The 57671-nt window shown below is 40.1% G+C and carries 51 protein-coding genes and 2 tRNA genes (1 of these 53 running past the window's edge); 6 read left to right on the plus strand and 47 right to left on the minus strand.

Annotation, left to right across the window (positions count from 1 at the left end):
- Nucleotides 1-297: 297 nt before the first annotated feature.
- The 5 genes from T344_RS0125670 to T344_RS0125690 all read right to left on the minus strand — a co-directional run bounded on the left by T344_RS0125670 (nt 298) and on the right by T344_RS0125690 (nt 5240).
- The gene (locus tag T344_RS0125670; protein ID WP_027631079.1) at nt 298-1377 is read right to left on the minus strand and encodes a hydrogenase large subunit; all 1080 of its coding nucleotides are present in this window, start codon (nt 1375-1377) and stop codon (nt 298-300) included.
- A complete protein-coding gene (locus T344_RS0125675; protein WP_027631080.1) occupies nt 1377-1757 on the minus strand; it encodes an NADH-quinone oxidoreductase subunit C in 381 nt (126 codons plus the stop codon). Before T344_RS0125675 ends, T344_RS0125670 begins: the two co-directional genes overlap by 1 nt.
- A gap of 99 nt (nt 1758-1856) precedes the next feature.
- On the minus strand, nt 1857-2306 hold the full coding sequence (locus T344_RS0125680) for an NADH-quinone oxidoreductase subunit B family protein (protein WP_004628553.1): 450 nt from the start codon (nt 2304-2306) through the stop codon (nt 1857-1859).
- A 97-nt stretch (nt 2307-2403) separates the two neighbouring features.
- Entirely contained in the window at nt 2404-3258 is an 855-nt protein-coding gene (locus tag T344_RS0125685) for a respiratory chain complex I subunit 1 family protein (RefSeq protein WP_004628578.1), read from the minus strand.
- On the minus strand, nt 3255-5240 hold the full coding sequence (locus T344_RS0125690) for an NADH-quinone oxidoreductase subunit 5 family protein (RefSeq protein ID WP_027631081.1): 1986 nt from the start codon (nt 5238-5240) through the stop codon (nt 3255-3257). The genes T344_RS0125685 and T344_RS0125690 overlap by 4 nt, the downstream gene beginning before the upstream one ends.
- 583 nt (nt 5241-5823) lie before the next feature.
- Here T344_RS0125690 and ytvI point away from each other — a divergent pair.
- A complete protein-coding gene (ytvI, locus tag T344_RS0125695; protein ID WP_027631082.1) occupies nt 5824-6885 on the plus strand; it encodes a sporulation integral membrane protein YtvI in 1062 nt (353 codons plus the stop codon).
- Between the two features lie 476 nt (nt 6886-7361).
- On the opposite strand, the gene T344_RS30640 is transcribed toward ytvI, so the two are convergent.
- From T344_RS30640 to T344_RS0125735, 9 genes are all read right to left on the minus strand, one after another.
- Nucleotides 7362-7517: an RNA polymerase sigma factor gene (locus T344_RS30640; RefSeq protein WP_340140772.1), complete on the minus strand. Its 156-nt coding sequence runs from the start codon at nt 7515-7517 to the stop codon at nt 7362-7364.
- A gap of 155 nt (nt 7518-7672) precedes the next feature.
- The gene (gene prmC / locus T344_RS0125700; protein WP_051572282.1) at nt 7673-8575 is read right to left on the minus strand and encodes a peptide chain release factor N(5)-glutamine methyltransferase; all 903 of its coding nucleotides are present in this window, start codon (nt 8573-8575) and stop codon (nt 7673-7675) included.
- A 64-nt stretch (nt 8576-8639) separates the two neighbouring features.
- On the minus strand, nt 8640-9575 hold the full coding sequence (locus T344_RS0125705; protein WP_027631084.1) for a DUF1385 domain-containing protein: 936 nt from the start codon (nt 9573-9575) through the stop codon (nt 8640-8642).
- Nucleotides 9576-9757: 182 nt separating this feature from the next.
- Nucleotides 9758-9967 (minus strand): 50S ribosomal protein L31, encoded by a 210-nt coding sequence (gene rpmE, locus T344_RS0125710; RefSeq protein ID WP_004628621.1) that lies wholly within the window; start codon nt 9965-9967, stop codon nt 9758-9760.
- 189 nt (nt 9968-10156) lie between these two features.
- Nucleotides 10157-12499, minus strand: coding sequence for a transcription termination factor Rho (gene rho, locus T344_RS0125715; RefSeq protein WP_027631085.1), 2343 nt, complete (start codon nt 12497-12499; stop codon nt 10157-10159).
- A 204-nt stretch (nt 12500-12703) separates the two neighbouring features.
- On the minus strand, nt 12704-13363 hold the full coding sequence (locus tag T344_RS29335; RefSeq protein WP_154669477.1) for a hypothetical protein: 660 nt from the start codon (nt 13361-13363) through the stop codon (nt 12704-12706).
- A 154-nt stretch (nt 13364-13517) separates the two neighbouring features.
- Nucleotides 13518-14579: an HD-GYP domain-containing protein gene (locus T344_RS0125725; protein WP_027631086.1), complete on the minus strand. Its 1062-nt coding sequence runs from the start codon at nt 14577-14579 to the stop codon at nt 13518-13520.
- A gap of 272 nt (nt 14580-14851) precedes the next feature.
- Nucleotides 14852-15034, minus strand: a complete 183-nt coding sequence (locus tag T344_RS0125730; RefSeq protein WP_027631087.1) for a hypothetical protein — start codon at nt 15032-15034, stop codon at nt 14852-14854.
- 690 nt (nt 15035-15724) lie between these two features.
- Entirely contained in the window at nt 15725-16165 is a 441-nt protein-coding gene (locus tag T344_RS0125735) for a hypothetical protein (protein ID WP_027631088.1), read from the minus strand.
- 213 nt (nt 16166-16378) lie between these two features.
- Between T344_RS0125735 and T344_RS0125740 the strand changes: the two genes are divergently transcribed.
- A complete protein-coding gene (locus tag T344_RS0125740) occupies nt 16379-17011 on the plus strand; it encodes a hypothetical protein (RefSeq protein ID WP_027631089.1) in 633 nt (210 codons plus the stop codon).
- Between the two features lie 329 nt (nt 17012-17340).
- Here the strand turns inward: T344_RS0125740 and T344_RS0125745 are convergent.
- The 8 genes from T344_RS0125745 to T344_RS30115 all read right to left on the minus strand — a co-directional run bounded on the left by T344_RS0125745 (nt 17341) and on the right by T344_RS30115 (nt 25694).
- Nucleotides 17341-17416, minus strand: a tRNA-Thr gene (locus T344_RS0125745).
- A 162-nt stretch (nt 17417-17578) separates the two neighbouring features.
- Nucleotides 17579-18433, minus strand: coding sequence for an alpha/beta hydrolase (locus tag T344_RS29345; protein WP_051572284.1), 855 nt, complete (start codon nt 18431-18433; stop codon nt 17579-17581).
- A 12-nt stretch (nt 18434-18445) separates the two neighbouring features.
- Nucleotides 18446-19603 carry an alpha/beta hydrolase-fold protein gene (locus T344_RS29350; protein WP_051572287.1) on the minus strand — a complete coding sequence of 386 codons (1158 nt, stop codon included), beginning with the start codon at nt 19601-19603 and terminating at the stop codon, nt 18446-18448.
- 48 nt (nt 19604-19651) lie between these two features.
- Entirely contained in the window at nt 19652-21352 is a 1701-nt protein-coding gene (locus T344_RS0125760) for a PHB depolymerase family esterase (RefSeq protein WP_027631090.1), read from the minus strand.
- 20 nt (nt 21353-21372) lie between these two features.
- Nucleotides 21373-22209: a carbohydrate ABC transporter permease gene (locus T344_RS0125765; RefSeq protein ID WP_051572288.1), complete on the minus strand. Its 837-nt coding sequence runs from the start codon at nt 22207-22209 to the stop codon at nt 21373-21375.
- 16 nt (nt 22210-22225) lie between these two features.
- Nucleotides 22226-23110 carry a carbohydrate ABC transporter permease gene (locus T344_RS0125770; RefSeq protein ID WP_051572289.1) on the minus strand — a complete coding sequence of 295 codons (885 nt, stop codon included), beginning with the start codon at nt 23108-23110 and terminating at the stop codon, nt 22226-22228.
- A 118-nt stretch (nt 23111-23228) separates the two neighbouring features.
- Nucleotides 23229-24536, minus strand: coding sequence for an ABC transporter substrate-binding protein (locus tag T344_RS0125775; RefSeq protein WP_027631093.1), 1308 nt, complete (start codon nt 24534-24536; stop codon nt 23229-23231).
- Nucleotides 24537-24635: 99 nt separating this feature from the next.
- Nucleotides 24636-25694, minus strand: coding sequence for a LacI family DNA-binding transcriptional regulator (locus T344_RS30115; protein ID WP_051572291.1), 1059 nt, complete (start codon nt 25692-25694; stop codon nt 24636-24638).
- Between the two features lie 312 nt (nt 25695-26006).
- On the opposite strand from T344_RS30115, the gene T344_RS29360 reads away from it, so the two are divergent.
- The gene (locus T344_RS29360) at nt 26007-27233 is read left to right on the plus strand and encodes an MFS transporter (RefSeq protein ID WP_051572292.1); all 1227 of its coding nucleotides are present in this window, start codon (nt 26007-26009) and stop codon (nt 27231-27233) included.
- 156 nt (nt 27234-27389) lie between these two features.
- Here T344_RS29360 and T344_RS0125795 read toward each other — a convergent pair.
- Nucleotides 27390-27465, minus strand: a tRNA-Val gene (locus T344_RS0125795).
- A gap of 330 nt (nt 27466-27795) precedes the next feature.
- Here T344_RS0125795 and deoD point away from each other — a divergent pair.
- Together deoD and T344_RS0125805 are read left to right on the plus strand one after the other, a co-directional pair.
- Nucleotides 27796-28506, plus strand: a complete 711-nt coding sequence (gene deoD, locus T344_RS0125800) for a purine-nucleoside phosphorylase (protein ID WP_027631094.1) — start codon at nt 27796-27798, stop codon at nt 28504-28506.
- Between the two features lie 264 nt (nt 28507-28770).
- The gene (locus T344_RS0125805) at nt 28771-31278 is read left to right on the plus strand and encodes an LTA synthase family protein (protein WP_027631095.1); all 2508 of its coding nucleotides are present in this window, start codon (nt 28771-28773) and stop codon (nt 31276-31278) included.
- A 58-nt stretch (nt 31279-31336) separates the two neighbouring features.
- Here the strand turns inward: T344_RS0125805 and arcA are convergent, their stop codons facing one another.
- Nucleotides 31337-32560, minus strand: a complete 1224-nt coding sequence (gene arcA, locus T344_RS0125810) for an arginine deiminase (protein ID WP_027631096.1) — start codon at nt 32558-32560, stop codon at nt 31337-31339.
- Between the two features lie 234 nt (nt 32561-32794).
- Between arcA and T344_RS29365 the strand changes: the two genes are divergently transcribed.
- Entirely contained in the window at nt 32795-33001 is a 207-nt protein-coding gene (locus T344_RS29365) for a hypothetical protein (RefSeq protein ID WP_034863206.1), read from the plus strand.
- Here the strand turns inward: T344_RS29365 and T344_RS0125820 are convergent.
- From T344_RS0125820 to T344_RS0125930, 23 genes are all read right to left on the minus strand, one after another.
- On the minus strand, nt 32976-33713 hold the full coding sequence (locus tag T344_RS0125820; RefSeq protein ID WP_027631097.1) for a class I SAM-dependent methyltransferase: 738 nt from the start codon (nt 33711-33713) through the stop codon (nt 32976-32978). The genes T344_RS29365 and T344_RS0125820 overlap by 26 nt on opposite strands.
- Before the next feature lie 71 nt (nt 33714-33784).
- Complete coding sequence (locus tag T344_RS0125825) at nt 33785-34282, minus strand: hypothetical protein (protein WP_027631098.1); 498 nt, start codon at nt 34280-34282, stop codon at nt 33785-33787.
- Nucleotides 34283-34333: 51 nt separating this feature from the next.
- Entirely contained in the window at nt 34334-34975 is a 642-nt protein-coding gene (locus tag T344_RS0125830; RefSeq protein ID WP_027631099.1) for a lactate utilization protein, read from the minus strand.
- Between the two features lie 167 nt (nt 34976-35142).
- On the minus strand, nt 35143-35586 hold the full coding sequence (locus T344_RS0125835; RefSeq protein WP_027631100.1) for a GreA/GreB family elongation factor: 444 nt from the start codon (nt 35584-35586) through the stop codon (nt 35143-35145).
- A gap of 182 nt (nt 35587-35768) precedes the next feature.
- Complete coding sequence (gene rlmH, locus T344_RS0125840) at nt 35769-36248, minus strand: 23S rRNA (pseudouridine(1915)-N(3))-methyltransferase RlmH (RefSeq protein ID WP_027631101.1); 480 nt, start codon at nt 36246-36248, stop codon at nt 35769-35771.
- 80 nt (nt 36249-36328) lie between these two features.
- The gene (locus T344_RS0125845; protein ID WP_027631102.1) at nt 36329-37120 is read right to left on the minus strand and encodes an MBL fold metallo-hydrolase; all 792 of its coding nucleotides are present in this window, start codon (nt 37118-37120) and stop codon (nt 36329-36331) included.
- 65 nt (nt 37121-37185) lie between these two features.
- Nucleotides 37186-38451 (minus strand): UDP-N-acetylglucosamine 1-carboxyvinyltransferase, encoded by a 1266-nt coding sequence (locus T344_RS0125850; RefSeq protein ID WP_027631103.1) that lies wholly within the window; start codon nt 38449-38451, stop codon nt 37186-37188.
- A 132-nt stretch (nt 38452-38583) separates the two neighbouring features.
- On the minus strand, nt 38584-39408 hold the full coding sequence (gene yycI / locus T344_RS0125855) for a two-component system regulatory protein YycI (protein ID WP_027631104.1): 825 nt from the start codon (nt 39406-39408) through the stop codon (nt 38584-38586).
- Nucleotides 39409-39445: 37 nt separating this feature from the next.
- Nucleotides 39446-40732 (minus strand): hypothetical protein, encoded by a 1287-nt coding sequence (locus T344_RS0125860; protein ID WP_051572294.1) that lies wholly within the window; start codon nt 40730-40732, stop codon nt 39446-39448.
- Nucleotides 40733-40933: 201 nt separating this feature from the next.
- A complete protein-coding gene (locus tag T344_RS0125865; protein ID WP_027631106.1) occupies nt 40934-41404 on the minus strand; it encodes a hypothetical protein in 471 nt (156 codons plus the stop codon).
- A gap of 105 nt (nt 41405-41509) precedes the next feature.
- A complete protein-coding gene (locus tag T344_RS0125870) occupies nt 41510-43354 on the minus strand; it encodes an ATP-binding protein (protein ID WP_027631107.1) in 1845 nt (614 codons plus the stop codon).
- 416 nt (nt 43355-43770) lie between these two features.
- Nucleotides 43771-44466 (minus strand): response regulator, encoded by a 696-nt coding sequence (locus T344_RS0125875; protein WP_027631108.1) that lies wholly within the window; start codon nt 44464-44466, stop codon nt 43771-43773.
- Nucleotides 44467-44620: 154 nt separating this feature from the next.
- Nucleotides 44621-45769, minus strand: a complete 1149-nt coding sequence (locus T344_RS0125880; RefSeq protein ID WP_027631109.1) for a TolC family protein — start codon at nt 45767-45769, stop codon at nt 44621-44623.
- 22 nt (nt 45770-45791) lie between these two features.
- The gene (locus tag T344_RS0125885; protein ID WP_027631110.1) at nt 45792-47117 is read right to left on the minus strand and encodes a TolC family protein; all 1326 of its coding nucleotides are present in this window, start codon (nt 47115-47117) and stop codon (nt 45792-45794) included.
- 145 nt (nt 47118-47262) lie between these two features.
- The gene (locus T344_RS0125890) at nt 47263-49104 is read right to left on the minus strand and encodes a polysaccharide biosynthesis protein (protein WP_027631111.1); all 1842 of its coding nucleotides are present in this window, start codon (nt 49102-49104) and stop codon (nt 47263-47265) included.
- 152 nt (nt 49105-49256) lie between these two features.
- The gene (locus tag T344_RS0125895; RefSeq protein ID WP_027631112.1) at nt 49257-50285 is read right to left on the minus strand and encodes a Wzz/FepE/Etk N-terminal domain-containing protein; all 1029 of its coding nucleotides are present in this window, start codon (nt 50283-50285) and stop codon (nt 49257-49259) included.
- Between the two features lie 146 nt (nt 50286-50431).
- Entirely contained in the window at nt 50432-50908 is a 477-nt protein-coding gene (locus T344_RS0125900) for a VanZ family protein (protein WP_027631113.1), read from the minus strand.
- A 25-nt stretch (nt 50909-50933) separates the two neighbouring features.
- Nucleotides 50934-52325, minus strand: coding sequence for a lipopolysaccharide biosynthesis protein (locus tag T344_RS0125905; RefSeq protein ID WP_027631114.1), 1392 nt, complete (start codon nt 52323-52325; stop codon nt 50934-50936).
- The gene (locus T344_RS0125910) at nt 52312-53463 is read right to left on the minus strand and encodes a glycosyltransferase family 4 protein (RefSeq protein ID WP_027631115.1); all 1152 of its coding nucleotides are present in this window, start codon (nt 53461-53463) and stop codon (nt 52312-52314) included. Before T344_RS0125910 ends, T344_RS0125905 begins: the two co-directional genes overlap by 14 nt.
- The gene (locus tag T344_RS0125915; RefSeq protein ID WP_027631116.1) at nt 53444-54070 is read right to left on the minus strand and encodes a sugar transferase; all 627 of its coding nucleotides are present in this window, start codon (nt 54068-54070) and stop codon (nt 53444-53446) included. Before T344_RS0125915 ends, T344_RS0125910 begins: the two co-directional genes overlap by 20 nt.
- Nucleotides 54071-54085: 15 nt before the next feature.
- Complete coding sequence (locus T344_RS0125920) at nt 54086-54709, minus strand: acetyltransferase (RefSeq protein ID WP_027631117.1); 624 nt, start codon at nt 54707-54709, stop codon at nt 54086-54088.
- Between the two features lie 9 nt (nt 54710-54718).
- On the minus strand, nt 54719-55831 hold the full coding sequence (locus T344_RS0125925) for a DegT/DnrJ/EryC1/StrS family aminotransferase (RefSeq protein ID WP_027631118.1): 1113 nt from the start codon (nt 55829-55831) through the stop codon (nt 54719-54721).
- Nucleotides 55832-55849: 18 nt separating this feature from the next.
- Nucleotides 55850-57671: the 3' portion of an O-antigen ligase family protein gene (locus tag T344_RS0125930; protein WP_027631119.1), read on the minus strand. Its footprint extends 674 nt past the window's final position; only the last 1822 of its 2496 coding nucleotides appear in the window; its start codon lies beyond the right edge, outside the window; the stop codon is at nt 55850-55852.

The raw sequence follows: 57671 nt of genomic DNA on the forward strand, positions 1-57671 counted from the left end.
CCTCCATGAGCCGCATAGCGGCCACAAAATGTAATGAAAACTTATATCCTTTATCGCAATGTGGCGAATAAAGGAGGTTAATTGGCCATGTGCGCTTTCAAAGTATTGCTAAAATACTTTGAATATTTCGCACGGCCATAAGTTCACAGGTTAGTTTTGGAAGACGAACGCAAGTGAAGTCTTTCAAGCTAACCCTCCAATCCACATGTCAGACGTGCTGCCGGCTCCAACCACCACATCCGCGCACGCATCAAATACATTAGTTTATGCCTCGGCACACTTGTCACTTTAAAAGTGTTATCTTTCTGTACAGGATATACATGGGTCAATTGTCAGTATAAGCAGCGGCACATCAGCCAGCTGGCTGCCGGGAAGCATTTTTATAAGTGAAGGTATATTTTGAAAAGTAGGAGTTCTGAGCCTCAATCTCTCAAGATTCTTGGTCCCGTTTGCCCTCAAATAGTACAACACTTCGCCTCTTGGCTGTTCAACCCTGGATATGACCTCTCCTTTGGGAGGATTACCCTTGAAAGGAGCAACATGTTCACCATCGGGTATCTTGGCTATAGCCTGCTTAATAAGATCTATTGACTGGTATACTTCATGCAGCCTCACGTATGTTCTGGCATAGTTATCACCGTCGGAATGTGTTACAGGTTCGAAATCCAGCTGGCCATAAGCTGAATAGCCTGTGGTTCTTAAATCCATGGGTATTCCTGCCGCTCTCGCCATTGGCCCCACTGCACATAATTCAATGGCATCGGCCTTGGACAGGATTCCTCTTCCCACCAGTCTGTGTTTGACAGTGTAGTTGTTCAGGAACACAGCTTCAACCTGCTGTATATCGTGCTTTATCTCATCAACTGTCACATTGATTTTTACCATTTGTTCCTTGGTAAGGTCACGTCTTGTACCGCCAATTGTATTAGCTGATATAACAACTCTTGCACCGGCGGTTTCTTCCATGATATCCATTACCTTTTCCCTGTCTCTCCATACCTGCATGAAAAGACTTTCGAAACCAAAGGCATCGGCCAGGAGTCCCAGCCACAAAAGGTGACTGTGCATTCTGTGGAGCTCTGCCCATATAACCCTCAGGAACTTTGCCCTGTCGGGGACCTCAATGTTCATCAGCTCTTCAATGCCCTGACAATATGCCATTGCATGCATGACACTGCATATTCCACAGACTCTTTCAACCACAAATACATTTTGTGTAAATTCCTTGGTTTCGGTGAGTTTTTCAAGACCTCTATGCACATATCCAATGGCAGGTATTGCATCTACTATATTTTCATCTTCCATAACCAGCTTGATATGAAGGGGTTCCGGAAGCACAGGGTGCTGCGGTCCAAAAGGTATTACCGTCGAACTCATTATTGTTTACCCCCTCTTTGCTCGATAGTTATTTGCTGCCTCAAGAATGGTGATCCCAATTCTTCTTCGGATAAGAGCATATGTCCGCCATAATCAATTACTATGCCGGTTATGTTCAATCCGAACAGTTCCTTCATTTCATTTTCAACCAGCACTGCACTGAAAATTACTTTTGAAATACTGGGGACTTCTTCACCTTTTTTAACAGTGACCTTGAAATTTTTCATTCCGTAGTCCCTGTCAAAATGATAAATAACATCTATAGTGTCATCACCATTATCTGCACATGATGCAGTAACAAATCTGTAGCCCTCTACCTTGGCTTTGGTTATTTCACCAAGTAACTGGTCACTCGTAATTTCCACTAAATTTTCAATCATATTCTACTAACCTCCTGAGTCCTTTCAGGCTTTGAGCCTCAAAAGGGACTAATATGAAGTAACAATCCCGGAATAGCCCGAATGCTATCATGACCGCTACTATTTGCCTTCGTCCTTCATTGCATCTGCCTTTTCATCCAATTTGCCTATACCCTGGACTATACCGTCAATAATAGCTTCAGGTCTTGCGCAGCAGCCCGGAACGAATACGTCTACAGGAATAACATTTTCAATTCCGCCCATTACATTGTAGCATTCCCTGAAAATTCCTCCCGTACAGGCACAGGCGCCGATTGCAACTACTACCTTTGGATCGGGCATTTGATTGTATATATTTTTTAATACATGTGCATTTCTTTTATTTGCAGAACCGGTAACAAGCAAAATATCTGCATGCTTGGGATTGCCTACATTTATTATTCCCAATCTTTCAGCATCATACAAAGGTGTGAGACAGGCCAAAACCTCAATATCACAGCCATTGCAGCTTGTACAGTCATAATGTATTACCCAGGGTGATTTTTTCCTTGACTTGCTTATTATACCCATACAATTCACCTTTCTTACAATTAGTTAGCCATTCTTTTCTCGAAAACAGCACTGACAATTACTGGCTCATTTGCAGCATTTTATTGTCGAATCCACTCTAGATCAGGTACATCCAGACTATATTAACAAGCGCCGCGCCGATTCCGGCTACCCAGGTTACTTTTACCATCCACTGCCAGGTAACTCTTGCGCTCACATTATCTATAACTATTTCACAGAAGTAACTTGCTAATGCTATTAATATACCTACCCATATAGGTTGAGCAAAAAACAAAGTAATTAATCCCAATAAAAGTACAAGATCAAACCAGTGTGTCAGCTCGATCAAAGCCAGCTGCGTTCCGGAAAACTCGGTGGTAAGACCCTTTATAAGTTCCTGGTGTCCATGGTGTGAAGTTGAAAAGTCAAAAGGTGACTTTCTCAGCTTGATGGTCAGGACATACAGGAAGGCAAGAAACACCAGCGGCAGGCTGAACAGCAAAGGCTCCCCATGGTTGAATATTTCTGAAATCATAAAGCTGCCTGTTGCCTTGTAAACACCGACAACCATTAAAAGCAGTACAGGCTCGTAAGCCATCATCTGCATTATTTCTCTCTGTGCACCGATCTTACTGTAAGGTGAACGGACACTCATGGCTCCCATTATCAATGAAACAGCAGAGAATGCCAGGATAAACATCAGCATCAGCAAGTCCTGTTTCAAAACAAGCATTATCAACGCACCTACAGCAAAGAACAAATGTCCCATTACATAAACCATTTGAGTCTGGTTTACAGCTATACCCTGCTTGCCCAGCAGCTTGAAGAAATCATAAAAGGGCTGCAGCAGCGGAGGACCAAATCTATTCTGCATTCTTGCGGTTATTTTTCTGTCTATACCGGTTAATAAACCACCAACTATTGGAGCGGCTATTATGGCAATAACAGCAATAATTAAATTGTTTATGCTCATAATCCAATCACCACCCCTAACATTATAATAATTACAGCACCTGCAACGGCATTAACCCAGAAGGTCAGCTTGTTTTCACCAAATACGGACTGCATGTAATAGTTTCTAACCACAACCGTTTCAACCTTGTCTCCAGGGCTGATGAATTCCAAACCTCTTAAATCCTCGTCAGCATTTGAACCGCATAAATACGGAGGCTTTAATCTGCTGGGCTTGATTCTGTTTGAAATTATCGGTATTGCAACCATAAGGATCAGAATCACAGCAAAGAACATAATGGAAGCAAATCCGCCGTAAACTGCGGCATCCACTTTATGGAGCCAGATTCCCAGACCTGTTCCCGCAAGTTCTTCCCTGTCGGCCATCTTAAACGCCAGGATCTGCGGCTTGACAAAATTATTGTACAATGGAGCAATGCCTATGCTTGCCGCCATAACAAACGCAATCAAGGCTGAAAGTGCGGCCTTCATTGAAAAGGACAGCTTTTCAATATGGAACTTCGGCTTGTAGGACATGGTCAAAATGATACCTATCCACTTAGCCCAGAAAACAACCGTCAGAGCACTTCCAAGTATGATAAACAGAAGTACCAGCGGCTGGTGAACAGCAGTTTCTATAGCCATCCATTTTGTAATAAGCACACCGAAAGGCGGCAGCAACATTGAAATCTGCCCTATAACGGTTATTACGGTTGTAAACGGCATTCTCTTGAACAATCCCTGCATATCTTCGATATCACGGCTTCCAATACCCAATTCAATAGTACCGACGCAAAGGAACAGCAGTCCTTTTGAAACAGCGTGGAATATCATAAGAAGTATTGCCGCAACAAGAGATATTCTTGTTCCGATACCGGCACAGCAAATGATCAAACCGAGGTTTGCGATTGTCGAGTACGCAAGCACCTTCTTGGCGTTGCTCTGACTTATTGCTATAGCCGACGCTGCCACGAAAGTAAAGCCTCCCACTATTGCAACCAGCTGTCCGAGTATTGTTCCTGCAAATGCGGGTGAAATTCTTACCACCAGATACACACCGGCCTTAACCATTGTACTGGAGTGCAGCAGTGCCGATACAGGAGTAGGTGCAACCATGGCTCCCAGCAGCCAGCTCTGGAACGGAAACTGTGCCGACTTTGTAAAACCTGCTATACACAGCAGAGCAAGCGCAATCGGAAGAGTTCCTGCAAGGGCCCCCTCCATTCCTGATGCCGAGATTTCCTGTATGGAAAGTGTATTGAGGCTGGAATTCATAATAACTATTGCAATAATGAATGCCACACCCCCAATCGAGTTGATCCACAAAGCTCTTAAACCGTTCTTAACGGCTATTTCTGTTCCGTCATGTGATATCAACAGGAATGAGCAAAGCGTTGTTATCTCCCAGAAGAAGTACATCCAGGATAAGTTGTCGGTCATTACCAATGCGTTCATGGCACTTAAGAAAATGAACAGTATCATGAAAAATCTTGGCTGCCTTGATACCTTCAAGTGCAGGTGATGCTCATGTTCTTTCATATAGCCTATGGCAAATACGGTAATAATCGGTCCGATGATTGATACCAGCATTATCATTATTAATGACAGGTAATCAATTACAAATGCCGCTTCAGGTTCATTAACCTTTCCGAAAACTCCAAATATTTCAAATAATGCCCAAGGTATAAATTGTAATACTGATAAAATAAATACTATTGCCTTTTTATGCTTTAATCCGATGTACGCTATATAGCAGAAGAGCAACAGGTCAAAGCCCTTGATCACCCAACTGACTAATTCAAGTACACTGTGCTCCATCTGGAATACAAGTTTCCCATCAGGAGATTCTACCATAAGTGCAATAAATCCGCCTGCTACTGCAAAGAGTAATAATGTCGAAATGCTTACTATTGCAATGCGCAACTTCTGATTTCTAATTATAAAGCATAACACAGCACTCAGTGCAGGCAGCAGAATAGCTGCCAGTAATAAATACCAATCCACAGCTAATTCTCCTTTCAAAATGTTATTTAACCCCTTATATTTTTTTAAGAATTGCCACTATCCATTTAATAAATAATGAAAATTCATAAAAGCCCAACGTCATATAATCAGATACGGGAAAATTATAAGTTAAGAATCATTCCCTAATAAATGATAATGAGAAACCGACATTAAGTCAAACTCTTTTAATCTAGAATAAAATAGTGAATTATGACTTTAATCTGCCATACTCTCACAATGTCTTCCGTTTATCATTTTACAATATATTTTAGTAAATTGAAAGCAAAAAGCCTATATTTATAAGGGATTTAAATAAAAAATTTGAATATTGTATACACTTATTACTATATGCTCCCAGAATATGAAATGATTACACCATTATTAACAGTTATGGCTTTTTTAATGTGAACAGCTGTATAATACAGGTATAAAAGTAATATTTCTGCTGCCTCATTTGGCTAATATATGAAGTATATTACTGTAAATTTTGGTTATATTGGCTGACACTCAACGGCATGATTTTGTAATATAATAGTAATAACAGTTTTCAGAGGATGAACTACTTTTATTAATTGGAGGTACTATGGATTTTTGGGACAAATACAAGGGTACGGTTAAGAAAATAATTTTAATAGTATTAATTTTCGCTTCCATATATGTTTCAATCAAATATTTATTGCCTTTTTTTGCACCTTTCGTAATTGCACTTATCGTTTCCTACATAAATGAGCCTGTAATCCGGCTTTTGCAAAAAATTAAAATTTCCAGGAAAGTCGCAGCCTGTATTTCCCTGCTGTTTACAATGTCAGTGCTGGCTTTTGTAATCACCCTCGGGGTTATTAAAGTCTATAATGAGCTGATAGCTCTACAGGATAATATTAACTCCTATTCTGTGGACATATCTGACAAATTGAACAAGCTGCTGTTTAAGTTTACCAACTTTTATAATGCCCTCCCGGTTGAAGTAACGGGCACCGTCACCACAAACCTCTCATCCGTAACTACAAAAATCACTGATTTTATAACAGCCATTATACAAACAGCCATCAGCACAGTATCCTCCATCCCGAAATTAACAGTGTTTGCCATAGTCACCATACTGGCAACCTATTTCATCAGCAGTGACCGGAAGGCCATATCCTCTTTCTTTTACAGGCAGCTGCCATTCTCCTGGAGAAAGCGTATGACGGGGATTAAAAAGGATACCATCAAAGCCTTGCTGGGATACTTCAGGGCAATTTTGATACTCATGGGGTTTACCTTTGTGGAAGTAAGTGTGGGTTTGTTTATACTGGATGTGAAATATGCCTTTTTACTGGCTTTAATAGTGGCATTATCCGATGCCATTCCAATTGTCGGAACAGGAGTGGTCATGCTCCCCTGGATACTGTGGAACGTATTCACCGGCAATATGCCCCTGGCTTTCGGTCTGGCAATAATATATATCCTTGGAATACTGATAAGGCAGATCATGGAACCAAAGATAGTAGGGAGTCAGATAGGCCTTCACCCGCTGGTAACACTGTTCGCCATGTATATAGGTCTGCAGTTTTTCAGCATTCTCGGCATGTTTATCGGGCCCATCAGTATGATCATAGTAAAAAACCTGCAGGACGCAGGCGCTTTGAAGCTGTGGAACGACTAGAAACTCAGGGTTGTGTTTGGAAGGCCGAATATTTAATACGTTATGCCAGTTGGTTAATCAAAGTAAAAGTATGCAGGCTATACCGGTACTCCCATACTAACTTCAAGCAATGGATGGCACACAAAGCACTTGCTCGAAATAGTACGGTTCAAAACAAGTATTTTCTTGCCGTCGCAGCAACTCGACCATCCGGGTCTCGCGTGCTGCTCAAAGTGACCTCCTGTCACTTTGCCGACTGAAATACTTGTTTTTCACCTACAAATTTCAGCAAGCACTTTTACCATGCCATCCATTGCTTGAAGTTGTACTCGCGTACCGGTATTCATAACCCATTTAACTGCAAAGTTGAGAACCTATTTTGCTGGCAAAACGAGCTAATTTAATCCTTCAGACACAACAGTATCGTTTCTGCACTAAATTGTAAGGATTGTGCTGCGAGAAGCACTTATCTTACTTGTACTACTCCTGAACATTCCTTAAACATACAGAAGCCAGCCGTGAAAAGCCTCCGGATTTCTCAATGATGGTGATGAGTGAAGTATCTCATACACTATATCCTGGGATAAATCTTCGGCATCTTCACTGTTCATTGTCCGCTTTAAGGCAAAAGCGAATATTTTATCGGATATAATTTTGCAAAATGCTGTTTACCAGCTCTTTTGAATATTCCTTCTGATGGTACACCGGTATACCTCCTTGAGATCTCATATATATAGTAACAAAAATGGCTATCCGGTTAATAATAAAATTTTAAAAAATGATATAAAAAAATAGGAGACTTTGTCTCCTATTTTTTTAACCGTCCCAAAACAACTCTATCGTTTCCCCCCAGATCCTTCAAGACGGTAACGCTTCCAAAGCTGTTCTCCATGAGCCTGCCGACACTTTCACCCTGGTTATAGCCTATTTCCAGCACCAGATAGCCATCCTCATAAAGAAAGCCGGGCGCAGCATAAATTATTTTTCTGTAGAAATCAAGGCCGTCTGCGCCGCCGTCCAGGGCGATGTACGGTTCGTGATCACGGACCTGCCTTTCAAGGGTTTTTACCGTTCCGGTCTCAATATATGGGGGATTGCTGACTATAATATGGAACTTCTCCCGGCCGTCAACTGCCTCAAACAGATCTCCGCAATGGAATTCCAGCTGTTTCTCCACTCCGGCCCGCACCGAATTTATCCGGGCTATTTCCAGAGCCTCCTGTGATATATCACATGCTGCCACCCTGCTGCCTGGACAGTAATGTGCAATGCTCACGGCTATACAGCCCGATCCGGTGCACATGTCCAAAACCCTTGCTCCGTGGGCATGGCAGGCTTTTCCCCGGCTACATTCATCTGTCAGTCCATTGAACCCGTTCCCGTTTATCAGCTCAATGCATTTTTCCACCAGAATTTCGGTATCCTGCCTCGGAATCAGCACGGCAGGACTAACCTTAAAGCTCAAGGACATAAACTCGGCCTCACCCAGAAGATACTGCAGCGGCACATTTTCCGACCTCTTGTGGAGGAGGGCCTCCAATTCCACAAGTTCACCGGTTTCAAGTACCCTGTCACCGTGTGTGTACAGGTAAGTCCTATTGCAATTCAATACATGGCAAAGTATAACCCCGGCTTCCAAAACCGGGGTTTCTATTCCAGCATTTTTTAAAGTTTCTGCTGCATACTGCAAAAACTGCTTGATAGTTTTCATATAATTACACGCTCGCTTACTCTTTAGCTTACCCTCTCTCTTACTTTCTCACTCGCTTTCACACTTACTTTCCCCACTCGTCACTTCCGTTTTCGGCGGGAATAACTTCCTTAAAAGCCGCGATAGCCACTTCTATCTGGCTGTCGTCAGGCTCCCTGGTTGTAAAAGCCTGGAACATAAGACCGGGAGCACTGAAAATTTTAAATATCCAGTTGTCATGTTTCACCGCAAACTTTATGGCTTCAAGCGAAACACCGGCGACGACGGGCACCAGCAGTATTCTGATAAGCGCATTTAGAAAGACATTGTGCCAGCCCGTAAAGGAAAATATCAATATACTGATAATCATAATGGTAAAGAATAAAGAAGTACCGCAGCGTGGGTGCTTTGTGGTGTATTTTCTGACATTCTCAACTGTAAGCTCGTCATCATGCTCATAGCAGTGAATGGTTTTGTGCTCGGCGCCATGATATTCCCACACTCTCCTCATCTCCTTGAGAAGTGAAACCAGTGCAAGGTACCCAATAAACAGTCCTACTCTTATTGCCCCCTCGATCAGGTTGAGTATGACCACACCTGATGACGAATCTCTTTTTATTGGTATAAAGTTTGCTATAAAATTCGGAAGTAATATGAAAAGACCGACGCTGAACAAGATAGATATTACAACAGAGAAATAAATGGCAACATCGGCTATTTTATCTCCGAACTTCTCATCCAGCCATTTTTCAAGCTTTGACGGCTCATATTTGTCCCCGTCTTCAAGGTCAACAAATTCCGCCGAATACATCAATGCTTTTACCCCGATAACCATCTGGGAAAAGAGGTTGACAGCTCCTCTGACGATGGGAATCCTGGAAAGTTTGCCTTTTGGCTTTTGCGGTTTTTTATCGATTACTATTTCACCGTCAGGTTTTCTTATCGCTGTGGCTCTGAATTCGGGTCCGATCATCAATAACCCTTCAAGCAAAGCCTGTCCGCCAATAGTTGTCTTCTTCATTGTAACCTCCTCAAATATATTGTCCTGTCTATAATAAATTTCAAATATTATTTCTCTATCAATAAACAATCCTACTAAGGCTCATATTAAAGCAATTATTAAAGCAAGTCAATTATTTTATAAATTCCCATAAATGAACAAAAGACTGGGAAACTCGCTCCCAGTCCTTTAATGTTTTCATATTATGCGTTATCAACGATACCATATTTCTTTTTAAACTTATCAACACGTCCACCGGTATCAATGAGCTTCTGCCTTCCTGTGAAGAAAGGATGACACTTTGAACAAATTTCAACGTGAAGGGACTTTTTTGTAGAACCAGTAGTAAAAGTCTCACCGCAAGCGCACTTAACAACTGCTTCCGAGTAATCTGGATGTATTCCTTCTTTCATTGCTTTTCACCTTCTTTCAAACAAAATTGAAACGTCCTCAATTTTTATATATTCAACGTACAGATTGTACCAAGTTGCGTATTAAAGAGGCAAGTGATATTTTAACATAAAAACGCACTTACCGCAATACCCTTTTTGATTATTGCTCAATCCGATTTATTCCATTTAGGCGGTAATTTCAACCGGTTATTATTGGTTTTTATCAAGGAAGGAAATATTAATACTCTTTACAAAGTCATCGTTGGTCTTAGTCTGCAATAACCTGTTTATCAATATCTCTGTCACCTCTGCGGTGCCCATGTTGCTCATTGCTTTCCTGACAGCATATACACTTTCGAGTTCCTTCTGGCTAAGCAGCAATTCTTCTCTTCGTGTACCCGACTTATTAATGTCAATAGCAGGGAAGATCCTCTTTTCAGACAGCTTCCTGTCAAGGTGAAGTTCCATGTTACCCGTCCCCTTGAATTCTTCAAATATAACATCGTCCATCCTGCTACCTGTTTCAATGAGAGCAGTAGCCATAATGGTCAGGCTTCCGCCGTTTTCAATATTTCTGGCAGCACCGAAAAATCTCTTGGGCTTGTGCAATGCACCGGGGTCCAAACCTCCCGACAAAGTTCTTCCGGTAGGCGGGATAGTGAGGTTATAGGCTCTTGCCAGTCTTGTGATGCTGTCAAGAAGTATTACCACATCCTTCTTCTGCTCAACCAGTCTCTGAGCCCTCTCCAGAACCATTTCCGCAACCTTGATATGGTGTTCGGGCACTTCATCGAAAGTAGAGTAGATTACCTCCCCCTTTATGGAACGCTGCATATCGGTTACTTCTTCCGGACGCTCATCTATCAGTAAAACAATAAGTTCCACTTCAGGATAATTTACTGTGATAGCGTTGGCTATTTTTTTAAGTAAAATGGTTTTACCGGCTTTCGGAGGTGATACTATCATTCCTCTCTGGCCTTTACCAATAGGTGCTATTAAATCTATTAGTCTTGTGGAGAATTCTCTTGGAGAAGTTTCCAAAGTTATTCTGCTGTCAGGGTAAATTGGCGTCAGGTACTCAAAAGGTACTCTCTTGGAGGCAATATCAGGTGTATCACCGTTTATTGACTGGACATAGAGTAATGCCTGGAATTTTTCCCCTTCCTTTGGAATCCTGCCTTTTCCTCTCAGCTTGTCTCCCGTTTTAAGGCCGAACCGCCTGATCTGGGAAGGAGATACGTATATGTCTCTTGGCCCTGACAGATAGTTTTCACTTCTGAGGAACCCATAGCCATCGGGCAATACCTCCAGAACGCCTTCGACAGGATCGTCAGCTTCAATTTTCTCATTTGACTGCTGCTGTGGCTGGGCAGTTTGAATAGCCTGCGGCACCGGAGCTGACTGCACTTGCTGAGTTGTCTGCTGCGGCACTTGCATAGCTGCCTGAGCATTGGAAGCATTTACCTGCGGCGGTTGGGAAACCGGCTGGTTTTGCTGCTGCACAGCCGGCTGCTGTGATGCCTGGGGCTGCTGTACCTGAGACTGCTGCTGTGCATTATTCTGCTGCTGTGCATTATTATTATGTTGCTGTATATTATTCTGCTGCTGGTGCTGCTGCGGTCTTGGCAATTGATTGACTGATCTCTGTGACTGAGGCTGCGGCAGAGCAGGTTTGTCCTGATTCACAACAGAAGCATTGGCTTTTATTTGCCTTGGGACATGCTTTACGGGAATTGAAGGCTTCTTTTCAGCTTCCACGTTTTCTGTTTTTTGATCATTATTTACTGGAGAAGTTTTTACCGAAGCAGGCTTTTTATTTTCAACAGTTTTAACAGGATGTATCAGTTTCTCCGATAATCTTCCCGGTTTGGGCTCCGGATTAACTGTCTCCTCTTTTTTTTCAGATGCTTCGGGTAAGGTTTTTTTCTCTTCCGTCTCCGGCTCAGCTGATGCATCTTTTAATGCCTTGCTTGGTCTGCCTCTTTTGGATTTTCTCAAAACAGAAGTCTCGGCATCAACATGCTTGCTTTCTTCAGCCGCTTTTGGTTCAGTTGTGCCGTTTTTGTCTGAAGAAACCTTCTGGGCTGCCGGTTCCTGTATTTCCTGCTTAATAACAGGAATATCCTTTTCCTTACTTGAATCAGTACTTTTTTCTGTTTTAGCGCTTTTCCTGGTTTTGCCGGTTTGAACAGGCGTATTCTCCGGGCTGCTTAGATTTTCGGTTTTGCCGGCATTTTCCGGTTTACTCTTGCTCGCTTTATTTTTAGTACCTTCAGTTTTCTCCCCGCCTATAGTCTCAGTTGTATTATTTTCACCTGAAGCCCTGGCTTCGTTTTCACTTTTACTGCCGTTTTTGCTCCGGTCAGGCACTATTTTCCCGGAATCAGCCTTTTCAACTGCTTTGGAATCATTAGCTTTATTTGCTTCATCAGAATTTTTCAATATATCCAATAATTCATTCTTTTTTAACTTGGATATGTTTTTTACACCCATCATTTTTGCAATATAACGCAAATCTTCTAGTGTTTTTGACTGTAAATCAATCTGATCCATAGTTCACCACCTTATAAAATCATTTATTGAACATTAAATAGGAAATTTGATTCGAAAAAATCTTTAGAAAAACCTTTTTTATTTAATTCCTTTTTCTAGAGGAGAATTTTTGAATATTCCACAAAGAGCATTATATCAAATGTGTAAATACATGTCAATCTTAGTGTTATTTTCCCACAATTCTGTCATAATTTCCGAACTTAATCAATTATATTTTTGTCCTGTATTTAATTTGGGTTTCCTGGCGAATAAAATTATTTTATCTCTTTGAAGTATCTTTTTCAGGTCATTGTTGGTAGATGCAGGTATGAATTTGGTTCTTGAGCATTTATTGCATTTAAGAGTAATTCCTCTTCTGAGCATCGAAACAATAATTCCGTCGCTTCCGCACTCACACCGTAAATTGCCTTTTTCGGCAATGTCATGAATTCTGTTAAGTGTATCAAACATGACCTGAGTATTCTCAAAACATCTGTCATAACCGAATCCGTCAATAATTCCGTCCAATTCTTTTTCAAATTTATCGATGAATTTTCTTACAGAATCATCTTTGCCAATAAAACAATTCTTTATACCGGTTATCTGGCATGTATAAATAATTATATTATTCGCCAGCAGGGCTTCTCTGCTGATAATATGCTTATGCTCCGAACCGCAGCCAATGCACGGAACCGTCAGCCTGTATTCGTTTTTACTTAATTTCTCTATCTCCAGCCGGGCCTTTCCGCATTTGCAGCCTGAAGTTATATTTCCGCTCAAAAAAAGTTTGAAAAGGTTGATTTTAGCAAAATCAAACGTCCCGCAAGAGAAGCATTTATATGCAATTGTTATATCCATATCTATCAGCATATCTCTCATCCTCACTGTTCAAGAACTCCTTGACAAACGTGTGCGCCGGTTTCACAACGGCAAATCATGCAAACCGTATATGAAATCTGCTCTGCTGATATAATATATTCTATAAAAATAAAAAAATTCCTTTTCCCAAGCATTATGTAAATCTTATTTTAACAAACAGTTATTGTATCAGCTTCGTTATTACCACCGAGCGGTATTCACTGTCATTGATCAGGTCCACTATTCTGGGTTCCTCCCCGGATATTATCTTAAGCGTCGGCCTTAAGCAAACTTCATCACTATTGCCTATTACCAGCCCTGTCTCCCCATTGCTGAGTAAAACAGATGCTCCCACAGGATATGGATACACCCTCGAAGTAAATATTTTCACCAGCTCCGGATCAAACAAGGTCCCGCTGTTTGCCATGACATATTCTATTGCTTCAAGTACCGAGCAGCCTTTGCGGTATGACCGGTCGGATGTCAAAGCATCGTATACGTCGGCAATACATATTATCCTTCCGAAAAGAATGATATTCTCTCCCGACAATCCGTTGGGATATCCCGAGCCGTCATAATGCTCATGGTGTGATAAAACGGATACTGTTATCTTTGAAGATAGATTATTTCCGCCCGACAGCACATCATACCCTTTTTTACTGTGGGTTTTCATTATTTCAAATTCTTCATCGGTTAATTTACCGGGTTTATTCAATATCTCCGTTCCGATAAATAGTTTTCCGATGTCATGAAATAGCGCAGCAGTACCCACTGTCAGCATATCCGCCTTGTTCAGTTTCAAATGGTATGCTATTGCCAGCGCAATTATTGCTACGTTCACGGAATGAAAATATGTATAATTGTCAAACATTTTTAATTCCAGGAGATTCAGGTTCAGCTCTCTCTTTGAGAGCATATCGTCCACCAGCTCGGAAATCATTGACTGCAGATTGTCTATTTCATTACTTAGAGTTTTTTTATCACTTTTCAGAGTAAGAGCATTGTTCAATTTCTTGGCCAGAGAAAATCTTACCTCGTTGGAAACAAAGTTTTCCTGATATTCTATACCCTCTGAAAATTCATCTTCTATTAGTAATCCCTTGTAGCCCAGTAGTTCAAGTCTGTCGATAGCTGCTCTTGTCAATTCCGTATTTGCATTGATCAGTACAACGCCCTGCTCGTTAAAAATGGTTTTCCCTAACCTCATACCTTCCTGTACGAGATTAATTGCTAAATACCTCACTTATACCCCCATGATTTAAGAAAAATTAAACCGTTATGTTGTTTTAACACTCTGTCGTGCTGCATTAGCGGCTGTCAAGCATTTCAACCGTACCTAAAAAGAAAAACGATTTCTATTATATATTAATTGACATAACCTTGGGAATAGTTATTTTGTATAAAATTTTTTTGTATTATTATGAAAAAATAAAAACAACCCACATATTGATATACTCGCCAGGTTGTTTTTATTTTTTTCTAATTGCATACACATATGCCATCTACCATCCGTTATTATTGTGATTTACTATCTGTTGTAAACAAGCCGGCCGCTGTAACAAAAATACCTACGAACGGTGTTACCCTGCCCATAAATAAAAGGAAACCCCCTTCTACAAATCCAATCAGCATTACCTTACAGGCTATTCCAAATAAAATAAGCGCAATCCCAAACAACATTACTCGGTAATCCTTCATATTGAACCCTCATTTCTTATTTCTTTGTTTCCATCTCCATTTGTTTATCTGAAAAATCTTTAAATTTAAGACTTTACCTTTAAGTAAATATATTACATTTTCCTTCACAAGTAAATGGACTAATTGTAATACTGTCTCAAATGCTTATTTTACATTTATACTTTTCAAATATACTTTTCAAATTAGGAATTATGACGATTCTTTGATATCTGTTTTGGTTTTGTGAATCCTTTATAAATTTACATAAGGTAGTTGCACTTTTAGCACCAAGCACATAGCCAAAAACAAGGTGTCCGTTGTTATGTTGAATCTAAGGAAGGAAACTGGCGGCAAACTTCTGGTGTGACGAACAGTAACTATATAAGGCATATATATGCAGGGTAAGATTGCAAAACAAACCAAATCGCTAAACTATTCGTAAGTATATGGTGTAATGTAGTAGATATATGGAAGGAAAAGACTTCACAAATACCACATAATATGAGTTATGTGGTATATTCTGAAAATCCAATCCTGTTTTTATACAATTTTTGACCCTGAGAGCCGATTTACCTTTCTAAAATACTCCAAAAAAGTGGTAAAAAATAAAAATTACAATCTCCTTATAACTCGTTATATATCTAATTTTCTATGCCCCTCTCGTCAACACCCAAAGGGACATTGCTTATTTAGAATAACATACTTCTGTCATTATGAATTGCTTTTTAATAGCCTCAAGCCAGTTAAATATCCTAATCCACTAAATATTAAACCTAAAGGTGATGTTAATAGAATTAATTTTGTACCCGTACCTAACAAATAACTAAAACCATAAGCCGGGCTACAATACCAAAGATAGAGTGGAAAAAGAAATACTAAATTAGCTTTGGCTAATGAAAACAACCAAATCAGAATATTTGATATAATATTTATGCCCCAATACACAAAAATAAATTTTGTATATGTATTTTGTTTTTTTGTTCCCATGTATAAACTAAACATAAACCAAAATATAAAAAAGGTAACTGAAAAAATAAAATTAAGAATCGTAGTATTTTTTTGTGAAAAGAAAATATCAATATTATAAATTATCGCTATAATTGTGTTTAAAATGGTAAATAAAATTAAATAAACTATGTTAGTCAACTTCATAATATCTCTCCTTATAATTTATATTATGTCATATTGTACCACAAATAAATTATATTTCCACAGAGTGATCCAGCGTTTCAAATCATTAAATTTATATTAAACCCCTAATTAAGCATCTCATTGCTATTGACATATATTACAAATTATGTAATTATTAGTATTAATATGCATATTATACCAATAAAATGTAAAGGAGAATTTAAATGGTAATAAATGGTAGTAAAAAATTTTTCAGCAATTTTGTCATTAGTTTTAGCAATTTCAATGTGTACGGGAGCTTTCGCAGCTAATAATGTAAATAAAGATAGTAAAGAATTAAAAAAAGCTGAAATAGTAAAGAAGCTTGAAGCGTTTGCCCAAAAGAATGGTGCAAAAATAGAAATAGTAGATAACGCAGACACACCTTTGAAATATGACAGCTTTGAGGAGTTTGAAAAAGCTTTAGAAGAATTTGACGCTCAATTTAAAGCTCCTGTCACAACTTCAGATGCAGTCAGAACTTCAAGTGTAAATGCAGGTACAAATAAAATATGTTCATATGATCATGGTGTTATGCTTGATAATATTTATGCTCTTGGAACGATACGACAAAAGGTTGTAGTAGATGTAAATCCTACAAATTTTGGTGCCATAAAGAGTCATACCTCATACATATATGGCGCAAGTTTTAGTGGCTGGACTTGGACGGTTGATATCTCTACTGAAGGTACATTAGACTCAAGCCGTACATTATGGGCAAAAGATAATGGGCACGTTACTTTAACTGCATCTATAGGTGGATTTGGAGTCAATTATACATTTGATAGAACATTATATCATGAATGGGGAGTATCTGCTGCATATTAGGATGACATTAAGTTTAAAATAATTTGAATGATATTCCGTGAGTTAAAAAGAAGAAGCAGTACCTTACTTAAGGTATTGCTTCTTCTTTTTGTGCGCCCATGCTGGGCGCAATCTAACGGGTAAAGCCCTAATTTATAGTTGAATAATTCCAAATTCAGCACATTTTCCTACGGCTCGTGCCCTTTCGGGTTCAATTCCTTCATTTTCTTTTATCCCCGCCGGGAGGCCAGTGGGGACTACGGGGAGACTGGTCTCTCCCGTAAGACGCTTCGTGTCTTTTTTATAAATAAAAAAGACACCTGCATTTTCCGCAGAAAATGCAAGCGTCTTGGAGCTGGCGGACGGAATTGAACCCCCGACCTGCTGATTACAAGTCAGCTGCTCTACCTGCTGAGCTACACCAGCATAAAATCATGTTATTCTACTGCATTTGACCATCTGAACACGCAAGTCTTATCACCTATTGAGCAAATAATTTGCTCAACTGCCTGTATATAATAACATGAGATTTATGTAGCTGTCAACCACAAAATTGATTGATGTTGAGTAAAAACAAACATCTCCAGCCTACTCCCATACAGGTCGGCGCTTCAGCGGAAGCCACTCATCAAGGGCCTTCGCAAAATACCTGTCCCAGAAGTCCCAATCATGGCCCAATCCCGGAGCCTCTTCATATAGAAAATCGTATCTGAGAGTCCTGAGCGCGTCCCTGTCCCTCCGGACCACATCCCTTATGAAGTCGTTTTCCCCGACAGCCAGGAACAGCTTGGGCATATCGGCCTTTTCTTCAATATTCCTTTTTGCGTAATATCCCAGATCGTATTCGCTCCCCCTGAATTTTTCCAAATTCCCGAATGTACTTTGCAATCTCGGCAGCTTTAGCTTTTCCATTTGTTCAAAAAAATACTCGGTATCCGTGCTGCAGCCGATACCTCCGGACAGGTCTACGACAGCCGAATAAAGATCAGGCCTTCTCATCGCAAGAGCAAGTGCACCGTTTCCACCCATAGCGAAGCCGAGCACAAAATTGTCCTCCCTTGCCGGGGACGATGCAAAAAGCGATCTTACCACAGTGGGAAGCTCTTCCGTCATAAATGTGAAATACCTGTAGCCGTAGGCAGTATCCATATAAAAGCTGTCCTTGACCTGGGCCGTAACGGTCATAACACAATTTCTTTCGGCATATCTTTCCAGATTTGTATACCTCAGCGGCATAGTATCGTCGTCACTTCCGCCGTGGAGGACATATACCGTCTGAAATTTCATGCCCTTCCCATACGGTATCCTTTCTTTTTGCCGCTCCGCCATCTCCTTTTTTGACGGGTCGCCGCTGTAGGTGAACAAACCGGCAGGATATGTTATCGTTATATCCACACAGAGGCTCAGCGCCTCCGACAGAAAATTGTATCTCATTACCGCCATAATATCTCTCCTTTACTTGAATAAAAGTCCGGCAAAGCTCTCCATGCATTTTCTCCACACAGTCCATTCGTGGTAACCGGGACAGGTAAATACCGTATATTTAATCCCGGTTCTGCCGAACCTTTCAAAATCATTCTTAAGGCCGGCGACTATCCTGTCTTCCTGTTCACCGTATCCGAAAAAGAACAGCTTTACCTTCTCATTGAACGCTTCAGGATCCTCAAAATTCTTATAGTAATCAAAATCGCAGTACCACCGCCTTTCAAGCGTACCGCTAAATATACCGATATACGGGAAATAGCCAAGGTGGCGCATAGCCGTCATAGTGGTCTGGTAGCTTCCCATTGAAAGGCCGGCCATAGCTCTGTTCCCGTTTCCGTCACGAACTCTGAATTTCTTTTCAATAAACGGGATGCAATCCTTTATAAGCATGGAATCAAAATCCCCGGAAAGGAACTCTTCATCTTTTTTATCGTTAACGCAATATAGACAGTTCATTACAACTATCATTTCGCAGCACTTTTTTTCGGCAAGCAGGTTATCAATAATATAATTGACCTTTCCCTGCCATACCCAACCCGTCTCGGTCTCTCCCCCTCCGTGCTGCAAATACAGCACAGGATAAGTTTTACCGGTCTCCTCATCGTATCCCGGCGGCGTATATACCCAACAATCCCTGCACCTGCCTGTCACCGACGAATAAAAATGCTCTACGCGCAGCGTGCCGTGTGGAACATCCTTCAGCGCGTAAAAATCCCTCTCCTCCGGGATATCAAAAAAATTCACCGCCTTATGCGCACCATATCCCACAGGAGCCTGCGGATTTATTACGCAGTTACCGTCTACAAAATATTCATGGTAGTGGTAGCCGGCCGGAATTCCGCTGACCGTCACATGCCAATAGCCCTCGGAGTCTCTGGTCATATAATGCCTGGCATCGGTCATAGCCGAACCCGGAAATCCGGCCACCGCAACTTCCTTAGCCTTCGGTGCATAAATGCAGAACTTAACGTCTCCGTTGTCTTCTATTCTTACACCCGGAAATTCCCGGACATGCCTCGGTCCGGTATTGCCCTGGCTATCCGTAAATAATCGCATTTTAAGATTTACCGCATCAAAAAACAATGCATCGGTATGAAGAGCCTCATTATCACTGAATTTGTACGCCATAAAAAATCTCCTTTCAGTCATTTTTGGGGCAGCTAAATTATATCCCCGTTATTCTTGGATAAATCCGAGACTGCCGTCACAATTTCTCCTGAACTGTTTTACAAAATTCCATCCCAATTCGGCATCCATCTGAGCAATATCGTGTCCCTTCTCACGCATGATAACAAAATTGTAGAGGTTTAACGGCTGCTCATCCCTTGAATAAAAGCGCTGTACATCGTACTGGTGATGCGGATGCCGCACGGACGGCACAAGCAGCTCACTCCTGTCGCCCTTTACTCCGCAGCCCGTCGGGTCCGGGTTTTCCCTTTCCGGAGTGGGCTTTATTTCAATGTTGTTGTACATTTTCCAGAAATCATACTGATGCTGCTGGGTACAGCCGTTGTAGACAGGATATGAAGGCTCGCGCGAACCGTATATGTACCACACCGGAATTCGGTAGTCGTACTCCTCCTTCTTTTTCATACCATTGGCAAAAGGTATGATGTCGCGCCAATCAACCTTGCTTGCACCGAGCCGTTCTCCCGGCCAGTTTGAGTCAATGGGGCAAATTCCGGCAACAAGCCTGGGGTTAGCAAGCGCTACAGACTGTGCAAAAGCCGCTCCGTTTGAGAAGCCGGACAGATATACCCTTCCCGGATCAACCGGATAATTCTCCGTCATATATTTTATAAGAGCGGCGGCAAAACCCGCATCATCCTCAAGCTCCGGCACCATTTCACTGTTCCATGAGCACCTGTTTGTACCCCATGGGTATACCGTTATAAAGCCCTCCCTTTCACCAAGCTGATGGAACTTGCTCATCTCGGCCGCTTCAGCAGGATTGTCCGAACCGCCGTGAAAGAACATCAGCAGAGGAAGCTTTTTCTCCGGTTTCTTCCCCGCCCGGGGCGGCACATGCGTAAACCATGTGTGCGGTGTACCATCAATGCGCACATCCTCTATGAAATATTCGAAGCCTGACCTTTCGAAATCCATACGCGGTTCGCAGTCACCGTGCGCTCCGGTGTTCGGACGCCTTACCTTTGAGAACATCCTGTCCCACACCTTCATAATAAGCCCGCTGTCCAGTTCACTGTCCGTATGGTCCAGTACAACGCACTGCAGCGGATTTGCCCTGCTTTTATAAACGGTTCTGCTGCTGTTTTCCTCGGTTTTCTCAGCATTGTTGGCCTTTATAAAATAATCCGCCGCCATCTTCCCTCCCCTTACAATACTAACCGGTATTGGCGAATATACCGCCTTTTCCAGTGCCGCCGCATCCAGCTCGCCGCCCACCGCCAGCACTGCCGCTATATTGTCAGGGCAGCACGCAGCGAGCGTATATGCCATGGAAGCCCCCGTACCGGTTCCTACCAGGTATTTTGTATCATTCATAGGATGCCATGTGCCCATCATAGCTTCAAATGTCGGTATTCCTATTGCATCTGTCTCAAGGGGCAGGCTGTCCGGCTTAGCCATGGCGTCCTGAAACCGTTGAAACGCCCATACGTCCTCTTCCTTTCCTGCCTCCATTTTGTAATTCCAGCCGCACCTGCCCGGAACAGGAAAAGACAGTATAATGCCGTTTTTATCGGCAAACCCGGCAAGACCGCACCCGTCCAGCAACTCCTTTACATCTGTCCCGCGGCATTTATCCAAAAGGAATGTTATGCTACACCTCTTAAACGGTGTGCGGTTTTGCTCACCGGGATAGTATAGGTACAGTTCTCTTCCCGTATCACCCAATACCTTATGAAATAAAGACATCTAAAAAACCCTCCTCTATATCATCCCTTAACACCACTTGTGACGGTGCCCTCCACAAAATACCTCTGCCCGAATAAATAAAGCAGCAGCATAGGAAGAATGGAAATGAATGCTCCTGCAAACGCAGGGCCGTATTCCTGTGTATCCTCTCCGACAAACATCGCAAGACCGTTTGAGAGTGTCCTCATTTGCATGTCCCCTGTAATGAGCAGCGGCCATGTGAGATCATTCCACGCGCCGTTTATCCCGAGAACCACCAGGGTAACGAATGTCGGCTTAACCTGCGGAAGCATGATTTTGAAGAAAAGTCCCAGCTCCGACACTCCGTCAATCCTGCCGGCCTCCTCAAGTTCCTTGGGCAGCCCTGTGAAGGCCGAGCGCATCATGAATATTGAAATTGCCACCGCTATTTTGGGCAGGACAAGCCCCAAATAGCTGTCATACATTCCAAGATTGCTTACGATAAGAAACAAAGGTATCATAATTACCTGAAAAGGTATCATCAGCGTTGCCAGTACAAGAATGAAAAGGACATTCCTGCCTTTGAAACGGTACCTGGCAAATGCATATCCCGCGAGTGAACACAGGAATACCGACGGAACGGTAGACATTAAAGCATATATGATGGAATTCTTGACAAAATAGAGAATCTTTACCCTTTTAGCCAGTCTTATAAAATTATTCAGCGTGAACTCCTCGGAAATAAAGGTCGGAGGGTAGGATATAATTTCACCCTGAGGCTTGAACGAGCTTATAAGCATCCACAAAATCGGCACCAGAACAATAAGCGCAATAAACGCAAATACTATGAATACGAAAACATGCAATACTGTATGTTGAATTTTTTTTACGGCCATAGCCTTTCCCTCCTTATTAATAATCTTTTTCCTGTTTCAGCATTCCTGTATACGTAACTATTGTAATAATAAGTATTATAATGAACAGGCAAACGGATACTGCCGACGCATAGCCCATCCTGTATACCTCAAAGGCCCGCGTATAGATATAAGTAACCAGCGTTTCGGTAGAAAAATTCGGACCGCCCCCCGTTGTTGTATATACTATATCAAATACCTGGAAGGAGCTTATCAGTCTTGTAATTATTATAAACCATAGCGTAGGCATTATCCCGGGAATGGTAACGCTTAAGAACTGGCGCAGTTTCCCGGCGTTGTCCATTTCGGCCGCCTCATACAGGCTCTTAGGAACATTCTGCATTGCGCCGACAAATATTACAACCGATATTCCGAACGTTTTCCATATTGACATAAATACGATTACAAAAAAAGTAATCTTGGGTGAATTCATAAAATTAATATTGTCAAAACCGATTATTCTTAAAAGATATGTAATGTAGCCTACATTTGAATGGAGAATCAGCTTCCACATAATTCCGGTTACCGTAGCCGAACACACTATAGGAAGAAAATATATTCCACGGAAAATTTTATTTACCAAATTGTTCTGAGTAAGCAGTGCCGAGAGAAGAAGGGCAAGGACCACCTGCAGCGGAACTTCCACCACCGTCCATTTCAGCGTAACCGCCAGACTGTTCCAGAAACGATTGTCACCGAATATTTCCGCAAAATTATCAAGTCCTACAAATTTCGGCTGTTCAAGCGTGATAGAAACATCAAAGCAACTGAGGCCAAACGCCGAAAATAGGGGCAGGATGTTGAATACAAAGAGCAAAATAATAACAGGTGCTATAAAAGAATACGGTACTAAGGTCATACTTAAGCGGTTTTTATTTACCATCACGAAAACAACCTCCACAGAATTATATAAAACGGCGGGGAGACTTTAGGGACCGCCTAAAGTCTCCCTGCCGTTCAAGTTATGTAAAATCCAGTGTCTATAAGACCCGTTCGGAATGCTATTTCAAATAGGATTGGGCCTTTGTCTGAGCTTCGTCAAGCGCCTTATTGACATCCACGCCGCCTGAAACCACCGATTCTATCATGAATTCAATTACTTCATTCGAGAGCTCAAAGGTTTTGGTAAACTCCTTTGGTGCAAGATATGTTGTAACGGCATTTTTATCGTTGTTGGTCATAGCCGCCAATTTTTCAGAGGACTGATATTTCTGGTCGTTGATTGCAGGATTATAGCATGAAGGATATCCATTGGCAAGGGACCAGTTAAGTATACCGGGAATCTCAGTATTGGCATCACCCTTATACCACCACTCCATAAACCGGAAAGCCGCAAGCTTTGCTTTCTCGCTTGCTGATGTTGTCACCGACAACCCGCCTACCGAGCACGGGTTCTGAGAGCCTGCATCACCGTTTGGCAGCTGCGATATACCGTAATTAATTCCTGCTTCGTCAAGCCCTGAACTAAGAAACGCACCGCTGAGGGTGATACCAATCCGTCCGGCCTTCATCATGGAATCCATGTCCGACTCAAGCGGATTGTCTCCGGATTTGAGCATGCCCCCGTACCAATTCAGGAAATACTCATATCCCTTGTTGCCCTTGAACCTCGGAACAAGCTTATTACTGCTGTCATAGTCAATAAACAGCCCGCCCATTCTCTGCAGAAGATGTACCGTATTGAATATGCTATTGTACGGCACACCCGAGCCATAGATATTTTTATCCTTATCCGTTATAAGCGCCGCCCACTTCGCCCACTCGTCATAGGACGACGGCCCCTTTTCCGGATCAAGCCCCGCAGCCTTGAAGAGGTCCTTGTTCCAGTACATAAATCTGCCTGTTATTTGTAACGGTAATACATAAAGCTTATTGCTGTCCGAACAAACATCCAGATAGCTGCTTATCCAATCCTCCTTTTTCAGGTCCGTTGCCTGAAACACTTCATTCATATCGATGAGATAATTAGGATATTGGTCTTTAAACGAGCTTGGACCGAGAACCATGTCCGGAGCCTTTCCGCCAGCAAATGCCGCCGCTATTTTTGTTAGGAATTGGGCGTTGATATCCATCTCGACTGTAATACCGTATGGATTAGTCTTATTGAACTTATCGACATAATCCGTCAGAATCTCTCCGTCAGGGCCCGTATAACCGTTCCAGAAAGAAATCGTAACCGGGTCGTACAACTCGGTGGATGAGCTCCCTGACGGTCCCGAACTGCCGTTATTATTTCCGTTGCTGCCTGAGCAGGCAACAAAAGTAAAACATAATGCTGCGACAAGAATAATGGCCACTAGTTTTTTCATTGATTATTCCCTCCTAAATTTGCTATTTTGTTTTAGCAATGCCATTATACTCTTTTAGATAGCCACTGTCAACATATGCTCTTATGTTTTCTGCTAATATCACTTAGTAAGTGTTTTTGCAAAATTTAGCTCATTTATACTAAAACTATCTCTGAAACTATATTCCGGTACAAGGACTCTGCTGATGGGTTCGGTAATATTATTCTCCATTTTTGTCATTAGCAGGTTTACTGCATTTTCCGCCATGATTTCCCTCGAAACCGCCACAGAAGAAATGCTCGGCGACATCATGTTGAACATCTCATTGTTTCCATAAGCGAGTATTTCCATGTCTTCGGGCACTTTTACATTGTGGTCCTTAAAAGCTATCATAGCTCCAAGCGCCTGAGTATCCGTCAATATAAAAATTGCCGACGGCCAGCTCCCGCATTCAATTATTCTCTGGGCGCATTGGTAGCCTCCGGCAATATCGTAATCAGGAGCTTTAGCAATCCACTCGCTCCTGATTTCTATTCCAAGCTGTTCGCACCCGCTGGTGAAGCCGAAGCCCCTGACCATGGAGCCGTTGCTCTTCCCCTCTACTCCAATCAGCCCGGCTTTTTTATGACCTTTTTCGGCGAACAGCTTCGCGCAATTTCTGCCCGTTACAAAATTGTCGGTATAGATTCCGCTGTATTTATTATCACTTCTATTGGACAGGACCAGCGGAACATCAAAAGTCTCACTGTTGAGGAAAGCAAGGTCTTTATCGCTTGGAGCGCATACAATTATCCCGTTGTATTTCTGCGATGTCATCAAATCCTTCAAATGACTAAGCTTGTCTTGATCAAAAAGCTGTACCATAAACTCAATATTGTACATGTTCTTTTCTATGGCAGCCGATGCACCCTTAAAAAATTTTCCCAGGTCGTCGGTATACCTTGAATTCCAGAAAATTGCGATAATCCGCCCCGAATGCTTCTCCCCCGCTCCCCGGAGTCTTCTTGCATATATGTTAGGCTGATAATTCATATCCTTTGCGGCTTCCTGGACTTTTTGCTGTGTGGCCTTTGAAATCCGCATCTTATCCCCTCGCCCGTTGAGTACGATGGATACCGTGCTCTGGGAAACTCCCAGCTGCTCTGCTATCTGCTTTATTTGAACTGTAGCTTTTTTCATCAATGGTCTCCTTTCAATCTGCTAAAATATAAGCTAAATTCATTTTAATTTTACTATATAATATTTTTGTGTCAATAGTTTAAACAGTATGCGGCAACGCGGAACTGCCTTAAAATAATCCATTCCGCACAACGCGCGGCACATGGCAGTATAAAATAAAGTGCTTGACTATTTAGTATCACAGGTATTATATTAATATACAGCGAGAGATTAAAGAGATTTAAATTTTTGATTCCCCAAAAGGGTATTATTTTTTTACATGTTTGCTAAATCGAAAGTGCTATTTTCATAAAATTGAACGGAGGTACATAATTGATATATAAAAAACCGGAAAAGCTACTGAATAGAGACTTTATATTACTTATACTAATAAGCCTGATTACTTCCTTTGGATATAACATGATATCCACGCTGGTATCCTCTTATGCGGTGGAGCTTGGTTCAAAGCTTGCCATGGCGGGAACCGTCGCAGGAATATTCTCCATTTCGGCCCTGCTCATCCGTCCCTTCAGCGGATACGCTACCGATATCTTCAACAAAAAGACCATGTGCGTACTGTCCACAGGTTTAATCGGTGCAGCAATGCTTGGCTACATAATTGCACCGGGCATAAGCACGTTTTTTGTTGTCAGAATAATTCACGGGCTTGCCTTCGGCATCAGCGGAACGGCAAATCTTGCACTCGTCAGCGAATATATCCCTGACAAAAATATGGGAGAAGGTCTCGGCTACTTCGGGTTGGGCCAGGTAATGGCACAGGTTGCAGGCCCGAGCCTCGGGGTATATATTAAAGATATATACGGTTATAAAATATTGTTTATAATCATCGCGCTGTTCACATTTACAGCAGCTGCCCTTCTGACCTGCTGCTTAAAATACCATGCTGTTCTGCCGGATACAGAAAAGCCGGAAAATCTGGAAAACGGCGGAAAACGCGGAAAATTTACCTTTGACAGCCTTATTGCAAAAGAATGTATTCTTTATGCCCTCATCTCCGGCCTTTTTTCCCTTGGAAACGGAGTTGTAAATTCTTTTCTTGTTCTGGTGGGCGAAGACCGCTCCATTTACAACATATCCCTGTTTTTCTCGGTAAATGCCATAGTATTGTTCCTCATGAGGCTTGCCGTAGGCAAAATTGCAGACAGGACAAAGCTTCTTATTATAGTCAACATCTCTCTGCTGTTTAGTTCACTTTCTATGGCAATAACAGGGATGACCTCAAGCTTTGCCGTCATGATGGTCGCCGCCGCATTGAAAGCCATAGGCCACGGAGGCGGTCAGATATCCCTGCAGTCCGCATGCATAAAGAAAGTCTCCCCGGCGAAAGTCGGAGTGGCTACAAGTACATTCTATATCGGCGCCGATATCGGGCAGGGACTCGGGCCTATCATAGGCGGAAATATCTCCGAGGTGTTCGGTTATTCTTCGATGTTCTACAGCGTAGCGGTCATTATGCTTTTATCCATGGTGATATTCAGTATTTATGAGATAAGAACCTCTGTCCGTAAAAACTCCGAAAAGGAATGCCCATCTGCATAGGGCAAATATCAGTATTATATGGCTTATATAATCTTCCGGTTCAGCTGGGAACAGCAGGTCAAAATCAGGAGGGACAACCTTGATGTACCGCATAAAACAAAAACAGCCTGAATTCAATTAGAATTCGGCTGTTTTTACTGCTGCTGTCCAGCATGATGGTGGGAACTATAGGGCTCGAACCTATGACCCTCTGCTTGTAAGGCAGATGCTCTCCCAGCTGAGCTAAGCTCCCATCAATGCAAGTTTCAACTTCAAACCCACACAGTCATATGTGTCAAGGCATCTGTCTTTCCTGCAAGAGGTATTATAGCACAGTTGTTTTTAATAAGTCAATATCCTTTTTACGTGGCATGTAATGTATTCCCTAGTTCCTTCATCTAAAAAAATTTTAAAATATTTTCAGACGGTACAGAGGAATAAATAAATTTTCTCCTGTATTTTTAATGGAAAAATTGTATAATTTAAAATATGGCTGCGGCATTTATAAAGTTCTACAATCTGGATAAAATAAGGTTGGTTTGCTGCAGACTTGACGATTACTATATTATTGGAGGTAAAATGTATGTCGATACCAACACCGCATATTAATGTCAGCGAGCAAGGTATAATAGCTGAAACGGTATTAATGCCGGGAGATCCTCTCCGCGCCAAATTTATAGCAGAGACTTACCTTGAAAATCCTGTTCAGTTTAACACAGTCAGAAATATGTTTGGATATACAGGAACATACAAGGGAAAGAAAATATCCATAATGGGGTCCGGAATGGGCATGCCGTCAATCGGAATTTACTCTTATGAACTGATTCATTTTTATGGAGTTAAGAACATAATCAGAATAGGATCCTGCGGAGCTATTCAAGAGGACATTAGGATCAGGGACATTGTCATAGGAATCTCGGCTTCTACAAATTCAAACTACGCATCACAGTATGATTTGCCCGGAACCTACGCCCCCACGGCCTCCTGGTCTCTAGTTAAGAAGGCGATAGATATTGCGGAAAGCAAGGGAATCCCCACAAGAGTTGGCAATGTCCTCTCTTCCGACATATTCTACGATGATGATCCCGACACCTGGAGAAAGTGGGCTAAAATGGGGGTTTTAGCTATTGAAATGGAAGCTGCGGCATTGTATATGAATGCTGCCCGTGCAGGAGTCAATGCCCTGTGCGTCCTGACAGTTTCGGATTCTCTGGTATCCCATGAAGTCACTACTGCCGAGGAACGCCAAACTTCCTTTACCAATATGATGGAAATAGCTTTGGAGCTTGCCTAGTAAAATATTCTGTATATTGCACTATAATACGGGAATACGGGGTAAAATCATTTGTCAAATTGTGTTGTTCATGGAACCAATGCATCCGGCAGATCATTTTACCCTTTTAATATTTATTTTTTTGGTTGATAATACTAATTAGTATTTAGTATTCTTTTTACTTTTTTGTTACAATTATTAATTTATTTTTAACAATACTTTAACAATAAATATTACTTTGGTATAATCTATTGATTAATAAATCAATGGAAGCTGGGAAGAAAAATGAAAAAAATAAACAAAGGAATTCTTGCATTGATTGTTGCTTTGGCAATCAGTGCAATTGATATTTTTTACATCGGTAACGGGTATTCTCAACTGCTGCTGGCTTTGGCCGCCTCGTTTGCAGTTTTCAACATGCCTGCAATACCTGATAAACTTAAAAAATTGCCCTACTCAAAGCTTATTTTATTTATAGCAAATATTGTGCTGTTGGTATTCACCTTCAAACATAAAGTACTGCTGGTAAATATGCTTTTGTTGTCATATTTGATTTGGAGTGCGGTAACACCGTTTTTTCAAAAATTCAAATCCTTTTTACCTGTAACGTTCCTGATGTGTTTTGCAGCAGTATATGCCGCTTCTTTTTTAGGCTTCAGCGTACCACTGTTCATTTTTGTATTCTATCCGGTATATGCATTGGGGTTTTTATCACATGAGAAAAATATTATTAAGACTCCAAAAATATGGTTGTTTGCATTTTTAAACCTGGCAGGTGCTGCAGTACTTCTTGTTTTATTCATGTATAAAGCCCTGGGGCAATCGGTTCTGAGCAGCATCCTTTTTACAAATATCACAAAGCTGGGAACCGTTACCGCCGTATACCTGCCCTTTATAGGACTGTTTATGGCATGGTTTGCCGCGTCGGGCAACTTGATCTTCCATATGCTGACATCAGGTTTTGAAAAGGGTAATACTGCCTTTGATCTCTCTGATTATTTCAAACCTGTCTTCAGCTTTATTTCGTTTTTTGTATTTGTTACAGTCATCACATTTTTATGTGAGTATTCAATAAGGCAGGAAATAACGGCAACAATCACTGACATGCTGCATCCCAACATAATGTTCAACATACTGGTTTTATGCAGTTTATACATGTGCCTTATTTCGCTGTTCGGAAAAGGGATTTCAAATGTTTTGCTCTCAATAGTTGCAATCTTCCTTACAATAGCTAATTTTATCAAGTTCACATACTTTGATGAACCTTTTTACCCGTGGGATCTGTACATGTTTAAAAACCTCATAGGTATTTGCAAGGATTATCTTAATATACCTATTGTAATTGGGGTGCTGATAATTCTGGCAGGCCTGATATTTTTACTGGTTAAATTCAGGAAAAATGTGCTCAGCTATCTCAAACCGGGATTCAACTTTGTCATAATGCCCTTTGCACTGATCCTGTTTCTTCTTAATGCCAACGTATTGACCGATTACAGACTATCCGTCCAGGTGGGCGTTCAAAGATCCTGGTATATCGGCAAAGCTGAAATACTTGCAAATGGTATGTATGCTCAGAATTATTACTATCTGACCGACCTGGAAAAATACCTGAATCCTAAACCCGATGACTACAGTGAAGAAACCATGCAGGCTATCTCTGATAAATATCCTGCTTCGGTAGATAATTCCGTTACGGCCTCCACCGTCGGAGGAGCTGTGAAATCGGCGGAAAAACCCAACGTCATAGCTATTATGAGTGAAAGCTACTGGGATTTGACCAAATTAAACGGGTTAAGTTTCAGCAAGGATGTGGCTGAAACTGTCCACAAGTATCAGAAGGGCATGCTGGCTCCGCCGGCAATCGGAGGAGGTACCGCAAATACCGAATTTGAAGCTCTTACAGGTATGTCCTTATACTTTATGAGCCCTGGAATAATAGCATACAATGCCTACCTTAGGACCGAAACTCCAAGCATTGCTTCGGTATTCAAGGATAACGGCTACAGTACAACGGCTATTCATCCCAACGGCGGCTGGTTTTATAACAGAGATAAGGTATACAACTATTTCGGCTTTGAAAAATTCTATGATGTGTCCAGCTTTGATATGAACACCCAAACAAAGGGACCGCATATTTCCGACTATGCTCTTGTTGACAAGATACTTGAAACCTTGAATTCTTCAGACAAGCCTGCTTTTATCTTTGCAGTTTCAATGGAAAATCATGATCCTTTTGATAATAAATACAGCAGTTTTGACGTCAATGTAGAGTCCGACCAGCTGAATTCCTCACAGAAAAGCATTATAAACGGTTATGCCCAGGGACTGTATGATGCAGACCAATCCCTAGGAAAGCTCATTGAAGAACTTAAGAAAAGTGACAAACCTACCCTGTTATACTTTTTTGGGGATCACGCACCTCGTCTGGGTACTCTTGATGATTACTACAGCGTTTACGACAAACTCGGTGCAAAACAGGATTCTGAGCTCAAGCAGGGCATCGGTGAATTGAAGTACTACACCACGCCTTTGGTTACGTGGTCAAATTTCCGGGAAATGAGGAGCTTTTCAAGTATAATCTCCCCGTCCCACCTTTCCTATGAGATATTGAAGGACGCAGGTGTGGACCATCCCAATTACTTCAACATAATGCCCCAGCTGGAAGAAAAATATCCCATAATGCATTTGAAGAATATGGGGCTGGTAGATCCTGACGATGAACTGGTAAAGGATTATCGTCTGATACAGTACGATCTGCTTTTCGGCAACAAATATCTCAAGAGCGGTAACTAGCAATATTTGCTGATATTGTACTGCCGGCAGCACTGTTAAGTTATAAATTATCATACGGTTAAGGATTATCCCTATAAAGGGGCATACTCATGCATCTTGGTCCTCCCCTGCCTCTGGAAAGCTCATAAGAGTCAAATTCAAGGACTTCTATGTTGTTTTTTCTCAGTGCATCATTAGTGATATGGTTTCTGTTGTAGCATACAACCTTCCCAGGGGAAACCGCAAGCGTATTACTGCCGTCACTCCACTGTTCCCTGCTGGCAGCTATGATATCACCGTCACCGCACCTGATCAGATTCACTGCCGGCAGCTTAAGGTGTTTTTTTAATATCTCAGACAGGTCACTATGTTCATATTTGATAGCCAACCGGTTATTTGCCTCCCTGCTTATGCTGTAAACGTCCAGCGGGGCTTCTATGCCCGGAAATATTGTAAACTGGTCATAATCAACCATGGTAAATACAGTGTCCAGGTGCATATATGCCCTCTTCTTGGGGATGTCAAAGACGAGGACCGTATTGAAGGGTTCCTCTGACTCCAAAAGCTTCTGAGCTACCCTCTCAACCGCTATCGTACTTGTTCTGGCACTTACTCCGATAGCTACAACCTTGTCTGAAAGCACCAGAATATCTCCTCCCTCAATGGGATGGGTCTTATCCCTGTTGTACCATCTTGGAACTTCCTTGAACCTCGGGTGATAATTAAATATATATTTTGCAAAGATGGTCTCTCTGTTTCTTGTTTCATTTGCCATTACATTCAGGGAAATTCCCTTTCCGATGGATGCAAAGGGGTCTCTTTGAAAATACATGTTCGGAATAGGGTCAAGATAGAATGGGTAGGCATTTTTAATCATGTCTCCCAATGTTTTATGTTTGACATCCTTCAAATCACTATGCCTTGTTCCGGCTATACACTTATTTATAAAGTCCCGGGGCATCAATGAGCTGAAATATTCTTTTATCGCTTCCTGAAGTCCGTCTGTAACAACTTTTCCCTCGACCATGAATTCCATCAGAAACTCTTCTCTTATATGTGAATCCTCAAGGATATCTGTCATTAAGTCAGTCATATAGACTACTTCTACCCCTTCCTTCCTGAGGATTTGTACAAACTGCTCATGTTCCCTCTGTGCCTGATCCAGATATACAATTTCATCAAACAGAAGTTTTGTCAAATAATCCGGTACCATATTTTCCACTTCCAGCCCGGGACGATGAAGCAGAACAGATTTTAATTTTCCTATTTCACTATAAACGGAAATGCCGGGTTTAAAAGACATAACTTTCCTCCCAGATACATGTTTTCTTTCAGTCCGAAATAATTTCTTATCTATAGTTCCCTTGTGGTACACTGTTATTCAAATTTTTAAAAAGCAGAGGTGTAAAATTAAATCCAATATTTTGATTTTACAAATGAGTAGATTATGTTTTATATAAATCTAAAGGGACATACTAAAATAAGGGTAGTGCTATAAATCAGGATTTATTTTAATACGTAAACGGAGGACAATGCAATGAATAAAATTGATGAAGCCATTAACAGCATCAGATCGCTGGAATGCCCGACAGGACAATTGGAAAACAAGGTTGCCGGAATACTCGAGAAATACGGAGTCGCCGGCAGAACCCAAATTAATATTGACCGGTCTATGATGATTATGTGGCCAGGGTTGTCGATGTTTACACCGACAATTCTTAGTGTTTTTTTACCGCTGATATGAGCAGCATCATGGGCCGGCGCAGTTCATCAGCCATTCCGGGAACAGAATAAAGCAGGTGCTCCGCAGGTTTTGGTTCTACTATCCCTGTAATCTCAAAGCCTGTCTGGATAAGACCATTTAAATATGTGGTCAGGGTTTTATGATATTTTATTACTTCCTCTCCCAAAAAGTCAGCCTTACGGCTCCCCTCGGTAAAGTATTGGTCCACGGGCCAGTGAAGCCGGTTGCCCTGTTTGTCATAATACCAATCCTGCTTCCCCTGTGCGGTAAATATGGGATGTTCCACTGAGAACACAAATTCTCCTCCGCTTGTGAGGCATTTGTTTACTTTGGCAGAAATATCTTCAAACGACTGAACATAGTGTAAAGCCAGAGAACTTATTACTGCATCAAAGGAATTGCCGGTGAAATCAATATCCTCAATGGGCATACAAATATACCTGATGTATTCGGATTCAGTCCTATTCGCTGCTTCATTCAACATCTTTTGTGAGATATCAACACCTACAGCTGATTTTGCCCCATGCTCAACAGCAAACCGGCAATGCCATCCAAAACCGCAGCCTAAATCCAGAACCCTCTTACCTTTAAAATCAGGCAGCATCTTTTTCAGTTCATGCCATTCCCCGGCGGCCTCAAGTCCCTTCTTGGAACGCTCCATATTACTGTATTTTTCAAAAAAAGTACTGTCATCGTATTTATTCTGCTTCATATTTTATATCCTCCAGATCAACTGTTTTTGAGCCTATCAGCCTGGTATGATGTTATGCATGCATACGGTCATCACAAAAACCTTTTATATTCATCCAAAACACTCGAAAGCAGACATAAGTGGTTCTTTATCTCCCCATCCCTGATAAGGAGGTGAAAAGCGTTGATAACTTTTCTTCTAAACATTAAATCTATTTTAAACTCACGGAATTCCATCAAGAGCGGACATATATATCTTGCTCTGGGGTCTTCTATTACAGTTAACCTGCCGTCTTTGCCCAGATAGGGTATATACGGAAAAATCCTGCATGCCAGGGGTCTGAGCTTCCGGTTACAGGTTCCCTTGCAAACAGCAAAAAGAACGTTGGTGCTTAAAAGCTTTTCCTTTCGTATTGTCAAAAAGCCTTCCTGCCTGTCAAACATAAGCTCCTCACCCGGAAACAGACACATTCCCGCATCGTTGTCACCGGAGCAGCATTTACTGCCGCAAAGCAGGCCGCAATCGAATTTTAAAGGAGTGGAGCCCTCCAGCATCCTGTATGCCTTTCTATATAAAGCCTTTTTATTCATAATATGATCCCCTCAAGTGTGAATGAACATCCTCCTGCAGTCTACAGGCCATTAATACCCCAGATGCTTTCCCACAATGATAACCTTGATTCTATCCCTGTTGAACTGTCTTCTTATAACTACAAAATCGTTGCAGATTCTATCCTTACTGTTACAATCAATGCAATATCCCAGGCTTGTGCAGGGTGTATCCTTGTTCAGCCTCCTGGCATCTATAGGGGCAGCATAATTGCGCACCCTTTTTTCTGCCTCTTCCAGGTTATTTACTATCTTATTTATGCCGGCAACAATTATAACCCGTTCTGGGCCGTACAACATGGCTGCCACTCTGCTGCCGTTTCCGTCAATATTGTACAGTTCACCCTTTTCAGTGACAGCATTGGTGCTGCTCATAAATACGTCGGCAGAAAAGTTTTTCCTGTACAGCTCTTTCTTTTCTTCGCTTGTTATGCCGGCTCTGTATTTATCTAAAAAGTTGTACTTCCCGCTTCTCAGAAATTCTATCACACCCGTCTCGAACAGTGTCATCGAATCTCCGACGCCAACTGTGGAATTTTGCGGTATAAGGTCCTGAAGCGTTTCAATCAATTTTACTTCGTCTTCCACATAGAAACCGCCGATATTATGTTTTGCCAAACCCTCCAGGGTTCTTTCCACTTTCTTTTCCATATACCAGGAAACACTTTCATCCATTGTATTATCCGCTCCCCGCCGCAGTCAGTATTCCTTTCACAGATATATATTATACTAAAGTTCTGGGATGGAGGCTATACTCCCTTTATAATTTATAAGACCCTTCAACAAATATTTATATGTTAAAGGGTCTTACAGGAAGTATTTTTCTGTAATCTGATACCGGCCTATCTCAATTTTATTGATTTAATTCTATATCTGTATACACCTGAAGGTGTATTAACGGAAACAACAGCCCCTTCTTTTCTGCATAACAGGGCCTTTCCCATGGGAGACAGTATAGTTATGCAATTACCCCCGGTGCGGCCGGTTTCCGGGACAACAAGCCTATAACTATAGGTTTCCTGTTCCTCGATATCCTCTATCTCCACTTCACTGTTCAAGCATACAAACGGAAAGTCATTATTTGTTTCGTCTGATAGTACTACATTTTTAACAATTGCATCTACAGCACTTAAATAGTTGTCTAAAAGTTCCTCAAATTCTTTCCTGTGTTTGTTAAACTCAGGAAAGTACAGATCAACGATTTGCGTTCTCCTTTCCTCAAAATCTACTAAATGAGCGAGCAAATTCTCATATGCAGGCGTATTTAGCTTAAGCTTTTCTGTCACAAAATCTCCTCCATTTCACAAGTAATTAAATGGTACCCCTCCTAAAAAAAAACATATGGCACTTTGCCCAAAAGGGCAAAGCACCATATGTAATATGATACCATATTTGTTGCACCATGTCAAAACCAGCATGTACGTATCTTCAAAGCCAATTACATATTTAATAGGGCTTTTTCAATCAGTCATTTATGATAAGTCTCATTCTTCATTATCTTAAATGCCCTGTACGTCTGCTCAAGGAGAATGAGTCGTGCCAGCTGGTGCGGGAAGGTCATTTTCGACAGGCATATTCTGCAGCTGGCCGCACTGACCAGGCTATGATCCAATCCCAGAGAACCCCCAATGATAAAGGTTATGTGGGAATTCCCTGTGAGCATGATACTCTCAAGTTTGGAGGCAAAGCCTTCCGAAGTTGTCTGTTCCCCCGCCAGGTCCAGCAGTATGATATAACTGCCTTCCTTAACCCTTTTGAGCAGCCGCTCGGCTTCACGCTGCTTTACCTGGGCTTCCTGCGCGGGACTCAGTGTATCGGGGGCGTGCTCATCCTCCACCTCGATCAGCTCCATATCCGCAAAACGTGAAAGCCTTTTGGTATATTCCGAAATACCTTCCTTGAGGTACCGTTCCTTTAGTTTTCCAACTGCCGCAATAGTTATTTTCATTTTTTTCTCCATAAAAAAGGAACCCTGTATCCGGCCCCCTGAATTTATTAATCAAATTATAAATCTAATAATATGTTTACTTATAATATTTTTACCTTCCCGACCCTGTCCCTGCTTGCCACCTCAAGCAGCACATCTCCGCCCACTGCGATCTGCTTCTCGGTAAGAGCATTATATGTAGTCTGATACGCCAGCTCGGGAAAGTTGTTCTCGTGGCTTAAATGTCCCAGAATGAAGTTTCTGCAGCCCTTTTCAGCCAGGTAGGCAATAACTTTTGCGGCCATCTCGTTTGACAGATGCCCGTGATCGCCCATGATCCTCTTCTTCAGCGACCATGGATAAGGTCCTACCCTCAGCATCTCAACATCATGATTTGACTCAAGCAGCATCAGGTCATTGCCCTCTATGTACGAAAGAAGTTCCTTGTTCATATGACCTATATCGGTAGCTGTTGTTATGCGCTTTCCCTCGGCAAAAAAATTGTATCCCACCGGTTCGGCCGCATCATGAGGTATGGAAAACGGCCGCACACATATGTCTCCGATCTCAAACTCATCTCCGGTGCAGAAACATACCCTGTTTTCCAGTTTGACCGGTCCCAATCCGAACTCCATTGCACACCAGGTGGCCTCATTTGCATAAATGGGAACATCCTGTTTTCTGGATATTATACCTGCTCCACGCACGTGATCAATGTGTTCATGTGAAATTAATATAGCGCTTAACTCCGCCGGATTTTCTCCAATGGAGCAGAGCGCTTCCAATATCCTCTTTCCGCTTAAACCTGCGTCTATAAGAAGTTTTGTTTTCTCAGTACCTATAAATAAAGCGTTTCCGCTGCTTCCACTAAACAAACTGCAAAACTTTACCATTTAAGCTCCATTTCTTCTTCATGCAAAGTGAATTTGCCCAAAGCAGAACCAAAAAATTTCAATGGTTAATCTTCTGTTGATATCCTTGTTATATCTGCTCCAAGCAAATTAAGCTTGTGAACAAAATTCTCATAGCCTCTGTCTATATATTTAATATTAGTAATTTCCGTTGTTCCCTTTGCGGCCAAACCAGCCAAAACCATGGCTGCTCCAGCCCTTAAATCGGTTGCCTTGACAGGTGCTCCTGTCAGCAGGGCTCCTCCGTCAATAACCGCAATTCTGCCTTCCACTTTTATCCTGGCACCCATGCGCTTAAATTCATCCACGTACTGGAACCTCGAGTCCCAGATACCTTCTGTTATGGTACTGACGCCTTCGGCCATATTCAGCAGAACGGTAATCTGAGGCTGCAGATCGGTAGGAAATCCGGGATAAGGCAAAGTCATTATATTAACATTCTTAACTTTATTGCCGCCTATGACCCTTATAAAATCCTCGTCTTCTTTAACCGTAACACCCATTTCAATAAGCTTTGCAGTGAGAGATTCCATATGCTTTGGAATAACATTCCTGACTGTTACATCTCCCCTTGAAATTGCAGCAGCAATCATAAAGGTTCCTGCTTCTATCATATCGGGAATTATTGTGTGAATTCCGCCGCCTTTCAGGTGCTCCACACCCCTGATCTTGATAACGTCTGTTCCCGCACCTCTTATATTAGCCCCCATAGCATTCAGAAAGTTTGCCACATCAACAACATGGGGTTCCTTTGCCGCATTTTCTATCACAGTCTGCCCACTGGCCTTTACTGCTGCCAGCATAAGATTTATGGTGGCACCGACACTGACAACGTCCAGGTAAATCTGTGCACCTTTCAGCTGTGACGCATCAATTTTTACTATGCCATGTTCAATAACAACATGGGCTCCCATAGCCTCAAAGCCTTTAATGTGCTGATCTATAGGTCTGAATCCAAAATCACATCCACCGGGAAGTGATACCTCCGCCTTCCCAAATCTGGCAATCAACGCTCCCAATAAATAATACGAAGCTCTCATGCTTTTCACAAGTTCGTAAGGTGCCTGCCAGCAGTTTACCTCTCGTGTGTCACAAATTACGGTATTGCTGTCTTCTTTAGTTATCTTAGCGCCCAATTTGGTGAGGATATCCAATAAAACTTTAACATCTTTTATATCAGGAACATTCTCTATTCTACTGATCCCATTTATTATCAATGCCGCGGGTAAAACCGCAACTGCAGCATTCTTTGCTCCGCTAATGGTAACTTCTCCGTTCAGGGGACATGGCCCGTTTAATAAGAACTTATCCAAACCCTTCTACACCAACCTTTTGTATAAACTGTAAATGTTTTGCTAAACATTACACACACGAGAACATTATACCATTTAGTTATAAATTATTCCACTAGAAATGTAGCAAAAAAAATATTACCAATTTACAAACTATTCCATAAGCTCACCGCTGGTGGCATTGAAGTAGAATTCCTTTCCCTGATTGGTTGTTATTCTCCAGGAAAGTCCCTCATACAAGGTTTTAGTATCCTTATCCCCCTTTATGCCTTTAAAGCCAATATCAACATCGCTGATGTCAATCCCGGGATAGCCGGTCATCTTTGTTACCAGAATCTGATACACAGGTATTACTTTGATATCTCTGCTGCTTATGGTCAAAGGCTTCTTATATTGATACTTTATGCTCTTTAAACCTGCTTTTCCTAACTCTACTTCAATGTAGTTATCAAACACGGTATAATTTTTATAAATCCCCTTGTAAACCGCCTTTGGATCTTCTCCGGAGGGAGAGGAAGAAAAGCTGTCCAATTGAAACTCATCAAGGGGAATACCAAGCTTTTTGGCTAATTCCTTTAAATAAATCTCAACCTCACTTTTGCTCTGTGAATATATTTTCTTATTACTCCCGCTGTCACTGTACTCAAAATAACAGCCGCTGTTGAATATAAGCTTTTCGGTACCCTTCTCATAGATATTATCACTAATTTTGGAATAATTATCCCCCAGGAGCCCATTAATTATTTTACTTTTATCCAGAACTGTTTCTTCATACTGCAATATAAAGTCTTTACCGTTATATTTCGGTATCGGACATTCGATATGTACATTGTTCTGTTCCAATATTTTTTGGGTGTTGATAATGGTATCGCGGGAAATTTCCCCTCCCTTGGTATTCTGGTATAGTATAACGGCCAGAACAAGGTTCAATACAATAAACGCCCATATTAAAATTGTTTTTGCCTGTTTCCAGTCCATAATTATCACCTACACAGAATATTGTAATTACTGTACATTATTTCCCACCAAGGGGTATATCATAACTGCCGGTATTATTAAAAAGTACAAAGCTTGGAGTAATCATGGTGCTGTTTGCCTCCGGAGGCGTAAGTACGTAATATATCCCATAGTCCCGTATAGGCAGGTTTGCGTTGCTGAGCTCCTTATTTAAACTATAGGCTCTATCTACAAGTTCAGGGAAATTCCAGGTATATTCTTTAAAAATCTTATTGACCTCAAGTTTTAACGCTACCCATCTGCATTGGATCACTCTTTTTGAAGTTGCCTCGATTGTTATGGCGCTGTCCAGCGACTGTTCACTATTGGGAAGTTTAAAATCCTTCAACAGCAGAGGGACATCTCCGTGCCCTTCACCATCATCTATACTGTAGTCAAATTTAAATATGAAAGAGTTACTCCCTTCCTTCACAGAGGACAGGTATAGATTGATATTGTCCATGTGCCTGCTGCGGGCCTTGAGCTCCATTATAAAGCCCACAGCCTTTTGGTATGCATCAAGGAGCCTGGTCCTTTCGGTTACACCCTGGTTTCCGGTATACTTGTACTCAATAACGGAATTTTTGTATAACCTGTAAACACTGTCGGACTTTTTAAAAACAACAGCGCCATAGACATCTTCATCCGGGTAATAGTCATTTCTGATTTCCCCCAACAATTCCAGCTGGATGGCATCATATTCGGCCAGACTTGAGGTAGGCCCCTGAAGAGAGCCAAAGGGTATGCTGTTTAAATTTGTATACTCTTCCTCACTGTTTGATGTAAAGGGAGCAATCATATCTTTGGGCAGCAGGGATTTACTGCCTGTCTCGATTGCTATTTTATAATTTTTAATTTTAAAATTATTTTTATGACTTTCATAGACGGTTTCAAATTCTTTCTGATCCAGGGCAACTCCGCCGTAGCCTGATACAACATATGTATAGATATTATTACTGTCCTTTATGTAAATAGTGTCCGAATAGCCGTTTTCCGGATCATCAGGATATATTGCAACCTTGTTTAATCCCATAACTGAGTCAACAGAATTTTTTATATTCAATACCCATTTAACTATATCTATATTAATATCAGTTTTAAATTCAAAGTAATAAGGATTATTGGCAGCAATGATCCCCCATTTTTCCTCATTGAAAGGTTCGGTCCGGGTGGGCTTGTCTTTCAGCGCAGCCTTAAGATACTCCTGGGCACCGTTCCAGAGAGTATAATACTCCTCCGAGCCGTTTGGGATTATCAGATGATCGTTGTCGTAGCCTTTTGAGAGAACTATCCTGCTGGGAAGCATAAAATTCCCCTTCATTTTCTCAATAGATGCCTGAGCTATTTTTGAGTCAGAAAAAAAGGAAGATAAAAAAGGGAAACTGCCGGATTGACTACTCCACAGTATTCCCACCTGTATGATACAAACGCTGATTAAAAGAATTAATAAGAACGTTCTAAATTTCTCATAATAATAACCTAAAGTTTTTGATCGCTTATTCATAGATTAATCTTTCTTATCTTTTTCACCGCCGGGATTAGTTATCCAGTCTATGGCTTTTTCAAACCAGTCTCCTGATTTCTTTGCTTCGCCGAATGTAATAGTATAATAAAACTCCTCGGGACTATTCTTTGTTTCCTTTGTATAAGCAGTTATTTTAATGTCATTTGGACCTTTCTTAAGTCTTATATCCTTGCCGAACATTTTGCCGTTTCCAACCTTGAAAGTGGACACGCCGTCGGTTGTCTTCAGAGGTTTATAATCTCCTGCTTCGTTGTCATAGTATTCAAAACTGATAGTAGTCTCATCATAGATACAGGTTCCGAAGATTGAGAATACCTGTTTGGTGACTACTTCATCCCCTTCGGGTCTAGAAATGTCAACCACATGATTGTCATCCGCCGCAAAAACAGGTATAAAAAATATAGACAGCATAGCGCATACGATTATAGTAAATGTAAGTAACTTTGATTTCATAAGGTCCACCCCGAAAAAATACTCTTGTACTGTTTTTACCAGTACCCTACTATAATTATATTACATTTTCTGTTACAAATCCATTACATGGCATTTAAAAAAAATTTACACCGCAAGTCTCACTGTAATTTCGGTGCCCTTCTTTTCCTCACTGCTTATGCTTATAGTACCCCCATGTGCCTGAATAATTTCCTTGGCAATTGAAAGTCCCAGGCCGGTACCTCCCATATCACGCGATCTGGCCTTATCCACCCTGTAAAACCTTTCAAATACCCGCGGAAGAGAATCAGCAGGTATACCGATTCCGTTGTCGGCAACCTTAACATAAACATCATTATAAATCCTGCCGATGTAAACGGTAATTTCCCCATTTTCAGGGGTATACTTCAGGGCATTGCTTATGAGGTTTACAAAAACCTGTTCAAGCCTGTCCTTATCACCCTTTATATTTGGTATCTCACCGATAACATAGCTCTCAAGTTTTTGATGCTTATGTTCGGCCTGCAGGCGCATTCTGTCCACTATATCCCTTACGAGATCCTTTATGGGCACTTCACCCATATTCCAGCTGACCTGCTGATTATCAAGCCTGGACAGCTGCAGCAAGTCCTTAACCAGCCTGGTCATCCTGTCGGCCTCGGTATTTATTACATTCAGGAAGTGTTCGGTAGTTTCCCTGTCGTCCACCGCCCCATCCAGCAGTGTTTCAGAATAGCTCTTTATTGAGGTTATGGGGGTACGCAGTTCGTGGGACACGTTTGCCACAAACTCACGTCTCATATTGTCAAGCTTCTGCTCTTCGGTAACATCGTGCAGAACCACGATAAATCCTTCCGGTCTGCTTTTTGTATCTGTGAACACCGCAAAGTATACCTTTATGAATAAATCGTTGATCACAGTATCAAATTCTTTAACCGAAGCTTCCTCCAGGTACACTATATTCTCGAGCTGTATATCCAGACCCACACTGCCGGCAAAATCCTGAAAGCTCTTTTCGGCGATATCATCTCCAAGATACCTTCTGGCCGCGGGATTTATATGAATTACGTTCCCCTTAAGGTCGTAGGCCAGAACTCCGTCGGCCATATAATTTAATATGGTAACCACCTTGTTCTTTTCGCTGGATATCTCAGATAAGGTATTCTTGAGCTCATTGGCCATGTAATTGAAGGTCTTTGTGAGATTCCCGATTTCATCCTCGGATTTGACAGCCAGCTGTTCATCAAATTCCCCTTCGGCGATTTTTTCAGCTTTGTGCATTACGCTGATTATTGGCGAAGTTATGGTTTTCGACAAAAAGTACCCCAAAAGCACCGACAAAAATACCGCAATAACAGTACTGGTTAATATGAGGTTGTTAAAGGTTTGTATTATTTGCTCCCAGGCCTCTTTGTTATAAGTAAAGTAAAAAATTAGATCTTTTCTCTCTGAGGGCTCAATGACATATTCAAAATATTCGTTTCCCGCTATGGTTTTAACCAGTTTTTTGTTCAGAACCGGGGCCTCCAGTTGTTTTGCCCATAAGGGAAGCAGGTTGGCAGTGGAATTGTTGAAAAGCTCATCCACAAAGGTACCCGGATTTTGAATGAACTGCTCGTCTGTGGAATAAATAATTCCCCTGTTCGGGTCATTATTCTTTCTGGTAATACTTAGATCTATGATTGTCAGGTTGACATCCGAATTTGTTCTGAAACAATTTATATCATCCCGTCTGTCTTTGAAATAAGTGTAGATGTCCTCATTGGATTCAGGTATGCCCCTCAATTCCTTCCAGTCTTCGAAACCCTTGTCCATATCTTCCTGGAAATTGTTAAAATAAATCGACTGCAGTCCTGAATTTATTATTATATAAACGACACATACCAAGATTACACACATGGATATAAATATATAAACAAGTTTCCACTGCAAGCTGCGCAGCAGCTTTATAAATCCTTTCCAGAACTTCATGCTGTCTCCTTCAACTATTTTTTTGACTTGAGGCCAACCGGACCTCAAGTCAAAGATAAAAACGTACAATAAAATTGTTATTTGAACGCGTTGTGCCCGCTGATTAAACAATTTTATTACTGATTATACCGGTACTTCCATACGAACTTCAATCAATGATGACACACAAAGTACTTACTTGAAATAGTACGGTTCAAAACAAATATTTTCTTGCCGTCGCAGCGACTCGACCATCCGGGTCTCGCGTGCTGCTCAAAGTGACCTCCTGTCACTTTGCCGGCTAAAATACTTGTTTTTCACCTACAAATTTCAGCAAGCACTTTTACCGTGCTCTTCATTGCTTGAAGTTGTACTCGCGTACCGATATAATCACATAACACTTTATTAGCAAAGTTTAACCATCACAACGCGTTAATTTAAAATTTATTAAAGTAGTAGCCTACACCGCGCTTTGTCACAATATACTGGGGATTTGCGGGATCAAGCTCGAGTTTCTCACGGACTCTCCTGACAGTGACATCCACAGTTCTTACATCTCCGTAATACTCATAGCCCCAGACCTTTTCCAGCAGCGACTCCCTTGAAAAGATGGTTCCCTGCTGTGCCGCCAGGAACTTGACCAGCTCAAATTCACGAAGTGTCAGTTCTATGATTTCCTCTCCCCTTCTGACTTCATAACGGTCGGAATCTATAGTAAGATCGCCGTACTTGTTTACACGGGATTTATCGGCGCTCACCTGCTCAGCAGGCACAAGTCTTCTGAGATTTGCCTTTACACGGGCCATAAGTTCGCGCGGACTGAAGGGTTTTGTAATATAGTCATCAGCCCCCAGCTCCAGGCCCAATACCTTGTCGACCTCTTCTTCCTTCGCCGTAAGCATGAGAATTGGCGTTGAGATTGATTGTCTGAGCTTCCTGCACACTGTAAAGCCGTCCATCTTCGGAAGCATAATGTCCAGCAGTATCAGATCCGGATTCTGTGAAAGTGCAAGCTCCACGGCCTCTTCGCCATCAAATGCCTCCAGGGTATCATACCCTTCTTTTTTAAGATTGAATCTCAAAATATCTACAATATTCTTCTCATCGTCTACAATCAATACTTTTTTGCTCAAAAAATACACCCCTAACAAAATTTAATCGGTGATTAATCCGAAATATACATTTGAATTATATCACTAAATACATGTAATGAAAAATTAATATTTTGCCAATGCTGTAATTTAGACGTAATAAGTCGAAAAATGTTGCAGAATTACTGCTGCCAAATTACACCAATTGCTCTGTATACAGCTTGAAATCCAAAACTGCCGTGAGGTAGGAAAGTTGTGCCTGGTCATACTGGATCATGGCATTTTCCTTGTCCTCAGCCGCTTTCAAATAATCCACATAGCTTATCATTTCCTGTTTGTACTTCTTGTCGGCTACGTCAAAAAGCTTAGCACTTAAATCATATTGAAGCTTTGAAATGGAAATATTATCATACAAATTTAATATCTTTGTATGATCGGTCCTTATCTTTTGCTCTATATTATACTTTTCTATCTCAATTTGATTTTCCAATTCTTTTGGTTTATCCTGCAGCATTTCATAATTTGATCCGGTATTTCCACGGGTGTAGGACCCGGCATAGGAATCAATCTTTGCTTCTTCGATCTGTCTCTGAAGCTGAGCTATAGAATTGCTCTCCAGCTTTCTCTTCTCAATAAGAGCTTCAATATTTTTATCATTTATTGTATATTCATCTATCTTGACTGTTTCTGAATTAAATTGAATCTTTTGCTCCAAATCATAATTAAGCAAGGAATTAATTTTCATTTCTATAGCTGTAAGTTCTGCATTTAATTTATCAAGTTTCTGGTTTGCCAAATCTACAGCGTTTTCACTCTGACCAAGAGATAGGCTGCTTAACTTTCCCAATTTGACTTTTTCCTGTTCGACAGCAAGTTCAATCTTTGCTCTTTCGACAGCCTTTCCCTGGGACTCAATCTCATACTGCTTAAAAATATATTGATAATACAACTTTGAAGCATCCGCCTTCATAGTCATAACCTTGTTGTTCTTTTCCCATTTAAGCTGTTCCAGCCTGTTTTTAACCTGCAGCGGATATAATAAAATATTTCTTTTAGTTTCCGCTATATCCTTACCCGGGTTTTCATCATACAGCTTTTGACTTTCAGCATTGTCAACCGCATTTTTATAACGCTTTTCCTGAGTTACCAGCTGATTGTCCAGAAGCTTGATCTCAGGATTTGTATTCATCACTTCCGCAATTAAGCTGTCAAGACTGAATATTTTAGTCATGTTTTCGGCACCTGCCGCCTGAACCGGCACAGCAAAAGGTGCTGAAAACGTGATGCCAAATATCATCAGCCCGGCTATTATGTTTTTCAGTTTTGTTTTTATATTTATTTTCATACAAACACCATCTTTTCTTTAATTATTCCAGTATGGCAACATTTGCGCCGTTTACCTGGTAACCGGGACCAAGCTTGCATGCAAGCTCCTCAAGTCTATAAAAGCAATACGCCGAATCCCGCTGTGCCTTTTTATATTCTATTTCAGCATTATTTGCCGCATCCTTTGCATTCCACAGTTCTACAAGGCTTAGCTGCCCTTGTGAATACTTTTTCTCTGCGATATTATAATCAGACTTTTTATTTTGGGAATCTCTTTTTTTGATTTCCAGTTGGCTTTGAACCGACTTTGCATCGGTGTATGCCGCTTGGATATCGCCTGTTATATTCAAAGTACTCTGTGTTACGGCAAATTCAGAATCCTCCAGCTGCTGCTGAAGATTTGTGCGGGCAAATGTGTATTGTTGCCTTATGTACTTGTCGTAATATTCCAGCTCTTGTTTATACACATCCAGCTGAAGCTTTGCACTTACCACTTCACTTCTTTTTGCAAGAGCCTTATCAAGGTAGTTCTTATATGTATCCAGCTTATATTCTTTATTCAAACCGGCTTCCTTACCGGTCAATTCTATTGCCTGAGAACGTTCTATGCCGCAGATCTGTTTAAATACCAGTTCCTGATATTCTCTGTTCCTTTTACTTTTTTGTAACTGCAGCCTTTTCTTGCTGAGCTCTACCTCAAACTTATATTTATCCAGTTCCGAGACTAAACCTTTTTCATATTTCAAAACCATACCCGAATACTGCTTTTCCATTGTATTGAGAGAGTCCTCCAGAGATTGGTACAGTTCGTTAAAATAAAGCAGGTTATAGTAAGCAGCTTGAATATCCCCCTCAAGCTTTGCCCTGTTTGTGTTATAAGAATCCTTAAGACTCAGCACCTGAAGCCAGGAAGAATAATTTGAAAATGCCCTGCCGTTTAAATAATTCTCATAAAGCGTCTGTCTGTAATATGGTGCATCCCCATATTTATCCCTGTATTTTGCAAGCAGATCTTCTTCTAAATTAGTCAGATTGTCAGAGAGTGTCTTTCTCTCAGACAATTTATAGTATTCATCCAGCTCATCCAGCTCACCCTGGGTAACAGCGGTCAACTCCTTAAAGGATTTATCCTCATCTGTCACTCTCCACATTTTTTTTATTGATATATCCATTGACGTTAATTGCGAAGAACTCTCCACTCCCCTTTTTATGGCATCTTCCAGAGACAGCTTTAAGGGTTGTGAAACATTATTGACATTTTGCTTACCGTCACTATTGTCTGCTGCTACAGATATACCCTGAATGTGGAATGTCAGAGTTAAAATAATCAGCAGGCATATATGCAACCTTTTGTTTTTATGTATCAATCTTCATTGCTGCGCAAACAAAATTGCTTCGCGATCTGTTTTCACCATCACAGCTTTACGCAGCTACCTCCCTTCCTTTTTTCTTAAGCTTATAATTTCAGTTATAATATAATACTGTGTATTTTTTAATTTGTATGATTTTAGATCAAACAATATCCTTATAATCGTAATTTGGGACTATTATTTTCATGTAATCCCGGACCTGGTCGGCATTGTTTATAATTATATCTCTCAAACATTCGATTTCGCGCCTGAGTATTGCAAGATCCGTATGTAAAGGCTTGGCCACATATATCTTGTTGTTTTTGGTGGCCTCAATGCCCTCTTCGGCCAGCAGCAGTTCCTCATAGAGCTTTTCCCCGGGCCTCAAGCCTGTAAATTCAATTTTGATATCCACGTCAGGTTCAAATCCTGACAGTTTTATAAGGTTTCTGGCAAGATCGTAAATCTTGACCGGCTCACCCATATCCAGTACAAAAATTTCTCCGCCCTTTGCCATAGCGCCGGCCTGAAGCACCAGCTGAACCGCTTCGGGTATCGTCATAAAATATCTGATTATCTCAGGATCTGTGACTGTAACAGGGCCGCCCTGCTCTATCTGCTTTTTAAACAGGGGGATAACACTGCCATTACTGCCCAGTACATTTCCGAACCTGACCGCAACAAATTCTGTTTTACTATGTTTGGAGAAAGCCTGAATAATCATTTCGGCTACCCTTTTTGTAGCCCCCATGATATTGGTAGGGTTAACCGCCTTGTCGGTGGATATCATAACAAATCGCTTTGCTCCGAATTTATCTGCGCATTCGGCCACATTCAGCGTTCCAAATATGTTGTTCTTTATGGCTTCCGTGGGATTGGCTTCCATGAGCGGGACATGCTTGTGAGCAGCAGCGTGGAATACTATGTCAGGACTGTAAGCTCTAAAAATTTTTTCCAGTCTTGGCTTTTCCCTGACATTGGCAATGACCGCAACAAGATTTAATTCAGGATGTTTTACGAGAAGCTCATTCTGTATGTCATATGCATTGTTTTCATAATTGTCCAATATTATAAGCTGTTTGGGAGAAAAAGCCGCTATCTGCCTGCATAGCTCCGAACCTATGGAGCCGCCGCCTCCGGTTACCATTACCACACGTTCACTGATAAGGCTGCCAATTTCATTATTATCAAGCTTGATGGGATCTCTCCCCAGCAAGTCCTCAATATTTACATCACGGATTTTCTGTACCGAAACTGTTTCGTCTATTAATTGAGAAAGTGAGGGTAAGATTTTCACCTTACATTTGGTGTTGGAGCATATGGTAAAAAGTTCATTGATAGTTTTAGGTGATGCAGATGGAATCGCAATAACTATCTCATCAATATCCTTCTCCTGAGCCACCCTGACAATATCATTTCTAGTACCTACGACAGTGACTCCATTGAGCTTTTTACCCTGCTTTCCACGGCTATCATCAATTATTGCCACCGGTGTACTCTTTAATTCCGGATGAAGATGAAACTCGTTTATAAGTGAGGCACCTGCATCACCAGCACCAATGAGAAGAATTTTTTTATTATTTCTAATTAGAATAACTTCGCCTCTTATTATACGTCTGAAAACACGGTATCCAAGTCTCAGAGCACCAATTGAAAAACAATCTATAAAGAATGTAATTATAAATATACTTCTGGGCACAGGTGTCCGCGTTAAAAATACATATCCAAGCATAAATGTATTACTCAGGAACGATGCTATTATAATATTCATCAGTTCATATATTCCGGCATATTTCCATAAGCTGTTGTATAATTTAAATATGTAAAATGCTGCTATTTTTGTAATTGTAGCTATTAGTATAAGATGCGGTATTTCCTTCGTAAACTCTGACGCAATATTTCCGAAGCTCAACTCAAATCTCAAGAAATATGCAAGTAAAAGAGAAATATTTATCAAGATTATATCAAGTACTATTAAAAACAACACTCTTACTTTGTATATCATTTGCCAAACTCCATTCCTCGGATTTCATCAACTTACTTTATTATACCAGTAAATCAGGCTTTAGTGAAGTCTGCCAAAAAGGCTTGAGCTATTTCAACTCAAGCCTTATAAAAACCACTTAATTCTTTAAACTATATTTCTCCTAACCCAAACTATGCTTTCTTAAACCAATATTCCCTAATTAAAGCTATTCCACATGCAAGCATACCACCTAGAATCAAACCTATAGCAGCATTACGAGCATTACTTGGACTTGTTTTCTGAGTCGGTGCCACCGGCGGAGACGGTAAATAAATACTTGTTTCAACAACACCTATCAGGCTTGAATCAAGTTTAGCTTCTTTCCCTGTTTCATAGTATTTATCTATAGCTTTTTTCTCAGTATCCAGCTGCGCAAGATTTTCAATATCAGTCCTGATAGTATCCTCAATAGTATTTATTTCCTGCTTTTTTAGAATAATATCATTTTCAATTTTTGTATAATTGGGATTAATAATATTTTCAAGGACAACAATATCTTTGGTATTTGTCACCTGGCTCATAGCATCCTTTTGATTAATTGTTTCAGGAGTTTTTGCCAGGAGCTCTTCATTTTTCTTTAAAATCTCACGGGCACTCTTAAGTAAAATATCCTGAGAGTTCTTGTCAACCTTAAAATGGTTAATATAGTAATTAATTGCTCTTTCCTTGGTCATAACGTCTGCAAACTCAATATAATTATTGTACAGGACCTGAGCTAGTTTCTGTGCTTCTTTTGGCTCATCCGCCGACACCGTCACCTCAAAGCTGTTCTGGACAATATCTGTCGAATTTGCAGCGACTTTACCTATAGATATTTGCTTCTTTAAATTTTCAAGGGTCACATTACTATATCCCATGTCCTTTATTGTTTTTAAAAGAACATCATTACTGGTAATTAAATTTATGTATTGTTCATTAGTAGTAATAGGTAACTTGTATTCTCCGTATCTTGTATTATATGTCTCAGGCATGCTCACAACTATGTTCAGTTTTGAATCATACACGGGAGATAATATAAACATACTGAAAATCCCTGCCAATATGGCTCCTATAAGTGCAACGCTTACTATCATAATCTTACGCTTCCATAAAGCCATAAAGAGCTCTTTCAATTCAATTTCAGCTTCATTATATTGTACATTTTGTTGGATTTCACTCATCTTATTGCTCCTTGTATATATTAAATATGGAAATTCAAACCAATGGTTTTCTTTCGTTGATTCTTAGATTTTCCTTGTTATTATACCAGTTAATCGGGACAACTTCAACAAAACATGAATACCATGCCATGTTAAATATACCATAACTAACCTCCAGATTTTGAGCCATATCTCCTGTATAACTCCACAATAACAGCAGCTGTCACAACACCAGCCAGTGCACTTATGGTATCCAGCTTTATGTCTGCGAATGTCGGCCCTCTGCCTGGGATAAAATATTGATGCGCTTCATCGGATACCCCATACAGTGCTGCAGCAAGCCATGCAATAACATAAGAAGTATAGGATTTATATCTTATTAAAACTATGGATAAAGCGGTTAAAAAGCCCAACCCGGAGTAAAGTATGAAATGAGCGGATTTTCTTACATAGTAATGGAGATCAAATACTCTGCTATCGGTTGTATTATATATTTCACTCTCCTCAAGCTGATTAAGATGAACTAATATATCTCCTGATTCTTGAAGCGATTCCGTCGAAGGTTTACTGGAAAAATAAAAAATCATACATAACCACAATAGAGTTACTGACCAAACTATTATCTTGAAAATTTTCGATTTCATATGTAAGTCTCCACCTTATATAATTTTAATTATCTCTATTAATTCTAAAAACTCCAAGTATATCAAGAAAATTCTTCTTATAAAAAATTAAAACATTGATAACTAATACGATAATTAGCAGAAATATCGTTAAAAATAAATTTAATTTGACTTCCTTTAGTAAAATAAAACTAACAAGCAAAACGGATAAATAAATAACCTCTCTCCAGCTTGTCCCGGCAGCTTGAAAATCTTTTGAGGAGCAAAAATACCAGATAACAAAAACTATAAAAGTTGCCCAGGCAAGTGCCGATATTGTGCCGACAATAATATAAGCCGTAATATTAAATATAAAAGAAAATGCAAGAATTATCACAATTCTTTTCAAATATACTTTTATATTTTTAGAGGCTTTATAAAGGTTTATATATAATACATTTATTACACTAATAAAGGGAAGTGTCAGCATGAATATCCAAAGCACATCCAAAGACTCAACATATTTGGCCAGATAAGCTTTAACTAAATATTGCAATATAAAATAACATATTGGGAAAAATGATGAAATTATAAGGACATAGTTTTTTAATTTTCTTATGTATTTATGCTCCTCAAGCCTTTTTGAAATACTGGAGTAAAATATATTGGTTACAGATGATATAAAAACCATAAATAAACTTAATATCGAAACAGCAAAGGAATAAAATGCAAAATCTTCAGTATTGAACAAGCTCTTTACAAACCAACGATCCAATGAAAAAATAAGAACCACCATAATATCGGCAATCAGCAAAATAATTCCAGGCTTCATGATAGTGTAATAATCCCTGCATTTCAGCCGGACAGTCTTTATAAATTTATTCCTGCCCAGAAACAAGGCAGAGAACAGAGCTGCAACAACAAAATGATTTAATATTTTAATATAAATAAACAAATCGGGATTTTGAGATTTTGCATACAGCACAATAAATAATGTGTTAAGCAATTCTAAAACCACTAAAATTGCTTGTAAAAAAGAATACTTATCAAACTCTCCAAGCGCCCTGTAATAAAGCCTGAAAAAGTCAATAAGCTGTAAAGGCATAATAATCAAGCTAAAGAAAATTAAAGCACTATCCTTGAAAGCAAAATAAGATAACACAAACATAATACCACTAACAAACACTTGCAGCTTCATCAGGAAAAGGTAATATGCCTTTGTCTTTGAAATATCAATTTCAGCCGTTTCTTTTCCGCCATACAGCACGTATATTCCATTAGATAAGCCAAAGCTAAAAACAGCAGTATATGTAACATATAAAGAAAATGTTTTAAAAAGGGCATAGCCATCAATGCTAAAAACCATAGGTAAAAAAAATCCATTTAATATACCTATGACCAACCCAAAAAAATCAACAAATATTAACCGTAACCCTTTCTTTATTTTACTTATTTCCATTACCTGATAACTCCATAAATACCTTCATTTGTTTTTCAATTACTCTATCTATACTAAAGTGCTTTATCACCCGTTGTCTTGCCATCTTACCCATTCGAACAGCTTCTTCATGGTTTTTAAGGTAGTATTCTATACTTTTCTGAAGCCCGTTTATATCTCTAGGTTGATAAATCAGACCACACTCATCAGTAATTTCTTCCTTTATACCTCTTATATTAGTACCAATAACAGCCTTCTCCATTGCCATAGCTTCAAGCAGAGACACCGGCATACCTTCTCTGTATGAGGGTAATACAAAAATATCCATTATACTCAAAAGGTCCGCAATATCTTCCCGATGCCCAAGTAATACTATATCCTGCTCCAGCCGGTTCTCACTAATTATACGCCGAATATCCTGAGCAATGACATCACCCGGACGTTCATTAAAATCCCAGGGGCCTACCAGCATAAGCTGACAATTCATTTCTTTTCTTATGTTAACAAAAGCGTGGATTAAATCCAACACACCTTTTGATCTGACTATACGACCGACATAGCCAATAATTGGTGTGTCACTTTTGATATTCAGGCCTGCTCTTAACTGCTCCTTAGCAGTTGCATTTATTAAGCCGGGATCAAAATACCTAACATTGATACCCACACTGTTTATATTTATAACTTTATCGGCCGATAAAAATTTTTTTCTCACGGCCATATCCATATCTTCCTGGTTCACTGTAAAAATGTAATTTGTTAAAGCCCTGGCCATGAATCTTTCAATATAATAAAATACTTTGGGTTTAAAAATAAAACCATGAACAGTATAGATCTTTATATCAACTTTTGCAAAAAATGCAGCCAATCGTCCTATAAATGAAGCTATAGGAGTATGAACATGAAGTATATCTATTTCTTCTTTTTTAAATATTCGAATTAATTGATATAGAGATTTTATTAAAGCTATGGGACTTAAACTCCTGCTTAAAGCTATATCGTAAGTTTTAAAGCCTTCCTGCTCAAGCTTATCCAGGTATCCATAGTTCCTTGCACCACATATTACACTGAAATCATTCTGCTTTAATTTTTTCATAAGCGGCAGCACAAACTTATATAATGTTATATCAATTGTAGAAAGCTCAAATATTTTTAGTATCATTTTTATTACTCATCTCGTCTTTTATTAAAAACTTTTCCTTTTCACCATAAAGGCCTTCCCGTTTAAAAATAACCGAAAATGTTTTTAAGAAAATTTTCAAGTCAAGCCCTAACGACCAGTTTTCAACATACTGAACATCGTATTTTATTCTCTCCGGCCAACTGATACTGTTACGTCCACTAATTTGAGCAAGGCCGGTCACTCCGGGCTTCATAATCAGCCGTTTCTTTTGAAAATCACTATATTGCTTCACCTGATATTCCAAAGTAGGCCTGGGCCCTATAAAACTCATATCACCCCAAAAAATATTGAGCAACTGGGGTAATTCATCCAGGCTTGTTTTCCTTAAAAACCTTCCTATCCGGGTTATCCTTGGATCATTTTCCTCTGTATAGACACCATTGCCAATATTAACAGCATCAGGAATCATCGTTCTGAATTTATATATATTAAATAACTTTTGATTCTTTCCCACTCTTTGCTGAATAAATATAACAGGTCCTTTACTATCCAGTTTGATTAAGACAGAGATAAGGATAAACAAAGGACATAGTACTATAAGAAGAATGCAAGAAAATACTCTATCAAGCAAATATTTCATGACCATCTGTTTGTCCCCTTCCTATTTAATTTTTCTGGCAGGAACCCCTATGTAGGTTCCTCTTTCATGAATATCTTTTGTTGCAACAGCACCTGCACCAATTATTACATGCTTCGTAATGTTAAGTCCTTGCAGGACACAGGATTTACTTCCCAACTCACAACCTTCTTGAACAGTAACATTTCCACTGATATTTACATTCCAATATAAAGTTGTAAAGCACCTGAGTTCACTTTCATGACCAATACCACACTGAGGATTGACTGTAACAAAATCCTGCAATGTTACCTCTGCAGAAAGTATACTATTCGCACCTATAATGTTACCCACACCCAATTTCACATTACTTCCCATCATAGCAGTAGGGTGAACTAAATTGGGATACTGGAATCCTATTCTCATAATTCTCTCATAAATTTTCTTTTTTATTTTAGGATTTGCTATAGCTAAAGCTACATTATCAACACCTTGATATTGATCAAGATATTCTGTTGTATCTAGTACAGGGACATGGTTAATAGAGGTACCTTTTTTTTCTATATTGTCATCTAGAAAGCCCACTATTTCATAACCACCTATAGCCCTAACTAAGTCCACTACCTCTTTACCAAAACCACCTGCTCCAATAATCAGTATTCTCTTCATTCTACCACCCTAAAACTTACCAATTATAGCCTTTATCGCTTCACAAACTTCCTTTACTTCCCATTCTTCCATAGTAGTGGCAAATGGAAGTGCAAGAGTCGAGTTTCCGACCCTTTCTGTTACAGGGAAATCTCCTTCTTTAAAGCCAAACATTTTTCTCATATAAGGCTGCAAATGTATAGGAGTAAAATATGGTTTTGAATCGATCCCCTTCTCATTAAGAAGATTCATAACTTTATCTCTGTCAATGCCTTTATCAAATGTAATACTATAAATAAACCAACTCATGTTGGTCACCTTGGGATCAATCCAGGGACGGGTGATACCATCCACATCTTTCAAGTAATAATAATATAGTTGTGCTACTTTCTCCCTTTTCTTCATTATTTCATTTATCCTGCTAAGCTGAGCAACGCCCAACGCACTGTGGAGCTCACTTAAGCGATAATTATATCCCATTTGTTCATGATGCAGCCATGTTCCTGTCACAGCTCTACCTTGACTTCTCAGGCTTCGGCAGATATCTGCAATATCATCATCATTGGTAACTATCATACCACCTTCGGCAGATGTAATTTGTTTGTTAGGATAAAAAGCAAAAACTGCGGCATCTCCAATAGTTCCTGCCTTCGCTCCGTCATATTCGCTGCCTATAGCTTCACAACTATCCTCTAAAACTTTTAAATTATTTTTCTCAGCTATATTAACAATATTTTTCATGTCTAGTGGCTGTCCAAACACATCTACAGGCAACAGCAATTTTGTTTTATCTGTAATTTTATCCTCAATCAGGTCAATATTTATGTTAAAGGTTTTTTCATCTATATCAACGAAAACCGGCTTAGCTCTCTCAAATAAAAAGCAATTTGTTGAAGAAACAAAACTAAAGGGGGTAGTGACTACTTCGTCTCCATCACTAACTCCCATTGCCCTGATTAATAAATGAAGACCACTTGTACCACTGTTCACACCGATAGCATGTTTTGTTCCTATAAAATCAGCTATACCCTTTTCAAACTCAAGGATTTTTGGTCCGATACTAAGCGTATTACTTTGTAGTACTTCCAATACTGCATCTATTTCCTTTTGAGTGATATCAGGCTTACTTACCGGAATTCTCATTTTGACTACCCCAACTTTCTAGTTTACTTTTAACCAATCCTTAAGTAATACTTGCCTATTGCCTTTATCCTTTTCAGCTTTATAATTAATTAACTCTAAGATAAAGCTTACCCCTTGTTTATATTCATTCACGTGATATTTTACCGTATATTCTTTCATATTACCATCTAAAGTAATCTCGGCAACTTCATTTAGCTCGCTGTCACGTATTCTTACCTTTGAATATTCTTCCAAAAAGGATCCCTGAGCCTTGATGGTAATATTATAATCTCCAGATTGTAAATTCATCCTACCTGACTCCACCCAGCCGTTATAAGCCATATTAATATTATCCTCTTTGTCTTTACCATAGCAAACATTAATCCATTGACTCTCGCCTAACCCAATAATTTCATGATTTTTTTTGAGTAAATCGTAATGTATAGGAAAATATGATTCTTGACTGTATTTATCGTTTTCATAATCACGATATCTTCCATATAAGTTAAAATCTTCAGAGGTAAGTAATTTTATTGTCTTTTCAGTATACTGCTTTCCTATTTCCCATTTAGAGGTATAAGGCGATAATATAAATCGATGTAACCATAGATTTCTCTGGTATTCTTCCGGCTGTAAGTAAGATATTGACTTATAATCTAGTAACATGTCAAATTGATAATTTGTTTTGATTTCTTGCCTACTTTCCATCATATACATAAAAGTATGAGTAAGATTCGAATATTTTGTAATTTCCGCACTTAATATTTCAACAGCACTAAATTTATTATCCTCCACAACAATTTTTTCTTTAAAGGAGGCTGTATCTGAATACACTAATAAATCCTTGTTGTTGAGCCACTCCTCAACAAACCCTGGTAATAGCACATAATTATATAATGGTACCTTCTTATTACCTTGGATAAAATAAGCATTATTAATCTTCATCCAGCCTTCTTCATTACTTCTAAAAACCACCTGGCATTTACCATCTAAATGTATAGGAACTTTAACAACGCCAAAAGCAGATTTAAACTCCATCTTCTTTAATAGTTCATCTCCATCATATATTTCAACAAAATTTAAATGATTATCTGTATATATATCAAACGTCAATTGATAGTCCCCAGGTTTTACTACATATAATTTTCTATCATAAGTAGCTCCTTTATATGTAAAAATATTTGTTGCCATCTTACGTGATACATCAACATAGCTGAACATACCTATTAATAATAATGCTATGAGAACAGTAATAAAGGTTCTTTTACTCATTTTAGCAGCAGGTTTAAAAACTAAATGAATATTCATCTTTTCGCTAGCCAAAACACTCCCTAATATATACCAGATAAATCGAGTATTCTCAATATTGATGGTCATTGAATGTATGTAAATACCAACAAATACCGGTATCAAGAATAGATTTTGTTTTCTTTTGGACTTTATCATAGTATATAATATATATCCTGGGAGTAAAATAAAAATGAATACCCCCAAAATCCCTTGTTGTGAATAGAATCCTAATATCGTATTATGCGGAATTGATGATTTTATAGTCTGTGTGCTATTCTCAGGTAAATATTTGTATGAATTTAAAGGAAAGCTTCCTTTTCCAACTCCTACTAGAAAGTTATCATTTCCCATTTCAAAGGCAGCTTTCATCAACTGGATCCTATCTACATCAGCTGCATTTTTATTCAAAGATTCCTGTACCCGGCTAATCATATCCTTTGTTATTTCACCATTTTGAAAATAATAATCCAAATTAATTGAAATAAATACCATGATAATAGCAGAAAGTACTATTAGTACACTTTCTTTCTTAATATTTCTAATGTGAAATAAAATATATGTTAAAATTGTC

It is taken from the genome of Ruminiclostridium cellobioparum DSM 1351 = ATCC 15832 (assembly GCF_000621505.1).
Taxonomy (GTDB): Bacteria; Bacillota; Clostridia; order Acetivibrionales; family DSM-1351; genus Ruminiclostridium; species Ruminiclostridium cellobioparum.

Coding starts and splice junctions, on each gene's coding strand:
- T344_RS0125670 (WP_027631079.1), bottom strand. CDS start 1,377: ATGAGTTCGACGGTAATACCTTTTGGACCGCAGCACCCTGTGCTTCCG.
- T344_RS0125675 (WP_027631080.1), bottom strand. CDS start 1,757: ATGATTGAAAATTTAGTGGAAATTACGAGTGACCAGTTACTTGGTGAA.
- T344_RS0125680 (WP_004628553.1), bottom strand. CDS start 2,306: ATGGGTATAATAAGCAAGTCAAGGAAAAAATCACCCTGGGTAATACAT.
- T344_RS0125685 (WP_004628578.1), bottom strand. CDS start 3,258: ATGAGCATAAACAATTTAATTATTGCTGTTATTGCCATAATAGCCGCT.
- ytvI (WP_027631082.1), top strand. CDS start 5,824: ATGGATTTTTGGGACAAATACAAGGGTACGGTTAAGAAAATAATTTTA.
- prmC (WP_051572282.1), bottom strand. CDS start 8,575: ATGAAAACTATCAAGCAGTTTTTGCAGTATGCAGCAGAAACTTTAAAA.
- T344_RS0125705 (WP_027631084.1), bottom strand. CDS start 9,575: ATGAAGAAGACAACTATTGGCGGACAGGCTTTGCTTGAAGGGTTATTG.
- rpmE (WP_004628621.1), bottom strand. CDS start 9,967: ATGAAAGAAGGAATACATCCAGATTACTCGGAAGCAGTTGTTAAGTGC.
- rho (WP_027631085.1), bottom strand. CDS start 12,499: ATGGATCAGATTGATTTACAGTCAAAAACACTAGAAGATTTGCGTTAT.
- T344_RS0125730 (WP_027631087.1), bottom strand. CDS start 15,034: ATGAAGGATTACCGAGTAATGTTGTTTGGGATTGCGCTTATTTTATTT.
- T344_RS0125735 (WP_027631088.1), bottom strand. CDS start 16,165: ATGAAGTTGACTAACATAGTTTATTTAATTTTATTTACCATTTTAAAC.
- T344_RS0125740 (WP_027631089.1), top strand. CDS start 16,379: ATGGTAGTAAAAAATTTTTCAGCAATTTTGTCATTAGTTTTAGCAATT.
- T344_RS29345 (WP_051572284.1), bottom strand. CDS start 18,433: ATGGCGGTAATGAGATACAATTTTCTGTCGGAGGCGCTGAGCCTCTGT.
- T344_RS29350 (WP_051572287.1), bottom strand. CDS start 19,603: ATGGCGTACAAATTCAGTGATAATGAGGCTCTTCATACCGATGCATTG.
- T344_RS0125760 (WP_027631090.1), bottom strand. CDS start 21,352: ATGTCTTTATTTCATAAGGTATTGGGTGATACGGGAAGAGAACTGTAC.
- T344_RS0125765 (WP_051572288.1), bottom strand. CDS start 22,209: ATGGCCGTAAAAAAAATTCAACATACAGTATTGCATGTTTTCGTATTC.
- T344_RS0125770 (WP_051572289.1), bottom strand. CDS start 23,110: ATGGTAAATAAAAACCGCTTAAGTATGACCTTAGTACCGTATTCTTTT.
- T344_RS0125775 (WP_027631093.1), bottom strand. CDS start 24,536: ATGAAAAAACTAGTGGCCATTATTCTTGTCGCAGCATTATGTTTTACT.
- T344_RS30115 (WP_051572291.1), bottom strand. CDS start 25,694: ATGAAAAAAGCTACAGTTCAAATAAAGCAGATAGCAGAGCAGCTGGGA.
- deoD (WP_027631094.1), top strand. CDS start 27,796: ATGTCGATACCAACACCGCATATTAATGTCAGCGAGCAAGGTATAATA.
- T344_RS0125805 (WP_027631095.1), top strand. CDS start 28,771: ATGAAAAAAATAAACAAAGGAATTCTTGCATTGATTGTTGCTTTGGCA.
- arcA (WP_027631096.1), bottom strand. CDS start 32,560: ATGTCTTTTAAACCCGGCATTTCCGTTTATAGTGAAATAGGAAAATTA.
- T344_RS29365 (WP_034863206.1), top strand. CDS start 32,795: ATGAATAAAATTGATGAAGCCATTAACAGCATCAGATCGCTGGAATGC.
- T344_RS0125820 (WP_027631097.1), bottom strand. CDS start 33,713: ATGAAGCAGAATAAATACGATGACAGTACTTTTTTTGAAAAATACAGT.
- T344_RS0125825 (WP_027631098.1), bottom strand. CDS start 34,282: ATGAATAAAAAGGCTTTATATAGAAAGGCATACAGGATGCTGGAGGGC.
- T344_RS0125830 (WP_027631099.1), bottom strand. CDS start 34,975: ATGGATGAAAGTGTTTCCTGGTATATGGAAAAGAAAGTGGAAAGAACC.
- rlmH (WP_027631101.1), bottom strand. CDS start 36,248: ATGAAAATAACTATTGCGGCAGTTGGAAAACTAAAGGAACGGTACCTC.
- T344_RS0125845 (WP_027631102.1), bottom strand. CDS start 37,120: ATGGTAAAGTTTTGCAGTTTGTTTAGTGGAAGCAGCGGAAACGCTTTA.
- yycI (WP_027631104.1), bottom strand. CDS start 39,408: ATGGACTGGAAACAGGCAAAAACAATTTTAATATGGGCGTTTATTGTA.
- T344_RS0125860 (WP_051572294.1), bottom strand. CDS start 40,732: ATGCTTCCCAGCAGGATAGTTCTCTCAAAAGGCTACGACAACGATCAT.
- T344_RS0125865 (WP_027631106.1), bottom strand. CDS start 41,404: ATGAAATCAAAGTTACTTACATTTACTATAATCGTATGCGCTATGCTG.
- T344_RS0125870 (WP_027631107.1), bottom strand. CDS start 43,354: ATGAAGTTCTGGAAAGGATTTATAAAGCTGCTGCGCAGCTTGCAGTGG.
- T344_RS0125880 (WP_027631109.1), bottom strand. CDS start 45,769: ATGAAAATAAATATAAAAACAAAACTGAAAAACATAATAGCCGGGCTG.
- T344_RS0125890 (WP_027631111.1), bottom strand. CDS start 49,104: ATGATATACAAAGTAAGAGTGTTGTTTTTAATAGTACTTGATATAATC.
- T344_RS0125895 (WP_027631112.1), bottom strand. CDS start 50,285: ATGAGTGAAATCCAACAAAATGTACAATATAATGAAGCTGAAATTGAA.
- T344_RS0125900 (WP_027631113.1), bottom strand. CDS start 50,908: ATGAAATCGAAAATTTTCAAGATAATAGTTTGGTCAGTAACTCTATTG.
- T344_RS0125905 (WP_027631114.1), bottom strand. CDS start 52,325: ATGGAAATAAGTAAAATAAAGAAAGGGTTACGGTTAATATTTGTTGAT.
- T344_RS0125910 (WP_027631115.1), bottom strand. CDS start 53,463: ATGATACTAAAAATATTTGAGCTTTCTACAATTGATATAACATTATAT.
- T344_RS0125915 (WP_027631116.1), bottom strand. CDS start 54,070: ATGGTCATGAAATATTTGCTTGATAGAGTATTTTCTTGCATTCTTCTT.
- T344_RS0125920 (WP_027631117.1), bottom strand. CDS start 54,709: ATGAAGAGAATACTGATTATTGGAGCAGGTGGTTTTGGTAAAGAGGTA.
- T344_RS0125925 (WP_027631118.1), bottom strand. CDS start 55,831: ATGAGAATTCCGGTAAGTAAGCCTGATATCACTCAAAAGGAAATAGAT.